This is a genomic window from Micromonospora yasonensis, from assembly GCF_026013475.1.
GTDB classification, from domain to species: domain Bacteria; phylum Actinomycetota; class Actinomycetes; order Mycobacteriales; family Micromonosporaceae; genus Micromonospora; species Micromonospora yasonensis.
The window spans coordinates 1-41,664 of the sequence record NZ_JAPDPH010000043.1; the positions used below are offsets into that span (position 1 = coordinate 1).

Annotated in this window: 35 protein-coding genes, 1 tRNA gene and 2 pseudogenes; 13 read left to right on the top strand and 25 right to left on the bottom strand. The window is 73.1% G+C overall.

All coding sequences use genetic code 11. The features are described 5' to 3' along the window. A pseudogene (locus tag ONA70_RS11980) lies at positions 1–310 on the top strand (hypothetical protein); the annotation flags it as partial. 6 nt (positions 311–316) lie between these two features. On the opposite strand, the gene coaE reads toward ONA70_RS11980, so the two are convergent. Both coaE and rpsA read right to left on the bottom strand, forming a co-directional pair. Continuing rightward, positions 317–1,495, bottom strand: a complete 1,179-nt coding sequence (coaE, locus tag ONA70_RS11985; RefSeq protein WP_265006461.1) for a dephospho-CoA kinase — start codon at positions 1,493–1,495, stop codon at positions 317–319. Between the two features lie 219 nt (positions 1,496–1,714). Further along, the gene (rpsA, locus tag ONA70_RS11990; RefSeq protein ID WP_265006462.1) at positions 1,715–3,199 is read right to left on the bottom strand and encodes a 30S ribosomal protein S1; all 1,485 of its coding nucleotides are present in this window, start codon (positions 3,197–3,199) and stop codon (positions 1,715–1,717) included. Between the two features lie 366 nt (positions 3,200–3,565). Between rpsA and ONA70_RS11995 the strand changes: the two genes are divergently transcribed. The 4 genes and pseudogenes from ONA70_RS11995 to ONA70_RS12010 form a co-directional block, all read left to right on the top strand. Next, positions 3,566–4,369, top strand: a complete 804-nt coding sequence (locus ONA70_RS11995; RefSeq protein ID WP_265006463.1) for a class I SAM-dependent methyltransferase — start codon at positions 3,566–3,568, stop codon at positions 4,367–4,369. A 55-nt stretch (positions 4,370–4,424) separates the two neighbouring features. Next, positions 4,425–5,027 (top strand): Uma2 family endonuclease, encoded by a 603-nt coding sequence (locus tag ONA70_RS12000; RefSeq protein WP_265006464.1) that lies wholly within the window; start codon positions 4,425–4,427, stop codon positions 5,025–5,027. 47 nt (positions 5,028–5,074) lie between these two features. Continuing rightward, on the top strand, positions 5,075–5,293 hold the full coding sequence (locus tag ONA70_RS12005) for a hypervirulence associated TUDOR domain-containing protein (protein WP_265006465.1): 219 nt from the start codon (positions 5,075–5,077) through the stop codon (positions 5,291–5,293). Beyond that, positions 5,280–5,621, top strand: a pseudogene (locus ONA70_RS12010) (DUF3140 domain-containing protein); the annotation flags it as partial. The gene ONA70_RS12005 and the pseudogene ONA70_RS12010, both read left to right, overlap by 14 nt. A 217-nt stretch (positions 5,622–5,838) precedes the next feature. Here the strand turns inward: ONA70_RS12010 and polA are convergent. From polA to ONA70_RS12050, 8 genes are all read right to left on the bottom strand, one after another. Next, positions 5,839–8,538: a DNA polymerase I gene (polA, locus tag ONA70_RS12015; RefSeq protein ID WP_265006466.1), complete on the bottom strand. Its 2,700-nt coding sequence runs from the start codon at positions 8,536–8,538 to the stop codon at positions 5,839–5,841. Positions 8,539–8,642: 104 nt separating this feature from the next. Further along, on the bottom strand, positions 8,643–9,353 hold the full coding sequence (locus ONA70_RS12020; RefSeq protein WP_265006467.1) for an ABC transporter ATP-binding protein: 711 nt from the start codon (positions 9,351–9,353) through the stop codon (positions 8,643–8,645). Then, complete coding sequence (locus ONA70_RS12025) at positions 9,343–10,263, bottom strand: ABC transporter ATP-binding protein (RefSeq protein ID WP_265006468.1); 921 nt, start codon at positions 10,261–10,263, stop codon at positions 9,343–9,345. The genes ONA70_RS12020 and ONA70_RS12025 overlap by 11 nt, the downstream gene beginning before the upstream one ends. Further along, positions 10,256–11,410, bottom strand: a complete 1,155-nt coding sequence (locus ONA70_RS12030) for a branched-chain amino acid ABC transporter permease (protein WP_265006469.1) — start codon at positions 11,408–11,410, stop codon at positions 10,256–10,258. Before ONA70_RS12030 ends, ONA70_RS12025 begins: the two co-directional genes overlap by 8 nt. Further along, positions 11,407–12,357, bottom strand: a complete 951-nt coding sequence (locus ONA70_RS12035; RefSeq protein WP_265006470.1) for a branched-chain amino acid ABC transporter permease — start codon at positions 12,355–12,357, stop codon at positions 11,407–11,409. Before ONA70_RS12035 ends, ONA70_RS12030 begins: the two co-directional genes overlap by 4 nt. Positions 12,358–12,452: 95 nt before the next feature. Next, the gene (locus ONA70_RS12040; RefSeq protein WP_265006471.1) at positions 12,453–13,613 is read right to left on the bottom strand and encodes a branched-chain amino acid ABC transporter substrate-binding protein; all 1,161 of its coding nucleotides are present in this window, start codon (positions 13,611–13,613) and stop codon (positions 12,453–12,455) included. Positions 13,614–13,871: 258 nt separating this feature from the next. Beyond that, positions 13,872–15,041, bottom strand: coding sequence for a hypothetical protein (locus tag ONA70_RS12045; protein ID WP_265006472.1), 1,170 nt, complete (start codon positions 15,039–15,041; stop codon positions 13,872–13,874). Between the two features lie 86 nt (positions 15,042–15,127). Then, complete coding sequence (locus ONA70_RS12050; RefSeq protein WP_265006473.1) at positions 15,128–15,742, bottom strand: ANTAR domain-containing response regulator; 615 nt, start codon at positions 15,740–15,742, stop codon at positions 15,128–15,130. A 94-nt stretch (positions 15,743–15,836) separates the two neighbouring features. Here ONA70_RS12050 and ONA70_RS12055 point away from each other — a divergent pair. Both ONA70_RS12055 and ONA70_RS12060 read left to right on the top strand, forming a co-directional pair. Further along, positions 15,837–15,911: transfer RNA gene (locus tag ONA70_RS12055), tRNA-Leu, on the top strand. A 33-nt stretch (positions 15,912–15,944) separates the two neighbouring features. Continuing rightward, the gene (locus ONA70_RS12060; RefSeq protein ID WP_265006474.1) at positions 15,945–16,694 is read left to right on the top strand and encodes a DUF1804 family protein; all 750 of its coding nucleotides are present in this window, start codon (positions 15,945–15,947) and stop codon (positions 16,692–16,694) included. Positions 16,695–16,750: 56 nt separating this feature from the next. Here ONA70_RS12060 and ONA70_RS12065 read toward each other — a convergent pair whose 3' ends face one another. Continuing rightward, positions 16,751–17,926 (bottom strand): trans-sulfuration enzyme family protein, encoded by a 1,176-nt coding sequence (locus ONA70_RS12065; protein ID WP_265006475.1) that lies wholly within the window; start codon positions 17,924–17,926, stop codon positions 16,751–16,753. 84 nt (positions 17,927–18,010) lie between these two features. Here ONA70_RS12065 and ONA70_RS12070 point away from each other — a divergent pair, with 84 nt between their 5' ends. The 3 genes from ONA70_RS12070 to ONA70_RS12080 all read left to right on the top strand — a co-directional run bounded on the left by ONA70_RS12070 (position 18,011) and on the right by ONA70_RS12080 (position 20,379). Then, positions 18,011–18,493, top strand: a complete 483-nt coding sequence (locus ONA70_RS12070; protein ID WP_265006476.1) for an Lrp/AsnC family transcriptional regulator — start codon at positions 18,011–18,013, stop codon at positions 18,491–18,493. Positions 18,494–18,538: 45 nt separating this feature from the next. Next, complete coding sequence (locus ONA70_RS12075; protein ID WP_265006477.1) at positions 18,539–19,549, top strand: LLM class flavin-dependent oxidoreductase; 1,011 nt, start codon at positions 18,539–18,541, stop codon at positions 19,547–19,549. A 434-nt stretch (positions 19,550–19,983) separates the two neighbouring features. Continuing rightward, positions 19,984–20,379 carry a hypothetical protein gene (locus ONA70_RS12080; RefSeq protein WP_265006478.1) on the top strand — a complete coding sequence of 132 codons (396 nt, stop codon included), beginning with the start codon at positions 19,984–19,986 and terminating at the stop codon, positions 20,377–20,379. 31 nt (positions 20,380–20,410) lie between these two features. On the opposite strand, the gene ONA70_RS12085 is transcribed toward ONA70_RS12080, so the two are convergent. From ONA70_RS12085 to ONA70_RS12105, 5 genes are all read right to left on the bottom strand, one after another. Next, entirely contained in the window at positions 20,411–21,406 is a 996-nt protein-coding gene (locus ONA70_RS12085; protein ID WP_265006479.1) for a sulfite exporter TauE/SafE family protein, read from the bottom strand. A 126-nt stretch (positions 21,407–21,532) separates the two neighbouring features. Continuing rightward, the gene (locus ONA70_RS12090) at positions 21,533–22,003 is read right to left on the bottom strand and encodes an RrF2 family transcriptional regulator (protein WP_265006480.1); all 471 of its coding nucleotides are present in this window, start codon (positions 22,001–22,003) and stop codon (positions 21,533–21,535) included. A gap of 69 nt (positions 22,004–22,072) precedes the next feature. Then, positions 22,073–22,957: an acyl-CoA thioesterase gene (locus ONA70_RS12095; protein ID WP_265006481.1), complete on the bottom strand. Its 885-nt coding sequence runs from the start codon at positions 22,955–22,957 to the stop codon at positions 22,073–22,075. Next, positions 22,954–24,402, bottom strand: a complete 1,449-nt coding sequence (gene pyk, locus ONA70_RS12100; RefSeq protein ID WP_265006482.1) for a pyruvate kinase — start codon at positions 24,400–24,402, stop codon at positions 22,954–22,956. Before pyk ends, ONA70_RS12095 begins: the two co-directional genes overlap by 4 nt. Positions 24,403–24,702: 300 nt before the next feature. Next, on the bottom strand, positions 24,703–25,068 hold the full coding sequence (locus ONA70_RS12105; RefSeq protein WP_123241975.1) for a YciI family protein: 366 nt from the start codon (positions 25,066–25,068) through the stop codon (positions 24,703–24,705). 228 nt (positions 25,069–25,296) lie between these two features. Between ONA70_RS12105 and ONA70_RS12110 the strand changes: the two genes are divergently transcribed. After that, entirely contained in the window at positions 25,297–28,275 is a 2,979-nt protein-coding gene (locus ONA70_RS12110; RefSeq protein ID WP_265006483.1) for a SpoIIE family protein phosphatase, read from the top strand. Between the two features lie 113 nt (positions 28,276–28,388). Here the strand turns inward: ONA70_RS12110 and ONA70_RS12115 are convergent, their stop codons facing one another. The 4 genes from ONA70_RS12115 to ONA70_RS12130 form a co-directional block, all read right to left on the bottom strand. Further along, entirely contained in the window at positions 28,389–29,186 is a 798-nt protein-coding gene (locus ONA70_RS12115) for a lipase family alpha/beta hydrolase (protein ID WP_265006484.1), read from the bottom strand. A 166-nt stretch (positions 29,187–29,352) separates the two neighbouring features. Continuing rightward, on the bottom strand, positions 29,353–29,616 hold the full coding sequence (locus ONA70_RS12120; protein ID WP_265006485.1) for a DUF6244 family protein: 264 nt from the start codon (positions 29,614–29,616) through the stop codon (positions 29,353–29,355). An 86-nt stretch (positions 29,617–29,702) separates the two neighbouring features. Beyond that, the gene (locus ONA70_RS12125) at positions 29,703–30,506 is read right to left on the bottom strand and encodes a hypothetical protein (protein WP_265006486.1); all 804 of its coding nucleotides are present in this window, start codon (positions 30,504–30,506) and stop codon (positions 29,703–29,705) included. Continuing rightward, positions 30,503–33,076 (bottom strand): FtsK/SpoIIIE domain-containing protein, encoded by a 2,574-nt coding sequence (locus ONA70_RS12130; protein WP_265006487.1) that lies wholly within the window; start codon positions 33,074–33,076, stop codon positions 30,503–30,505. Before ONA70_RS12130 ends, ONA70_RS12125 begins: the two co-directional genes overlap by 4 nt. A gap of 187 nt (positions 33,077–33,263) precedes the next feature. Between ONA70_RS12130 and ONA70_RS12135 the strand changes: the two genes are divergently transcribed. Continuing rightward, complete coding sequence (locus tag ONA70_RS12135) at positions 33,264–34,685, top strand: PhoX family protein (RefSeq protein ID WP_265006488.1); 1,422 nt, start codon at positions 33,264–33,266, stop codon at positions 34,683–34,685. A gap of 52 nt (positions 34,686–34,737) precedes the next feature. Here ONA70_RS12135 and ONA70_RS12140 read toward each other — a convergent pair whose 3' ends face one another. Then, positions 34,738–35,079, bottom strand: coding sequence for a hypothetical protein (locus tag ONA70_RS12140; protein ID WP_265006489.1), 342 nt, complete (start codon positions 35,077–35,079; stop codon positions 34,738–34,740). A 70-nt stretch (positions 35,080–35,149) separates the two neighbouring features. Beyond that, positions 35,150–35,731 (bottom strand): TetR/AcrR family transcriptional regulator, encoded by a 582-nt coding sequence (locus tag ONA70_RS12145; RefSeq protein ID WP_265006490.1) that lies wholly within the window; start codon positions 35,729–35,731, stop codon positions 35,150–35,152. Between the two features lie 308 nt (positions 35,732–36,039). Here ONA70_RS12145 and ONA70_RS12150 point away from each other — a divergent pair, with 308 nt between their 5' ends. Then, on the top strand, positions 36,040–37,497 hold the full coding sequence (locus ONA70_RS12150) for an MFS transporter (protein WP_265006491.1): 1,458 nt from the start codon (positions 36,040–36,042) through the stop codon (positions 37,495–37,497). A 42-nt stretch (positions 37,498–37,539) separates the two neighbouring features. On the opposite strand, the gene ONA70_RS12155 is transcribed toward ONA70_RS12150, so the two are convergent. From ONA70_RS12155 to ONA70_RS12165, 3 genes are all read right to left on the bottom strand, one after another. Continuing rightward, entirely contained in the window at positions 37,540–39,186 is a 1,647-nt protein-coding gene (locus ONA70_RS12155; RefSeq protein WP_265006492.1) for an MFS transporter, read from the bottom strand. Between the two features lie 213 nt (positions 39,187–39,399). Continuing rightward, positions 39,400–40,917 carry a glutamate synthase subunit beta gene (locus tag ONA70_RS12160; RefSeq protein ID WP_265006493.1) on the bottom strand — a complete coding sequence of 506 codons (1,518 nt, stop codon included), beginning with the start codon at positions 40,915–40,917 and terminating at the stop codon, positions 39,400–39,402. Then, positions 40,910–41,664 (bottom strand): GltB/FmdC/FwdC-like GXGXG domain-containing protein (locus ONA70_RS12165; RefSeq protein ID WP_454557354.1); only part of this gene is annotated, 755 nt, incomplete at its 5' end. The genes ONA70_RS12165 and ONA70_RS12160, both read right to left, overlap by 8 nt.

Genomic DNA, 41,664 nt, shown 5'->3' on the forward strand with positions numbered 1-41,664 from the left:
GGCCGCCCGAGCACCCGGCAACGACCTGGACCGGCTGCTGGACGCCGCGCTGCGCGCCGGCGCCACCGCCGCGTCGGCCCGGTCGGCGGTCCGGCTGCGCGGCGACGACACGGCCGGCCGCACCGTGGACGTCATCGAGGTACGCGCCGGTGGCACCGCGCTGCGCTACTGGATCGACCGGGACGGCCTACTGCGCCGGCTGGAGCTGCGGACCGGGCGGGGCGTCTGGGCCCAGCTCGACCTCAGCCCGGGCCGGGTGCCCACGCTGCCCGGCGGTGAACCGTCCCCGCCCCGGCCGGGACGCCGCTGAGCGGGTTCACGGTCGCCAGCCGGTCTGGGCGGCCCATTCCTCGGCGCGCAGGTGCTCCTCGTCGAACCAGGGATCCTTCAGCGTCCCGTACGTCGCGCTGTCCGGGGCGGCCGCGGCCAACTCCCGCTTGACCTGGAGGTAGGCCGCCCGCTGGGCGGGGTCGGCGCGGAGGTGGTCGCGCATCAGCAGCGCGTACCGCCAGCCGGGCGAGCCGGCGACCCGCAGGTGCAGATAGGCCGGGCGGGCCGGGTCGGCGCTGCCATGCAGTCGCTTCTCCCAGTGAGCGCTGCCGCCCGGGCGCGGGTTGTCCCACCAGTCGCCGGGCAGCCGGGGGAAGCCGGCGTCGGCGAGCCGCTCGGCCAGCGGCCCGTCGGCATCGGCCAGCGACGGCACGGTGAGCTGGATGTCGATGACGTCCTTCGCGGCCAGCCCGGGCACGGCGGTGGAGCCGATGTGGTCGACGCGCAGGTCCGCGCCGGCGGCGTGCCGGATCCGGGCGGCCAGCCGGTCGTACTGCTGGGGCCAGCTCGGGTCCGGCTCGGTGAGCGCCACCCGCTCCGGCCGGACCGCGCGGCGCTCGCGGACGTTGCCCTCGTAGGGCACCAGGCGGTCCCGCCAGAGCGCGTCCACCGCCGCGTGCAGCTCGTCGAGGGTGCCGTCGTTGGTGAGCAGCACGTCCGCCACCGCCTGCCGGCGGGCGTCGTCGGCCTGCGCGGCGATCCGCCGCTCGGCCTCCGCCCGGTCCATGCCCCGGTCCCGGGCCAGCCGCGCCAACCGCGTGGGCACCGCCGTCTGCACCACGACCACCAGGTGGTACGTCGGCGCGAGCCCCACCTCGGCCAGCAGCGGCACGTCGTTCACCACCACCGCGTCGGGCGGCGCGACGGCGGCCAGCTCGGCGGCGCGGGCGCGCACCCGGGGGTGGGTGATGGCCTCCAGCCGACGGCGGGCGGCCGCGTCGCCGAACACGAGAGCGCCCAGCGCCGCCCGGTCCAGCGCCCCGTGCGCGTCGAGCACCCGCTCGGAAAAGGCGGCGACGATCTCGGCCAGGCCCTCGCTGCCCGGGGCGACCACCTCGCGGGCGATCCGGTCGGAGTCGATCAGCACCGCGCCCAACGCGGTGAGCCGGTTCGCGACCGCGCTCTTGCCGGACCCGATCCCACCGGTCAAACCCACCTTCAGCACCGGAACAGTCAACCCGATCAACGCGCCGGTGCCAAACCGGACGCCCGGCCGGCCGCGTCCCCTCGCGGCCCGGGTGCGGGACGCCAGCCGGCGGCGGGACACTACGAGGGCCCCGCCCCCGGCGGTCCGGTGGAACCGGATCGAGGGGACGGGGCCCGTCGTCAGCGACGGCCTCCAGGTCGCGGCGTCAGACGCGCCGAGCCGGAGTTGTCGCAGGGGTCACTTACCGCCGGCGAGCTTCTCCCGCAGGGCGGCGAGCGCCTCGTCGGTGGCCAGGGTGCCGGCCGGCTCCTCGGCCTGACGGCTCGGGGCCGTGGTCGAGGTGGTGGTGCCGGACACGGCCGGAGCCGGGTTGGCAGCGGCCTCGGCGTCGGCGGCCCGGGAGGACTGCACCTGCTTGGTGTGGGCCTCCCAGCGCTGGCGCGCCTCGGCGTACTGGTTCTCCCAGGTCTCGCGCTGCTTGTCGTAGCCCTCGAGCCACTCGCCCGTCTCCGGGTCGAAGCCCTCCGGGTAGATGTAGTTGCCCTGCTCGTCGTAGGTCGCGGCCATGCCGTAGAGGGTCGGGTCGAAGTGCTCCTCGCCCTCGACGAAGCCCTCGTTGGCCTGCTTGAGCGACAGCGAGATCCGGCGACGCTCGAGGTCGATGTCGATGACCTTGACCATGACCTCGGAGCCGACCTGCACGACCTGCTCCGGGATCTCCACGTGGCGCTCGGCCAGCTCGGAGATGTGGACCAGGCCCTCGATGCCGTCGTCCACCCGGACGAAGGCGCCGAACGGCACGAGCTTGGTGACCTTACCCGGCACGATCTGCTGGATCGCGTGGGTACGGGCGAACTGACGCCACGGGTCCTCCTGGGTCGCCTTCAGCGACAGCGAGACCCGCTCGCGGTCCAGGTCGACGTCCAGGACCTCGACCTCGACCTCCTGGCCCACCTCGACGACCTCGGACGGGTGGTCGATGTGCTTCCAGGACAGCTCGGAGACGTGCACCAGTCCGTCCACGCCGCCCAGGTCGACGAACGCGCCGAAGTTGACGATCGAGGAGACGACGCCCTTGCGGACCTGGCCCTTCTGCAGCTTGTTGAGGAACTCGGTACGCACCTCGGACTGCGTCTGCTCCAGCCAGGCCCGGCGGGACAGGACCACGTTGTTGCGGTTCTTGTCCAGCTCGATGATCTTGGCCTCGAGCTCGCGTCCGACGTACGGCTGCAGGTCGCGCACCCGCCGCATCTCGACGAGCGAGGCGGGCAGGAAGCCGCGCAGGCCGATGTCGAGGATGAGACCACCCTTGACGACCTCGATGACCGAGCCGCGGACGACCCCGTCCTCGTCCTTGATCTTCTCGATCGTGCCCCAGGCCCGCTCGTACTGCGCCCGCTTCTTCGAGAGGATCAGACGCCCCTCCTTGTCCTCCTTCTGGAGAACAAGGGCCTCGATGTGGTCGCCGACCGAAACCACCTCGGCCGGGTCCACGTCGTGCTTGATCGACAACTCCCGAGAGGGAATGACGCCCTCGGTCTTGTAGCCGATGTCGAGCAGGACCTCGTCCCGATCGACCTTGACGACGGTGCCTTCGACAATGTCGCCGTCGTTGAAGTACTTGATGGTCTCGTCGATCGCGGCGAGGAAAGCTTCCTCGGAACCGAGATCGTCGTGGGTGACCTTGTTGGCGCTCGAGGGGGCCTCGATGCTGCTCGTCATGTGGGCGGTTGCTCCGGTCGGATGGGTTGTCACAGCAGGCGTGGCGTCGCGGTGACTCGTCCGCGCCAACGGATCCGTCGCCGGGCACACCGAACGATCGCCATCAGAGGATCATTAGTGGCTCCGGTGACCGCACACCTGCTCCCTGCCGAGGCACACGATCCGCGAGCGCATCGTCTAGCCTACCTGCTGCATTACCACAGCGTGCAAGCCCTCCCGGGTCTCCTCGGGCTCGTCAACCGCGAAAGCGGAGATTTCGCGCGGTAAGGGCCAACCCCTGTCTCATCCGTCACATCCGTCCCACCGGCCACGGCCGCACCGGAGGGCCGACGCGGGGCGGCGGGGGCGGGGGCCTAGCGTGAGCGGGTGGCTGACGACAGGGTGACCCGACGCCGGGTCGGCGCCGCCGAGATCCGCCGGGCCAACCGCGGCTGGTGGGACCTCGACGCGGACGACTACCAGGCCGAGCACGGCGCGTTCCTGGGCGAGGTGGACTTCGTCTGGTGCCCCGAGGGGCTGCGCGAGGCGGACGCCCGGCTGCTCGGCGACATCACCGGCCGCCGGATCCTCGAGCTGGGCTGCGGCGCCGCGGCCGCCGCCCGGTGGCTGGCCACCCAAGGCGCCCACCCGGTCGCCCTGGACCTCTCCGCCGGCATGCTGCGGCACGCCGCCCAGGCCGCCGACCGGACCGGGGTACGCGTGCCGCTGGTGCAGGCCGACGCGCTCGCCCTGCCCTTCGCCGACGCGGCGTTCGACACCGTCTGCACCGCCTTCGGCGCGATCCCGTTCGTGGAGGACTCGGCGGGGGCGATGCGGGAGGTCGCCCGGGTGCTGCGTCCCGGCGGCCGGTGGGTCTTCTCGGTGACCCACCCGATGCGCTGGATCTTCCTGGACGACCCGGGCGAGGGCGGGCTGACCGCGGTGCACTCGTACTTCGACCGTTCGCCGTACGTGGAGCAGGACGAGCACGGCGTGGCCACCTACGTCGAGCAGCACCGCACCCTCGGCGACCGGATCCGGGAACTGGTCGGCGCCGGGTTCCGGCTGCTGGACCTGGTGGAGCCGGAGTGGCCGGCGGGGCACGAGGGGATCTGGGGGCAGTGGAGCCCGCTGCGCGGCCGGCTCTTCCCCGGCACCGCCGTCTTCGTCGCGGAAAAGCCGGGGGCATGACCGACCGGACAATCAGTGCGACTCCCCCGACCGGGGCCGGCGTTACGCTGAGCGGGTGAGCGCCGAGCCGATCGCGACACCACCTGGCCCCTGGTGTCCTGACCCGATCCGGCAGCAGCGTGCCGACTACACGCTGGAGGACCTGCTCAACCTGCCGGACGACGCCCCCCGCGTCGAACTCGTCGACGGAGTCATCCAGGTGACACCCTCCCCCACGCTGGGCCATCAGGACATCTCTTTCCTGCTGCGGCTGTGGCTGCACACCCACGCGCCGCAACACCTTCGCACCACTCAGGACGTCGGTGTCGAACTGGCGAGGAACACCAGTCGTCGGCCGGACGTGCTCTTGTGCCGAGCGGAGGTGGCATCGGACGTCTCGGAAGTTCGGCCGCACGACGTGATCCTCGCGGTGGAGATCGTCTCGCCCGGCACCCGGCGGGTCGACCGCTTTGCCAAGCCGGCCGAGTACGCCGCCGCCGGTATCCCGTTCTTCTGGCGGATCGAACAGGACCCGGTCCACCTCTACGCCTACCAGCTCAGCGAGCGCTTGAGTCCAAGCGGGGAGCGGCAGTACGAGCTGGTGGCCGACAGCTCGGAGCTGATCGAGCTGACCGAGCCCTTCGAGATCAAGCTCCCGATCGCCGAGATCACCCCGTAGCCCGGGGCGCCCCGTTTCCGGCCACCCGGGCCGGGTAACCGGACGGCATGGCCGAGAAGGAGTTCCGCAAGGGCGACCACGTCTCCTGGGCCAGCCACAGCGGCCGGGCGTACGGCGTGGTCAAGGAGAAGCTCGTCGACCGGACGCACGTCCGCGGGCACGCCGTGAACGCCTCGCCGGAGGAGCCGCAGTACCGGATCCGCAACGACCACTCGGGCCGGGACGTCGCGCACCGACCGGAGGCGCTACGCGATGAGCCGACGTGACGATCCGGAGCAGACCTACCGCGATTTCACCGAGGCGGTGAACATGAAGCCAGGTGAGCTGTCCACCTGGTTGGAGACCGACGAGTCGAAGCACGTCGGCTGGCAGAAGAAGGGCAGCCCGGGCGGCGAGTCGGTCGGCCACGAGTCCGGCCGGAAGATCGTCGACCTGCTGCGCCGCAAGCGCGGAGAGCTGTCCGCCACCGACTACCAGCACATGCGCAAGGTCGTCGGGTACGTGCACCGCCACCTGGCCCAGCACCCCTCCGGCGACGTCCGCGACACCAGATGGCGCTGGTCCCTGATGAACTGGGGCCACGACCCCCTCAAGTAACCAGGACCACCCACCAACGACCGACTCACCCACCGATGACCGGATCACCCACCGATGACCGGATCACCCCACTGATCCCCAGGCCAACAGCGCCGACCACCACTCCACCTGGACCACGTCAGGTCTCCGGGGCGGCCCGAGCCGCGGAGGGATCAAGCCTGACCGCCCGGAGCGGGTCGGGCCGCCCCGGAGACCCACCGGGCAAGAGCCAGACTCAGTGGTCGGCGCTGTTCCAGTCCCGACCTTCGCCGACCGAGACCTCCAGCGGCACCGACAGCGGGTACGCGTCGCCCATCCGGGCGCGGACCAGGGCCTGCACGGTCTCCCGCTCGCCCGGGGCGACCTCGAAGACCAGCTCGTCGTGCACCTGCAGCAGCATCCGGGAGCGCAGCCCGGCCTCGCGCAGCGCGGTGTCGACGTGCAGCATGGCGACCTTGATGATGTCGGCCGCCGACCCCTGGATCGGGGCGTTGAGCGCCATCCGCTCGGCCATCTCCCGGCGCTGCCGGTTGTCGCTCACCAGATCGGGCAGGTAACGCCGGCGGCCCAGGATCGTGGAGGTGTAGCCGTCCTGCCGGGCCCTGGCCACCACCTCCTGGAGGTAGTCACGGACCCCGCCGAAGCCGGCGAAGTAGTTCTCCATCAGCCCGCGCGCCTCCTCGGCGCTGATCCCGAGCTGCTGGGAGAGCCCGAACGCGCTCAGCCCGTACGCCAGGCCATAGTTCATCGCCTTGATCTTGCGGCGCTGGTCGGCGGTGACCTGGTCGACGGGGACCTCGAAGACCGAGGAGGCGGTGGCGGCGTGGAAGTCGTGCCCGGAGTTGAACGCCTCGATCAGCGCGTCGTCCGAGGACAGGTGCGCCATGATCCGCATCTCGATCTGGCTGTAGTCGGCGGTGAGCAGGCACTCGTAGCCCTCGCCGACGACGAAGGCGCGCCGGATCCGCCGCCCCTCCTCGGTGCGGATCGGAATGTTCTGCAGGTTGGGCTCGGTCGAGGAGAGCCGGCCGGTGGCCGCCACGGTCTGGTTGAACGTGGTGTGGATCCGGCCGTCGTCGGAGACCGACTTGAGCAGCCCGTCGACGGTCGACTTGAGCTTCGCCACGTCGCGGTGCCGCAGCAGGTGGTGCAGCAGCGGGTGCTCGGTCTGCGCGTAGAGCCACTGCAGGGCGTCGGCGTCGGTGGTGTAGCCGGTCTTGATCTTCTTGGTCTTGGGCAGGGCCAGCTCGCCGAAGAGGATCTCCTGGAGCTGCTTGGGCGAGCCCAGGTTGAACTCCCGGCCGACCACCTCGTACGCGCCCTGCGCGGCGGCCTTCACCTCGGCCGCGAAGTGCGCCTCCAGCTCCGACAGGTAGTCGGTGTCGGCGGCGATGCCGGTGCGCTCCATAGTGGCGAGCACCCGCATCAGCGGCAGCTCCACCCCGGCCATCAACCGGGCGGACTGCTCGCCGTCGCGGGACAGCTCGGCGTCGATCGCGTCGGCCAGGTCGAGGGTGGCCCGGGCGTGCAGCATCAGGTTCTGCTCGGCCTCACCGTCGTTGCCCAGCCCGTCCAGGGTGAGCTGGCCGGTCTCCGGGGCGTCGACCCGCAGCTCCCGGTGCAGGTAGCGCAGCGCCAGGTCGGTCAGGTCATACGAGCGCTGGTCGGGACGGGCCAGGTAGGCGGCGATCTGGGTGTCCCGGGCGATGCCCTGCAGCTCCCACCCGTGCGCGGCGAAGGCCAGCACCGCCGGCTTGCTGTCGTGCAGCACCTTGGGGCGGCTGCCGTCGGCCAGCCAGCCGGCCAGGGCGGCCTCGTCGCCCGACTCCAGGGTGGCCGGGGCGACCCAGGCGGCCGCCCCACCGGCGGTGGCCAGGGCCAGGCCGGTCACCGCGGCCGTGTGCCGCCGGTTGGGGCCGGTGTCGAGCTTGACCGCGAGGCCGACCGGGGTGCCGGCCGGGGCGTGCGTCTCCAGCCAGCCGGCCAGCGCGCCGGGCTCGGTGAGCACCTGGCCGGCCAGCTCGAAGCCGGCCTCCGCCTCCGGCTCGACCGCCTCCAGGTACTGGTAGAGCCGGTCGCGCAGGATGCGGAACTGGAGGGTGTCGAAGACCTGGTGCACGGCCTCCCGGTCCCAGCCCTGCCAGCGGGCGTCCTCGGCGCGGATGGGCAGCTCCAGGTCGGCGACCAGGCAGTTGATCTCGTAGTTGCGGATCACGTCGGCGAGCCGTTCGCGCAGGCTGTCGCCGGCCTTGCCCTTGATCTCGTCGGCGTGAGCGACGACGCCCTCGACCCCGCCGTACATGTTGATCCACTTGGCCGCGGTCTTCGGGCCGACGCCCGGGACGCCGGGCAGGTTGTCGCTGGTCTCGCCGACCAGGGCGGCCAGGTCGCGGTAGCGGCCCGGGGCGACGCCGTACTTCGCCTCCACCGCGGCGGGGTCCATCCGGGCCAGGTCGGAGACGCCCTTGCGCGGGTAGAGCACGGTGATCCGGTCGCCGACCAGTTGGAACGCGTCCCGGTCGCCGCTGGTGATCAGCACGTCCATACCCTGGTCGCGGGCCTGGCAGGCGAGGGTGGCGATGACGTCGTCGGCCTCGTACCCCTCCTTCTCCACCACCGGGACGCGCAGCGCGGCCAGGACCTCCTTGACCAGGCTGACCTGGCCCTTGAAGTCGGTGGGGGTCTCGCTGCGGCCGGCCTTGTACTCGGCGTACTTCTCGGTGCGGAAGGAGCGGCGGGAGACGTCGAAGGCGACCACGATGTGGGTCGGCTGCTCGTCGCGGAGCACGTTGATCAGCATCGAGGTGAAGCCGTAGACCGCGTTGGTCGGCTGCCCCGTGGTGGTGGAGAAGTTCTCCACCGGCAGGGCGAAGAACGCCCGGTATGCCAGGGAGTGTCCGTCGACGAGGAGCAGGCGCGGCGTCGTAGCTGTCACGGCAGCGACTCTAGTCCGTGGGCCCGACAACCCGGAGATGGCGGCACCGCAACGCCAGCGGCCGGCCGCCCCGCGAGGGGACGACCGGCCGCCGGGGGTACGGCTCAGGCCACGCCGAGGTACGCCTCCTTGACCGCCGGGTCGTGCAGCAGGTCCCGGCCGGTGCCCTCCTTGACGATCCGGCCGGTCTCCAGCACGTAGCCCCGGTGGGCGCGGGAGAGCGCCTGCTGGGCGTTCTGCTCCACCAGCAGGATGGTGGTGCCCTGCTCGTTGATCCGCGTGATGATCTCGAAGATCTGCTGGATCAGCATCGGCGCGAGACCCATCGAGGGCTCGTCGAGCAGCAACAGCCGCGGGCGGGCCATCAGCGCCCGGCCCACCGCCAGCATCTGCTGCTCACCGCCGGAGAGGGTGCCGCCGGCCTGCTTGCGCCGCTCGGCCAGCCGGGGGAAGAGGTCCATGACCATCTTCATGTCCTCGGCGACGCCCGACCGGTCCCGGCGGGTGTACGCCCCCATCTCCAGGTTCTCCAGCACGGTCATGCCGGGGAAGACGCCCCGGCCCTCGGGCGCCTGCCCGATGCCCCGGATCACCCGCAGGTCGGCCCGCATCCGCGTGACGTCCGTGCCGTCGAAGACGATCGAGCCGGACGCCACCGGGCGCAGCCCGGAGATGGCCCGCATGGTGGTGGTCTTGCCGGCGCCGTTCGCGCCGATCAGGGCCACCACCTCGCCCTCGTTGACCGTCAGGCTGATCCCGTGCAACGCCTGGATCCGCCCGTACAGCAGGGTCAGGTCCTTGATCTCAAGCAGCATCGGTCGGCACCCCCAGGTACGCGGCGATCACCTTCGGATCCTCCCGGACCTCGGCCGGCAGACCCTCGGCGATCTTCTTGCCGAACTCCAGCACGACGATCCGGTCGGTCACCCCCATGACCAGCCGCATGTCGTGCTCGATCAGCAGCACGGTCGTCCCGTTGTCCCGGATCTTACGGATCAGACCGAGCAACTCCTCCTTCTCCGCCGGGGTGAAGCCGGCGGCCGGCTCGTCCAGGCAGAGCAGGGTGGGATCGGTGGCCAGGGCCCGAGCGATCTCCAGTCGGCGTTGCTCGCCGTACGAGAGGTTGCGGGCCAGGTCCCCGGCGCGGCGCTCGATGCCGACGAAGCGCAGCAACTCGTACGCCTTGTCGCGGCCCTGCCGCTCCTCCCGCCAGTGTCGGGGCAGCCGCAGCATCGCGGAGATCACGCTGGTCTTGTGGTGGGCGTCCGCGCCCACCATCACGTTCTCCAGCGCGGTCATCTCCGGGAAGAGCCGGATGTTCTGGAACGTCCGGGCGATGCCCGCCTTGGTGATCCAGGACCGGCGCTTGCCGTTGGTCCGCTGCCCCTTGAACCGGATCTCGCCCTGGGTGGGCCGGTAGACGCCGGTCATCGCGTTGAAGCAGGTGGTCTTGCCGGCGCCGTTCGGGCCGATCAGGCCGAGGATCTCCCCCTTGTAGAGGGTGAACGCGACGTCGTCGAGGGCGACCACACCGCCGAAGCGGAGGGTGACGTGGTCGACCTCCAGCAGCGGCTCCCGCCCGGCCGGCGCGGCCTCGCCCGGGGTGGGCTCCACCGGGGTGTCCGCGCCCTTCTCCGGCGGGGTGCCGACGGTGCTGCGACCGTCGTCGGCGATGTCCCGCTCGCTGGTCTCGTCCCGCTCGCTGTGCATCTGCGGCTCACTCATTGGGCACCGTCTCCTGGGGAACCGCTTCCTTGCGGCGGTCGGCGAACTCGGCCGCCCGGCGCCGGTTCGGCACCAGGCCCTGCGGCCGGAAGATCATCATGACGATGACCACCAGGCCGAAGACCAGGATCCGGTACTCGGCCGCGTCGAACTCGACGCCGATCAAGCCGCCGATGCCGCGCAACCACTCCGGCAGGTACCAGGTGAGCGCGCCACCGACGATCGCGCCCTTGATGTTGCCCGCGCCGCCGAGGATGACCGCGGCGAGCACCAGGATCGAGTTCTCCAGCAGGAAGCTGTCCGAGTTGATGAACGTCTGCTTACCGGCGAATATCGCGCCCGACAGGCCGCCGACCGCGGCGCCGATGGCGAACGCCCACAGCTTGTACTTGAACGTCGGCACGCCCATGATCTCGGCGGCGTCCTCGTCCTCGCGGATCGCCACCCAGGCCCGGCCGACCCGGCTGTTGGCCAGGTTTCGCATCGCGAAGATGATCACGATGATCACCGTGAGGATCAGCCAGTAGTAGGGCTTCGAGCTCTCCACGCTGAACAGCGCTTTGCCGTCCGCCCCGGTGCCCGGCGGGTGCGGGATCTGCGGGATGCCCCGCTGACCCTGGGCGATGCCCTCGTTGCGGGCCGCGTACAGACGGATCATCTCGGCGAAGCCGAGGGTGACGATCGCCAGGTAGTCGCCGCGCAGTCGCAGCGTCGGGCCGCCGAGGATCACGCCGGAGACCATCGCCACCAGGATCGCGATAGGCACCGCCGCCAGCCATGGCCAGTCCGTGCCGAACCGGCTCTCCGGCGAGGTCAGCAGCGCCACCGTGTACGCGCCGACCGCGTAGAAGCCGAAGTAGCCCAGGTCGAGCAGGCCGGCGAAGCCGACCACGACGTTCAGGCCCACCGCCAGCAGGACGAAGATCGCGGTGTCGAAGAGCACGGTCGCGAAGTCCGAGCGGGTGGTGTAGAAGGCGAAGTAGTCGCTGCCGATCGGGAAGCCGAGGTACTCGTAGAACCACTTGTTGGGCAGGATGTAGAGGAAGACCACCAGCGCGGCGAGGCCGGCCCAGCGGACCTGCTTCGGCATCGCGTCCCAGCGGCTGCGGAACGCCGACATGCGTCCCTTTTCCGAGGTGGCGGTCATGCGCGCGCCCTCCCGAGAGATTCGCCGAGCAGGCCGGTGGGCCGGAACATCAGCAGCACGATCAACAGCACGAAACCGGTGAAGTCCTTCCAGTCTCCACCGAACAGGCCGGCGGCGTAGTTCTCCACCACACCCAGCAGCAGACCGCCGAGCAGCGCGCCGCGCAGGTTGCCGATGCCGCCGAGCACCGCGGCCGAGAAGGCCTTGAGCCCGATCAGGAAGCCGACGTTGAACTTGGTGAAGCCGAACCGGACGTCCCACAGCAGGGCGGCCACGCCGGCCATCAGGCCGCCGAGCACGAACACCAGCAGGATCACCCGGTTCTTGTTGACGCCCATCAGCGCGGCGGTGTCCGGGTCCTGGGCGACGGCCCGGATACCGCGACCGAGCCGGCTGCGGTTCACGAACTGGTCCAGGCCGATCATCATGATCAGCGTCACGCCCAGGATCAGCAGCTGCAGGTTGGTGATCGGGGCACCGAAGAGGGTGAAGACCGTCTCCTGCGGAATCAGCGTCGGCATGCCGTACGGGGCCCGCTCGGTGCCGATGCCGAACGACTCGGAGAGCACGAACGAGGCGCCGATCGCGGTAATGAGGAAGGCCAGCGGCGGGGCGTTGCGGCGCCGCAGCGGCCGGTAGGCGACCAGTTCGACGGTGACCGCCGTGGCGGCCGAGGCGACCATCGCGACGGCCAGGCCGGCGAGGAGCGCCACGATCAGCGGGCCGAAGGCCGGAGCCGCGGTGTTCTGGTTGTAACCGAAGGCCTCCCAGGTCCACAGGGCGGTGAAGGTACCGACCATGAAGACCTCGGAGTGGGCAAAGTTGATCAGGCGCAGGACGCCGTACACCAGGGTGTAGCCGAGCGCGACGAGCGCGTAGATCGCGCCCTGTTCCAGCCCGGTGATGGTCAGCGCCGGGAAGTTCCCGAAGAGCTCATCGAAGTTCAAGAGGGGGCTCCAACTGTGCGGCCAAGCGGTGCGGCCGGGAGGAAATCACTCCCGGCCGCACGCCTGGTGTCCCATGGCGGGACCGGACGAACCGGTCAGGCCTTGGGGATCTCGATGTCGGGGACGACCTGGCCCGCGTTCACCTTGAACGCCCAGACGATGACCTGGGCCGGGTCCAGCTCGCCGTTGGACTCGAACTTGTAGGTCACACCGGTGGAGGAACCGGTGCCGTTGTAGCTGTTGATGAAGGAGTTCAGGTCGGCCCGGCTCGTCTTACCGGCCTTGATGCCCTCGAGCATGATCCGGGTGATGTCGAACGACACGTCGGCGTAGGTGCCCGGGTCGACGTTGAACGCCGTCTTGTAGTCGGTGACGAAGCTGCCCTTGGCCTTGGTGGCCGGGGCGCACGGGCAGGTCAGGATGGTGCCCTCGGCGACCTGCTGGCCGGCGACCTTGATGAAGTTGGCGTCGTTGACGCCGTCACCGGCGATCATGGTGCCCTTCCAGCCCGCGCCCTTGAGCTGCTTGAGCAGCAGGCCGGCCTCGGTGTAGTAACCACCGAAGAAGAGGGCGGTCGCGCCGCTGCTGGTGATCTTGGTGACCACGGCGGAGAAGTTGGTCTGCTTGACCTGGATCTTGTCGTAGCCGACCGGGGTGCCGATGACCTTCTTGACCTCGTCGGCCAGGCCCGCGCCGTACGCCGACTGGTCGTCGACGACGTAGACCTTCTCGGCCTTCAGGACGTTCTTGATGTACCGACCGGCCGCCGGGCCCTGGGAGGTGTCGTTACCGACGCCGCGGTGGAAGACCTTCCAGCTCTTGGTGCTCAGGCTCGGGCGGGTCGCCGACGGGGTGATGGTCGGCAGGCCGGCCGCGTCGAAGATCGGGTCCGCCACCTCGGACTCGCCGGAGAAGCCCGGACCGATGATGCCGACGACCTTGCTGTCGCCGACCGCCTGCTGGGCCAGCGCCGGAGCCTTGGCCGGGTCACCCTGGGAGTCGTACTGCTCCAGCTTGACCTGGCAGTCCTTGTTGTCCTTGTTGTACTGCTCGATCGCCAGCTGGGTGCCGTTACGCATGTGGATACCGAGACCCGCAGCGTCACCCGTCAGCGCGCCGAAGAAGCCGATCTTCAGGTCGCAGGCGGCCTTCCCGCCGCCCGCCTCACTGCCGCTGTCGGCCTTGCAGGCCGCGCCACTGAAAACGAGCGCGCCGATGGCCACACCACCGAGCACCCGTGCGAGCTTCTGCCTCACGGCTCGTACCCTCCTCCGTCCGAAGGCCCGGACCACCCACCGCGAATTGGACCTTGCAGGGCCTGGCCGGACCGACCGCGATCCCGGTCTGGGGCGGGACGTTATCCCACCTGGGAGCGGGAAGGTAGACCTGCGAGGAGGGGTTGACCTAACCGTTACGTTGAGTGGCCGGATTCACAGATGTGCTGTAACACACGCGACCACATCACAGAGAAAATCGGACATCCGACACCGGCGGGAACACGCTGGGTGGAAGGATCAGTCGGGACGCCATGACCCACGCGCCACCCACACCGAGGACCGCGAACCGTCGTCCACCAGCAACACCACGGAGTCACCAGCCCCGGCCACCGCCACCGACCGGTCAGCGGCCGCCGGCACCCCGGTCGGCAGCACCACCGGAAACCACCGGTCACCGTCCGGGGAGAACCAGCCCGCCCCGGACGCGCCACCCGCCACGACCGCGAAGGCACCGTCCGACCGCGCGGCCAGCCCCCACACCCGGCCCGGCCGGGCCGTCCCCGCGCCACCGAAGGCGCCACCCGAGCGCCAGCCGTCGCTGTCGGTCAGCCACGCACCCAGACCGTCACCCCGCGCGCCGACCGCCACCGTCCGCTCCCCCACCCGGGCCACCCGCTGCAGGTCCTCGCCGCCGCCCGCGGCGGAGAGCACCGCACGCCGCCAACTCCGCCCGTCCGCCGAGGTCCACACCACCGGATCCGATCCGGTACGCCCCGACGACAGCACCGAGCCCACCACCAGCCAGCCCGAGGGCACCGCCACGCCGTCCGCCGCCCAGGGCCGCCCCGCCGCGTCGGCGGCCAGCCCCGGGACCGCGCTGACCAACTGGAAGTCCGACCCGTCCGGAGAAACCCACACCGCCGCCCCGGTGGCCCGGTTACCCGAGATCAGCCAGCCCCGCGGGCCACCCGCGATCCGCCCCGCGTTCACCGCGTCCGCGCCGCCGAACACCTCGAACTCGGCCGGCACCTCCACCAGCGAGCCGTCGGCCACCTGCCGCCAGGTGCTGATCCGCGGATTGCCGTGCACCCCGCCGGTCTTGCCGCCCACCGCGGCCAGCCGGCCGTCCCGGCAACCCGCCGCGGTCAGCAGGTTCTCCACCCCGTAGGGGCTGCGCGGCACCGGCCGCAGGGGCGTCCAGGTGACCGCGTCGGGGCTGCTCCAGGCGGCCGGCCGGGTAGCGCCCGACCCGTCGATCACCGCGCCCACCACGAACCAGCGACCGTCACACGCCGTGACGTCCCGCAGCGCCAACCGGCCGGGCCCACCGGGCGGGACGGGCAGGGCGACCGGCTGCCAGGCCGGCCGTACCGGGGCGGGCAGGGGCGTGGGCGCCGCCTGGCCGGTCGAGCGGCAGGCGGCGAGCAGCACGACGAGCAGGCCGAGCACCGCCACGCCACGCCGCATGGCGGCGATCGTATCGACCGCGGACGACGCGGGGAACCCGTCTGCGCCCCTGGCGCCGACGACCGCGCCGGCCGGTGGGCCGGGGGTCAGGAGGCGGGCTGGGCCACCTCGCCGCCGGCGGTCTCCGCGAGGATCCGCTCGGCGACCTCCTTCATGGTCATCCGGTGATCCATCGCGGTGCGCTGGATCCACTTGAACGCCTGCGGCTCGGTCATCCCGTACGTGGTCATCAGCGCGCCCTTGGCCCGCTCCACGGTCTTGCGGATCTCCAGCCGGTCGGTCAGGCCGGCGACCTCCGCCTCCAGCGCGGCGATCTCCGAGTAACGGGACAGCGCGATCTCCACCGCCGGCACCAGGTCGCTCTTCTGGAACGGCTTGACCAGGTACGCCATCGCGCCGGCGGCCCGCGCCCGCTCCACCAGGTCCCGCTGGCTGAACGCGGTCAGGATGATCACCGGGGCGATCCGGGCGCCGGCAATCCGCTCGGCGGCGGCCAGCCCGTCCATGATCGGCATCTTGATGTCGAGAATGACCAGGTCCGGCTTCAACTCCTCGGCCAGCCGGACGGCGGTCTCCCCGTCACCGGCCTCGCCGACGACCTCGTAGCCCTCTTCGACCAGCATCTCGGCCAGGTCCAGCCGGATGAGCGCCTCGTCCTCGGCGATCAGTACGCGCCTGCGCTCGGTCTCCGTCTCGGCCACGAGCCACTCCCACCAGTTCGAACCCCACACCCGCCGTGCCGGGTGTCGCCGTCCATAGCGTAGTGGGTAGTCTGTCAAGGCCGGATCACGGAAGGCCCCCGTAGCCCAACTGGCATGAGGCAATGCACTCAAACTGCATAAAGTGTGGGTTCGAGTCCCACCGGGGGCACAAACTGTCATACAGGCGTTCGAGAATGACCCTGTGCATCCACCCGAAATACGCGCCCGGGCGCGAAGCCTGTACCTCGCCGGGGCGACCGTTGCCGAGGCAGCCCGGGCCGTAGGGGTCTCCTATCCGACCGTCCGCCACTGGTGCAAGGATCGGCCGGAGCCGAAACAACATGGCACCGCGATCCGTTGCTTCCGCTGCCGCCCGGAGGTCGGGAATCCGACAGATCCGGCGCACTACGCCTATCTGCTCGGCCTCTACCTCGGGGACGGCCACCTAGTCATCACCGCCCGGGTTCCGGTGCTCAGGATCTACTGCGCCGACTCCTGGCCCGATCTGATCACGGCGTGCGAGAACGCGATGAAAGCCGTCCTGGCAACCTCGGTGCAGCGGGTGCAGAAGCAGGGCTGTGTCGCCGTGCAGAGCTACGGGAACCACTGGCCTTGCCTCTTCCCCCAGCACGGGCCGGGCAAGAAGCACGAGCGCCCGATCGTACTGACCGACTGGCAACGGAAGATCGTCGAGGCGCACGTGGGCGACTTTCTGCGGGGCCTCTTCCACTCTGACGGCTGCCGCTTCACCAACCGGGTCACCGTCCGCGGCAAGGAGTACGTCTACCCGCGCTACATGTTCTCGAACCGGTCCACCGACATCATGGAACTCTGCCAGTGGGCACTTGACCTGCTCGGAATCGCCTGGCGGATGAACCTGCCGTGGTCGCTCTCGGTGGCCCGGCGGGACGCCGTCGCCGCGCTGGACCGCCACGTCGGACCGAAGTCCTGACGTCGGCCATCACCTGGGCCGGGCGCTGCGAGGCGGCCTGGGCGAGCCGCCCGGAGTCAGATCACCGACAGCGCCTGCTCCAGGTCGGCCCGCAGGTCCTCCGGGTCCTCCAGCCCGACGGAGACGCGCAGCAGGCCGCCGCACGGCTTGGCGTCGCCCTCGACGGGCCGGTGGGTGAGCGAGGCGGGGTGCTGGATGAGGGTGTCGACCCCGCCGAGGGACACGGCGTGGGTGATCAGCCGGCAGGCGCCGGCGACGGCGGCCGCGACGGGGGCACCGCCGCGTACCTCGAAGGCGAGCAGGCTGCCGGTGCCGGACATCTGGCGGCCGACCAGCCCGGCCGGGTCGTGCAGGGAGGGGTGGTGGACCCGCTCGACGGCGGGGTGGCCAGCGAGCCAGGCGGCGAGTTTCTCGGCACCGGCCTGCTGGGCGCGGACCCGCAGCGGCAGGGTCTGCAGGCCGCGGTGCAGGAGGTAGGCGCCGAGCGGGTGGAGGATGGCGCCGGTGACGGCGCGGACCTGGCGCAGGCGGGTGGCCCAGGTGGGGTCGCAGGCGACGACGCCGGCGAGGACGTCGCCGTGGCCGCCGATGCTCTTGGTGGCGCTGTGCAGGACGAGGGTGGCGCCGTGCCGGGCGGGCTGCTGGAGCACCGGGGTGGCGACGGTGTTGTCGACGAGCAGCGGGGCGTCGCCGGCGGCGGTGGCGAGGGCGGCGATGTCGACGAGGTCGAGGGTGGGGTTGGCCGGGGTTTCGACGACGACCAGGGCGGTGTCGGGGCGGACGGCGGCGGCGACCTGGTCGGGGCGGGCCCAGGTGACCTCGGTGCCCAGCAGGCCGGTGGCGAGCACGTGGTCGGTGCCGCCGTAGAGGGGGCGGACGGCGACGACGTGGCGTTTCCCGTCGCGGGTGGCGGCGAGCAGGGTGGCGGTGAGGGCGGCCATGCCGCTGGCGAAGGCGACGGCTTCGGCGGTGCCTTCGAGTTCGGCGAGGGCGGTTTCGAAGCGGGCGACGGTGGGGTTCCAGAGCCGTTGGTAGACGGCGCTGGCGCCGGCCGGGAGGGTGCCGCCGGTGGCGAGGGTCTCGTAGGCGTCGCCGCCGCCCGCGACGGACGGGAGCGGGTTGGTGGTGGAGAGGTCGATCGGGGGTACGTGGACGCCGAGACCGGCGAGGTCGTCGCGCCCGGCGTGTACGGCTCTGGTGTCCACGGCGGTCATGGCGGAAGCGTCGAACATGAGGCTGGTATCGGGCAATAGCGGCGAAGAAGATTCTGTCCAGTGCTCTTCCGACATCGGGAAGTTCGATGGGATGATGCTGGCATGCCCCTCGCACCGAATGATGTGCGGCCGCCGTTCGCGGCCTTGGACGACGTCGACCGCGCGATCCTGGCCGAGTTGGCGGCGGACGGCCGGTTGCCGAACAACGCCCTGGCCGAGCGGGTGGGGGTGGCGCCGTCGACGTGTCTGACGCGTACCCGGGCGTTGCGGGCGTGCGGGGCGATCCGGGGGTTCCACGCGGAGGTGGATCCGGCGGCGTTGGGCCTGCCGTTGCAGGCGTTGGTGTCGGTGCGGTTGGCGGCGCACGAGCGGGCGGTGGTGGACGCGTTCCGGGCCCGGTCGGTGCGGCTGCCGGGGGTGGTGTCGGTGTTCCACGTGGCGGGCGCGGAGGACTACGTGCTGCACGTGCGGGCGGCGTCGGGGGACGCGCTGCGGGACTTCGTGCTGGACCATCTGGCGGTGGATCCGGCGGTGCAGCACACCCAGACGAGTTTGATCTTCGAGCAGGCGCGCGGCATGGGTTAGCGAACGGTCGGAACAAATCCGGCGCGTCGCGGGTTGATCTCTACCGTGATCGACGTACCCCTGTCTGTTCTTGATCTTGCTCCGGTCGCCGCCAACGGCAGCGCCGGGGAGGCGCTGCGGCACACCACCGAGTTGGCCCGGCGTACCGAGGAGCTGGGCTACCGGCGGTTCTGGGTGGCCGAGCACCACAACATGCCCTCGATCGCCAGTTCGGCACCGGCGGTGCTGCTCGCCCACCTGGCGGCGCACACCTCGACGATCCGGCTGGGCTCGGGCGGGGTGATGCTGCCCAACCACGCGCCGCTGGTGGTGGCCGAGCAGTTCGGCACCCTGGAGGCGCTGCACCCGGGCCGGATCGACCTGGGCATCGGCCGGGCGCCGGGCACCGACCAGGTCACCGCGCTGGCGTTGCGCCGGACAATGGAGGGGCTGTCGGCGGAGCACTTCCCCCGGGAGCTGGCCGACCTGATGAACTACTTCAGCGGCGCCGAGCCGGGTCCGATCACCGCGACGCCGGGTCGGGGGCAGTCGCCGGCGGTGTGGCTGCTCGGGTCGAGCGGGTTCAGCGCCCAGCTCGCCGGGCTGTTGGGGTTGCCGTTCTCGTTCGCGCACCATTTCAGCGCGCAGAACACGATTCCGGCGCTGCAGCTGTACCGGCAGAGTTTCCGGCCGTCGCAGTGGCTGGACAGGCCGTACGCGATGGTCGCGGTCAACGCGGTCTGCGCGGAGACCGACGAGCGGGCGGAGTGGCTGGCCGGGCCGGCCGGGCTGTCGTTCCTGAAGCTGCGCTCGGGCCGGCCGGAGCCGCTCGTCACGCCCGACGAGGCGGCGGCCTACCCGTACTCGGAGCTGGAGCGGGAGTTCGTGGCCCAGCGCCGGGAGGGGCAGGCGACGGGTTCGCCGGAGACGGTGGCCCGGCAGTTGCGCGCGCTGCTGGAGCGCACCAGCGCGGACGAGTTGATGCTGACCACGATGGTGTACGACGTGGCCGACCGGGTGCGCTCGTTCGAGCTGATCGCCGAGCGGGTGGCCGGTGGCCTGCGCCGGGACGGCTGAAACACGCTCTTCATAGCCATGTCACCCCAGCGTCGCGGAGGGCGCATAGCTTTGTTCCCGGTGGTGGTACGGCATTCCCGGTCGGGACGGGTCGGGAATGCCGCGGTGTGGGTGCACCGGGTCGCCGGCTGAGCGGATTCCGCGGCCGGCGGCCCGGTGCCTGCTTTTCCGGGGCCGGTCGACGGCCCGTTCGCGGTCAGCACAGGTCGGGCACGTGGGCGAGGCGTGGGTGCCCGGCCGGCGACCCCGTGGCCCCGGTGCCTGGGTGACCCGTGTCCCTGTCCGACGCATGGCGGCCGGCTCACGGGGGTAGAAGGACATCACTGTGCACGGACCGTAGGAGCAGTGTTGCCCGACCGGCACCTCGGCGCGACCCCCGCGCCGCTGCCGGCCCCACGCGGACCCGTCATCCAGGGAGGAAGGAGGCCGGTCCCATGTTCCCCGCGCCCCGTTCGGCGCCCACCGTCCCGCCAATCCCGCGCGAGTACCTGCTGTACCTGCGCAATCGGATGCTGGAGGCGGAGGCCAGCCTGACCGCCATGACCGACAAGTACGAGCGGACCAAGGCCAGGTTCGACCGCTGCTACGCGCGCCAGGGCATCACGCCCGAGACCGACATCGTCAACTACATCAACGCCAAGTCGATGAACCCGGAGCTGAAGTTCTGGTACTCCAAGGTGGAGCACTTCCAGCGTGAGCTCACCGCCTACAGCGCGGCGATCACCGGACTGGAGGCCGTGCACCGGATGCTGAACCCGGACGACCGCCGCGTACCCGTCGAACCTCAGCGGGTCCGCAACCCCAGGCGTGGCCTGAACCGCGCCAGCTGACCGTCGCAGCCGGCGACCGCACCCGCGGGGCTCAGCCCTCGACGGCGGCAACCAGGTGCCGGTCCGCCGGCGCGACGGGCCGGGGCGTGGACGCGGTGGCCGCGCTCGCAAGGGAAGGTGCGACCGCCGGGGCACCGGCGGCGAGGCCGGCCGCGGCGACGGCCCGGGCCCGGCGGGTCCGGCGCAGCGCCCGCCCGGCCAACACCAGCGCGACGAGCCAGCCGGCGCCGAGCACCGCGTAGACGAGCGCCGGGGCGGGGCCGTCGAGCTCGCCGGCGCGCAGCAGGGTCCGGGCGTTGGTCAGCACGATCACCCCGCCGATGGTGGCGCCGAGCAGTTGGGCGGGGACGATCCGGACCAGCCAGGCGGCGACCGGCGCGGCGATCAGGCCGCCGATGAGCAGCGCCGCCACGGTGGAGAGCAGGAAGCCCTCGGCGCCGAGGCCGACGAGGAACCCGGCGCTGGCCGCCCCGGCCACCACGAACTCGGCGGTGTCGACCGAGCCGATGACCTTGCGCGGCTCCATCCGCCCGGAGACCAGCAGTGCCGGGGTGGCGACCGGACCCCAGCCCCCGCCGCCGGTGGCGTCGACGAAGCCGGCGACCAGCCCGAGCGGGGCGAGGAACCGGCCGCGCAGCCGTCCGGCGGCCCGGTTGGCGCGCAGCGGCCGGGAGAAGCGGACCAGCAGGTACGCGCCGAGGGTGAACAGGATGGCGGCCATCCACGGCGCGGCGGCCTCGGTGGAGATGGCGCTGAGGAAGGTGGCGCCGGCGAACGCGCCGACCGCGCCGGGCAGCGCGATCCGGGCGACCACCCGCCAGTCGACGTTGCCGAACCGCCAGTGCGCGAGCCCGGCCGCGAGGGTGGTGCCGATCTCGGCCAGGTGCACCGAGGCGGAGGCGGCGGCCGGCGCCACCCCGGCGAAGAGCAGCAGGGTCGAGGAAGTGAGTCCGTACGCCATGCCGAGCGCGCCGTCGACCAGCTGTGCGGCGAGCCCGACCAGGGCGAGGATCAGCAGCTTGCGCACCGGCGTCCCCTTGCTTTTCGGTATCTCCTATCGACTTGGTCGACAATGCGGCAGGGGGGCGCCCCGGGTCAATCCCCCATCCGACTGGTGGGACGGCAGGGCGGGTGGGACTGCGCGGCCGGGCGGTCAGCTCCAGGCGGCCGGATCGGCGGCCAGCTCGTTGACCCGGGCCGGCAGCGTCCCGGCGGCCACGTCGGCGAGGGTGACCAGTTCGAGGATCTCGCGCTCGCTGGCGCGCAGGGCGATCCACACTTCCTGCAGGGCTCGGGCGGCTCCCTGGTAGCCGAGCTGCTCGGGGCGCTGGCCGCGGATGTGCGCGAGCGGCCCGTCGATCACCCGGATCACCTCGGCCAGGGAGATCTGCGACGCCGGCCGGGCCAGCCAGTAGCCGCCCTCGGGACCACGCTGGGCGTGCACGATGCCGCCCCGGCGCAGCTGCAGCAGGATGCTCTCCAGGAACTTCGGCGGGATGTCCTGGCTGCGGGCGATCTGCTCGGCGGTCACCGGGCGGGTCCGTCCGGTCGCCGCGCCGTCGGCCACCGAAGCCAGCTCGGCGGACGCGCGGAGGGCGTAGTCGACCCGGGCGGAGAGACGCATGCCGGCAAGGTTAGTCGGCGGCCCGGCCGCCGGGTTCCTCGCCCCTGGGCCGACCACGGGTCGGGTCGGTCAGGTGCCGACCCGGCGCAGCAGCCCCTCCTGCACGGCACTGGCGATGTGCCGGCCGTCGGTGGTGAACATCCGGCCGGTGGCCAGGCCCCGGGCGCCGGAGGCGGACGGGCTCCAGCAGTCGTAGAGGAACCACTCGTCGGCGCGGAACGAGCGGTGGAACCACAGCGCGTGGTCCAGGCTCGCGCCCACCACCCCGCCCGGGCCCCAGACCTCGCCGTGCACCGACAGCACCGAGTCGAGCAGGGTGAGGTCGGAGGCGTAGGTCAGGGCGCAGGCGTGCAGCAGCGGATCGTCGGGCAGCTTGCCGTCGAGGCGCATCCAGACCCGCTGGTGCGGCTCGGCGGGGCGGTCGCCGGGGCGTACCCAGCCGGGCTCGCCGACGTAGCGGACATCGATCGGGCGCGGGATCTGCCCCCAGATGCCCAGCCGCTCGGGATATCGGGAGAGCCGGTCGGTCATCGTCGGCACCTCGTCGGGCCTGGGCACGTCCAGGGGGGCCGGCGCGTGGTGGTCGAGCCCCTCCTCCTGCCGCTGGAACGAGGCCGACATGAAGAAGATCGGCTTGTCGTGCTGGAGCGCCACCGAGCGGCGCACCGAGAAGGAGCGGCCGTCGCGGACGTTCTCCACCTGGTACTCGATCGGCTCGGTTGGGTCGCCGGGCCGGACGAAGTAGCCGTGCAGGGAGTGCACGAAGCGCTCCGGGTCGACGGTGCGCCCGGCGGCGACCAGGGCCTGGCCGGCGACCTGGCCGCCGTACACCCGCTGCGGACCGACCGGGGGGCTGATCCCCCGGAAGGTCATCTCGCCGGTGTGGTCGAGGTCCAGCACCCCTAGGAGCTGGTCGACCGCGGCCTGGCCGGTCGCCGCCGGGCGGCCGGTCACTGCAGGGCCCGCGCGGAGGCGGCGTCGACCAGTGAGCCGAGTTGGTGCACGCGCAGGGTGTTGGTGGAGCCGGGCGTGCCGGGCGGGCTGCCCGCCACGATCACCACGTGGTCGCCGGGGTTGGCCCGGTTGAGGCCGAGCAGCGCCTGGTCGACCTGGCGGAACATGTCGTCGGTGTGCTCGACGAACGGCATCAGGAACGTCTCGACGCCCCAGGAGAGGGCGAGCTGGTTGCGCACCTCGGGGACGGGGGTGAAGGCCAGCAGCGGCAGGTCGCAGTGCAGCCGGGCGAGCCGCTTGACGGTGTCGCCGGTCTGCGAGAAGGCGACCATGGCCTTCGCGCCGATGGCCCGGGCGATCGAGGAGGCCGCGACGGTGAGGGCGCCGCCGTGCGTACGCGGGTCGTGCTGGAGCCGGGGGACGCCGATCGAGCCGGACTCGGTGGTCTGGATGATCTTGGCCATGGTGCTGACCGTGAGCACCGGATACTTGCCGACGCTGGTCTCGCCGGAGAGCATCACCGCGTCCGCGCCGTCGAGCACCGCGTTGGCCACGTCGGAGGCCTCGGCCCGGGTGGGTCGGGAATTCTCGATCATGGAGTCGAGCATCTGGGTGGCCACGATGACCGGCTTGGCGTTCTCCCGGCAGAGCTGCACGGCGCGCTTCTGCACCAGCGGCACCTGGTCCAGCGGGAGCTCCACGCCGAGGTCGCCGCGGGCGACCATGACGCCGTCGAAGGCGAGCACGACCGCGTCCAGGTGGTCGACCGCCTCCGGCTTCTCGACCTTGGCCAGCACCGGGCGGCGCACGCCCTCCTCGTCCATGATCGCGTGGACCAGCTTGATGTCGTCCGGCGAGCGGACGAACGACAGCGCGACCAGGTCGACGCCCAGGCCGAGGGCGAAGCGCAGGTCCTCGCTGTCCTTCTCGGAGAGGGCCGGGACGCTGACCGCGACGTTCGGCAGCGAGACGCCCTTGTTGTTGGAGACCGGGCCGCCCTCGGTGACCAGGCAGCGGATGTCGTTGCCGGTGACGTCGCTGACCTCGACCGCCACCCGGCCGTCGTCGATCAGCAGCCGGTCGCCCGGCTTCACCTCCTGCGGCAGCTTCCGGTAGGTGCAGGAGACCCGGTCCTTGGTGCCGAGGATGTCGTCGCCGGTGATCACGACCGAGTCGCCGGTCCGCCACTCATGCGGGCCGTCGGCGAACTTGCCGAGCCGGATCTTCGGGCCCTGCAGGTCGGCGAGCACCGCGACCGGCCGGCCGGCGGCGTCCGCGGCCTCGCGGACCAGCCGGCACACGGCCTCGTGATCGGCGTGACTGCCGTGGCTGAAGTTGAGCCTCGCCACGTTCATGCCCGCTTCGACCAGGCCCCGAATGCGCTCGGGGGACGAGGTGGCGGGACCGAGGGTGCAGACGATCTTCGCGCGGCGTGTCACGCCCATCAGGCTAGTCTCTCCTCCGGATCGACCTACCGGCCGACCCCTTTCGGACTGCGGAACATTGTCCGACGACGCGCGAAATCCGCGCAGCGGGCGGTGAGGACCGCACCGGAACGTCGTGAGCGGCGGGCATCGGCGACCGCGCGGCGGAAATCGTACTCCCCGCCCGCAGCCACCGACGCGGTGCTCCCGGACGCCGCACGGCCGGCTGACCACTGCCCGAGTCGACGCGACCACGTTCGGTGACGGCCGATGCCGGACCGATCTGGCGCGCTCGGGGGGTGCCGCCGGGTGCGGTAGGGGTCAGCTCTGCGTCTTGGCGAGCGGGAACTCCAGCGAGCCGGCCGGGCAGAGGAAGGTCAGCACGTCCACCCGGTAGAGCCCGGCCTGCACCGCCGGGTCGGCCTCCATCACGCTGCGCACGTCGTCCACCGAGCCGGTGCGGGCCAGGCCGAAACCGATCGGCGGGTCCGGCTCGCGGGCCGGGCCGTCCACCGAGCCGTCGATCAGGATGATGCCCCGCCGGTGCAGCGCCTGCATGTGCTGCAGGTGCTCGGCCTGGAGCCGCTGCACCGTCTCCTCCGGCAGCGCCCGGCCGGACGGCCCCGGGTAGAGCACGATGCACTCGTACGTGTCGAGCGCGAAGTCGACCCGCGGGGTCGCGGCCATGGCGCACCTCCAGACGTACGTCCCGCCTCCGGCTCAGCGTCGCACGGCACGCCCCGCCGTCACGGTCGCTCGGCGCAACTGCCGGTCCGGTGGCCCGATTGCCGACCGGCTGCGTCGTTCGTCCCCGCGACGCACCCGACCAGCAAGATCGAAAACGGTGGCACCGGGGGGTGGCGCTGGTACGTTTCGGGGTATCGCCGACGCGCCCATGTCGAGCGGAGGTCCCGGGTGAACGACAGCACGTCGGACGGCCTCCGGTGGCCGGACGTCTTCGCCACGGGCGGGGAGATGGGTGCCGCGATCGCCGCCCACGACTGGTCCGCCACCGCGCTCGGTCCGATCGACTCCTGGCCGCAGAGCCTGCGCACCGCGGTGAGCATCTGTCTGCACTCGCGCCTGCCGACCGCCCTCTGGTGGGGCGAGGAGCTGGTGATGCTCTACAACGACGCGTACCGGTCGGTCCTCGGAGCGGCCGGGCACGGCGCGCTGGGGCGGCCCGGCAAGCAGGTGTGGCCGGAAGCCTGGGACGTCGTCGGGCCGATGCTCACCGACGTGCTGGCCGGCCGGGGCGCCGCCGGCAACCAGGACCAACGGCTGCTGCTCGACCGCCCCGGCCTCGTCGAGGAGTGCTGGTTCAGCTTCTCCTGCAGCCCGATCATCGACGAGGCCGGCACGCCCGGCGGCGTGTTCGCCGTGGTCAGCGAGACCACGCACCGGGTGGTGAGCGACCGCCGGCTGCGGTTGCTCAGCACGCTCGGCGCCGCGCTGGTCGAGGTGACCGAGCCGGAGGAGGTGCTGTCCCGTACGGTCAAGGCGCTGGCCGGCAGCACGTCGGTGCTGCCGTTCGTCCGGCTCTACCTGGCCGATTCGGACGGCCTGCGGCCGGTCGCCGGCGACGACGCCGAACCCCCACCGGGCGCGGCGGCGTCCTGGCCGCTGGCCGAGGTGCTGGCGGACGGGCGGCTGCGGGTGCTCCCCGTCGACCCGCCCGACGGCCCGGACCGGCCCGGCGCCCACCAGGTCGCCGTGGTGCCGGTGCCGGAGCCCGGCGGCCCCGCCCCGACGGCGGTGCTGGTCGCCGGGTTCGACCCGCGCCGTCCGGTGGACGCCGACTCCCTCGCGTTCGTGGAGCTGCTGGCCGGCCACGTCGGCACCGCGCTCGCCGGAGCGCGCGCGCACCAGGCGGAGCACCGACGGGCGGCGGCGCTGGCCGAGCTGCGGCTGTTCCAGGCGCTGGTGGAACGCTCGGGCGATTTCATCGCGGTGGCCACCCCCGACGGCCGGACCGTCTACGTGAACCCGGCCGGCCGGGCGCTGGTCGGGCTCGGCGACACCGACCGGGTGGATGGGCTGGGGCTGGTCGACTTCGCCGCCCCGGACGTCCGGGACCTGTGGCGCACCGAGCTGATCCCGACCGCGCTGCGGCAGGGCCACCACCGAGCGGAGAGCCGGCTGGTCCGGCTGGACACCGGCGAGCAGCTCGACGTGGACCACCAGACCTTCACGGTGACCACCGGCGACGAGCGGGACACCGCCGCCTTCGTGGCCACGGTGGCGCGGGACGTCACCGACCGGCAGCGGGCGCTGCGGCAGGCCGAGGCGCTGGCCCGGTTGGCCGGGGCGCTCAGCTCGGCCCGGGGTCGAGCCGCCATCGTGGACGTGGTGACCACCGTCGCCCCGGCGGTGGTGGACGCCGCCGTGCTGCGGGTGGCGATCGCCCGACCGGGCGCCACCCTGCTCGACGTGGCCGGCGGGGGCACCCCGACCGGGCAGCTCCCGGTCGACGCCGACGAGCCGCTGGCCCGGGCCGTACGCGAGAACGCGGTGCTCCCGCTGCCCGCCGACGGCGCGGGCACGACCGGCATCTGCCTGCCGCTGCGCTACGGCGACGGCGGCGCGCTGGGCGCGCTGGAGGCGCGCTGGTTCCGGCCGGTGGCCGACGACGAGGCGCTGCGCAACCTGCTGGACGCGGTGGCCGGGCTCTGCAGCCAGGCCCTGCAGCGCGCCGAGCTGACCGGCTCGGCGCAGGCGATGGCGGAGTTCGCGGCCCGGCTGAGCGTGGCCCGGTCGACCGCGGAGGCGATCGAGGTGATCCTGGACGCGGCGCCGGTCGCGCTCGGGGCGGTGCTGCCAGGGCTGGCCATGCGGGACGAGGGACGGCTGGTCCGGCTCTGGTACCACGACGTGCCGGAGGCGCTCTCCACCACGTTCCACGACCTCACCATCGACGACCCGCGGCCGATCGTGCGGGCGCTGCGCACCGGCGAACGGGTCATCCTGCGCGACCGCGCCGACTTCGCCGTCCGGTTCCCCGGCCTGCCCGACCCGGTCGGCGCGCACGGCGTGGTCACCACCGTCGCGTTGCCGCTGTTCGACGCGCAGCGCGGGCCGATCGCCGCGCTGGCCTTCGGGTGGTTCCGGGAGCGGCCGCTGCGGGAGAGCGACCTGGCGCTGCTGGACACCATCGCCGACCTGTGCGAGCAGACCCTGGAACGGGTACGCCTCGCCGCCGCCGAGCACAACCTGGTGACCCGGCTGGCCGGGCGGCTGCGCAGCTCCGCGCTGACCACCCCGGACGGGCTGGAGATCGCCACCCGCTACCAGCCGGCGATGACCGGCCTGCACCTCGGCGGCGACTGGTACGACCTGGTCCGGCAGGACGGCGACCGGCTCGCCGTGGTGGTCGGCGACGTGGTCGGCCACCAGGTGGAGGCGGCCGCCGACATGGCGCAGCTGCGCACCATGCTGAACACCCTGATCCGGTTGGGCGTCCCGCTGGAGGAGCTGTTCCTCCGGCTGACCGAGCTGCTCGGGGTCGGTTTCCTCGGCACCTGCCTGGTCGTGGTGGTGGACCCGGCCAGCCGGGCCGCGCACGTGGTGCGCGCCGGGCACCCGCACCCGGTGCTGCTGCGCGCCGGTCAGGAACCGCGGACCGTGCAGACGAAGAACGCGCTACCGCTGGGCATGGTCGACGGGCCGATGACCGTGACCACCGTGCCGTTCGAACCCGGTGACCTGCTGGTGACGTACACCGACGGGCTGGTGGAGCGACGCGGCCAGCCGTACGACGAGGGCGTGGCGGCGCTGCACCGGGCGCTGGCCGCGGTCCGGGACGAGCCGGCGGAGGCGATCGCGGACGCTCTGCTACGGGACCTGCCGCCCACCGACGACGACCGCGCGCTGGTGGTCCTGCGCCACACCGGCTGAGGTCTCCCCCCTCCCCCAACCCCGCCGCGCAACTTCAGGGAAGTTGCTGCCTCGGCGCGCCGGGAGGCGACAACGTCCGGGAAGTTGCGCGGATCTCGACGGGGGTGGGGGTGTCAGAGGGCGAAGCAGTCGGGCCGGATCGGGGCGTCGGTGAGTGCCTGCCGGATGATGCTGTACGTCGTCCCGTCGAGCACCAGCCCGACGTGGCCGACGACCCGCAGCGGGCACCACCCCTGGACCAGGACGTTGCTGGCGCCGTCGGCCAGGACCGCGTTGTCGACCGGGCGGACCAGCTCATCCTGCCAGGTACGGACGGTGGTCCAGCGGACGGTGCCAGGAGTGTCGTCGCCGCTGTTGAGGTCGGCGAGGAAGCTCGACCCGATGGACATCTGCTGGCAGGCGACGACGCCCACGCAGCTGCCCAGGCCGACGAAGTTGATGATGTTGGCGACGTAGGTGCCGTACTGCGGGGTGCCGAGGCTGATGTAGTGGTCGACCTTGTCGGCGCCGCCGAGGTACTTCACGTACCAGCGGCTGACCAGGCCACCCTCGGAGTGGGTGACCAGGTCGACCTTGGCGGCCCCGGTCGCGGCGCGGACCCGGTCCACGTAGGACGACAGGGCGCGGGCCGACTCCCGGATGTCGCCGACGCCGAGATCCGGCAGTTCGTAGATGAAAACCCGGTAGCCGTCGAGGCTCAGCCGGGCGTCGAGCGGCTCGTACGCGATGGAGATTCCGATCAGGCCACCGACGACGATGACCGGGTTGGCGCCGGCGGCGGCGAGGGTCGACCCGTCGGCCGTGGCGGTGACGGCGGTGGCGGTGCGCGGCGCGGCGGCCTGGGCGGCGGTGGCCGGGACGAGCAGGGCGGTGACGGTGGTGGCGGCGGCCAGGATCGTTCGGAGCAGCATGGCTGCACCTCCGGTGGGAGGCACCCGGAGAACCGGGAGGGGGACGGGTGGTGGGATCCGATCGATCGTGGCAACGATGATGCGTGTCCGATTTCACGCGCGTCAATGGAAAGTTACGCGCCAGTAACCCGTTCTCGCGCCGGAGGCACAAACTCGCGAATCAGACTCAGCTCCCCAGCGCCTGGACCTTGGCGATCGTCTCCTGCACGTGCTGCCGGGCGGGATCACCGCCCTGGGCCGCCTGGGCCAGCCCCTGCCGGTAGGCGTCGATCATGCCGAGCAACGGTCCGGCCGCCACGCCCTCCAGCGCGCCGGCCACCAGCGCCCGCGCCTCGGCGGCGTCCTGGGCCGCGGCCGCCGTCTTGGCCCTCGCCTCGTCCAACTTCTGCGCGGCCGCCGCCAGCCTGGCGATGATCTGCGCTGCGCTCACACACCCTCCCCGGTCGCCCGGCTCATCGACGCCGGCCACGCAGGAGCCTACGAGACGAGGGCACGCCACGCGACCACCCGATCACCTCAGCGCAGCAGGCGGAAGGCCAGCAGGTAGACGCAGAACAGGCCGGAGGAGAGCAGGGCACAGAGGACGAAGCCGAGCGGGACGTACCGCGACGGGGGGCTGTCGCCCCCGAGCACCGGCCTGCCCCAGCGGGCCAGCACGAGCTGGCCGGCCAGGAAGGACAGCAGCGGAACGCCCGCACAGGCGGCCGCGGCCACCAGGTCCAGCCCGCTCACCGGCAGCGGCGAGCCGACCAGGGTGGCGAGCATCAGCAGCGAGCCGACCAGCGCACACGCCGCGTACACCGCGACCGCCCGGCCGAGCGGCGACCAGGTGGGCAGCAGCACGGGCCGGTGGGCGAGGGCCTCGGCCTGCTGGCCGTACCGGTCGGCCTCGTCGGCGAGCTGCCGGACCGCGGCCAGCTCCGCCATCGGGTCACCCTCCCGAGCCGCGGGCACCGTCGCTTCCGGGTACGCCCCGACCCCCGGCTGCCCCGGCGCGGCGGCTGCACCGCCGGCCAGCACCGCCCCGGTTCCGGACGCCCCGGCCGGCGCGGCACTCGACGGCGGCACCGGCGCGGCGCCGACCGCGGCGGCCGGTGACCCGACCGGCACCGGGGCGTCCTCCGGCGACGGGGAGACACCGATGGCCCGGCCGAGCTGGTCGAGCCGCTGCCCCTGGGCGGCGAGCCGCTGGCCGAGCTGGTCGACGGCGGCCTGCAGGTTCCGTCGGCGTTCCGCCTCGGCGGCGATCGCCTGCTCCCCGCCGCGCTGCCGCGCCGAGAGCTCCCGGGCCAGAGCCGCGTACTCCTCGAATTCGGTCACCGGTCGTCTCCGTCGGCCACGAAGGGCACCATCAGGGCGGTCCGTTGGTCGTGCCGGTCGACCAGGAGGGCGCGGCCGTCGCGGGGGGTGTAGGCGAGGTCGTGCGCGCCGAGGTACAGGCCGAGGTCCGCGCCGGGCACGTTCAGTGCGACCAGGCAGGCGATGTCGTCGCGGTTCTGGCTGCCGCCGAGGTCCTCGCCGAGCCGGCGTAGCCCGCGCCACCAGCCGAGCAGGTGCACGCCGCGCGCCGGGCCCTCGCGCAGCACGGCCCGCAGGTCGTCGTGCCCGGAGCGGAACGTCCCCGGCTCGGTCGCGGCCAGGGTGCCGGCCGCCGCGTCCATCCCGAACACCACCAGATAGGTGCGGCGGGCTTCGCCCGGTCCGGCGGCCAGGTCGGCGAGCTGGGCGCGCAACTCCGCCGCGTCGAGGCGGCGGACCGGGTGGCGGGCGGCGGCGAGGGTCATCGCCAGGTCGTCGGCGAGCCCGGTGGTGCCGGGCGCGAGCGGGGCGAGCAGGAAGCGGGCCGTACCGGGGGCGTGCCGCCGGGCCAGGCTGAGCACGGCCGACCGGAGCACGTCCGCCCCGGCCTCGGCGGTGCCGACCACGGCCAGATGCCGGCCGGGGCCGGCGTCGAGGCGGAACGCGGCGGCGGTGCCGGCGACGTCGACGAGGCGGCCGACCAGCGCCAGCGGCGGGTCGTCGCCCGGCCGCAACCCGGTCCAGGTGGGATCGTCGGCCAGCCGGGGAGTCTCGTAACCGCGGAAGACCGTCGGCGGCGGCGAGCCGGCAGGCCGGGCCTGACACAGCTCGTGCCGCAGGGTAACCAACTCGGCCGCCGCGGCGTGCGCGTCGGGGAAGCGGACCACGGTGTTCGCGCCGGCCGCGCCGCCCGCGGTGTTGACCACGGCCGTGCCGACGGTCAACGCCGCGGCGGCGTCGTTGAGCGGGTCGAGCACCGCGCCGCCGCCGGGCAGCGCGACCCGCAGCGGGAACTGGCCGAAGATCGCCTCGGCCCGGCCGTAGAGGGCCTCCACGCCGGTGGTGCTCTGGCTGGCCAGCACCAGGTGCAGGCCGTACGAGCGGCCCTTGCGGGCCAGTTCCTCGAGCAGGTCGACGGCCCGCCGGGCGAGCGCGTCGTTGCCCGCGAAGAGCACCTGGAACTCGTCGATCACGGTGACGATCCGGGGCGGCCGGACGTTCGGCGGCAGGTCGGCGAGCTTGCTGAGGCCGTGGCGCTTCAGCAGGTCCGCCCGGCGGGTCAGCTCGTCGCGCAGCTCGCGCAGGACGGCCACGCCGTACTCGCGGTCGGACTCGATGCCGACCGCCAGGGCGTGCGGCAGCCAGGACGGGTCGCGCTCGGTCGGGACGAACTCGGTGAAGCTGACCCCCTCCTTGAAGTCGAGCAGGAGCAGCTGCAGCTCGGTGGGGGCGTACCGGGCGGCCAGCCCGTAGAGCACGTCGAGCAGGAAGACCGTCTTGCCCGCGCCGGTGCGCCCGCCGACCAGCCAGTGCGGGGTGGCGTCGTCGAAGGCGACGGTGAACGGCTCGCGGCCGACGGCTCCAGGTCGCGGCGCGGCGTCAGACGCGCCGAGCTGGAGTTGTCGCCCGACGCGGCCGAGCACGGTACGCAGTCCGGCCGCGGACGACTCGGCCCACCGGCGGGCCGGCAGCAGGTCGGTGAAGGTGACGACCTCGGCCCGGCGGGTGGCCGCGGCGAGCTGCCGGGCCAGCCCGCTGACCGTGGCGTGCGAGGGGTCGCCGTCGAGCACCACCGGGGCGGCGAGGCCGACGCCGTCGCCGCTGTACGGCCGCCCGGGCGGGTCGCCGACCAGCACGTACCGCTCGCCGAGCCGGAGCTGGGTGGTGGCGCCGAGCGGCGGCGGGGTCTCGCCCGGGCCGGCGGCGGGGTAGCCGGCGAGCAGCACGCAGACCGCGGCGGCCGGGCCGGCATGGGTGAGCGCGGCCAGCCGGGCCAGCTCGCGCGGCGCCGGGGCGGACGCGACGACGAGCAGCAGCAGTTCCTGGTCGTCGCGGGCGACGTGCTGGGCGGCCCGGGCGTGCCGTTCCGCCTCGTCCAGCAGGGCGGCCACCTCGGCCGCGGTGGTGGCGGTGGGGCCGAGCACGCCGGCGTCGAGCAGCGGGCGCAGCGGCAGGAAGGCGGCGCCGAAGGCGGCCGGATCGATGCCGGCGACCCGGACCGTGCCGGCCGGCGCGGCGGCGAGCAGTTGGGCCACCACGGCGCGCAGCAGCTCGCCGACCCGGGGGTCGCGGGCGTCGGCGTCCACCGCGAGGTGGCTGCCGCCGCCCAACGGCACCAGCGCCGGGAAGCCGCCGTCGAAGGTGGTGGCCTCACCGACCCGTACCGGGACCGGGGTGCTGACCGGACGGGCGGTGCCGGGCGCGGGGGCGGCCAGCGCGGCGCCGAGGCGGGCCAGCCGGGCGACCAGCTCGGGGCTGCCGGGAGCGACCGGCTCGGCGGCGGCGAGGGACCGGCGCACCGCCGCCCAGCGGCGCAGCGCCTGCCGGTGCAGGGCCAGCGCCTGCCCGTACGCCGTCGCGAGCCTGCCCACCGTCCGCCCTCCGACGTCGCGGTCCCGATCGAGGGAACCCTAACGGACGCGCGCCGGCCCGGCACAGTACGTGACGCGCACTCAGGATTTGTCTACTGTTCACCCCACGGATCCCGGCCGCGTCGGCAGCGTTCCACCGTCCCCGTTTGCCTGCAGTCGGAACCATCGTGAACAGGAAGGCGACGACGTGAGCTCCTCCTCCATTTCCCGCCGGGCCATGCTGCGCACCGGCGCGGCCGGCGCGCTCGGCATCGTGGTGGCCGGCAACCTGGACGTGATCGCGGGGCCGGCGGCGGCCCGGGCCGCCGCCCGTCCGGCGGTCGGCTACGGCGAACTCGTCCCGGACCCGGCCGGCCTGCTGGCCCTGCCGCCCGGCTTCTCGTACACCATCGTGGCCCAGGCGGGCGCGACCCTGCTGGAGTCCGGCCAGCCGACCCCGAGCGACGCGGACGGCACCGGCTGCTTCCTCGGCCCCAACGGCTCGGTGCTGGTCAACAACCACGAGATCGGCGGCAGCGAGCCGTACCCGGTGCCGGCGCTGGCCGGGCTGACCTACGACCCGGGCGCCCGCGGCGGCACCACCAACATCGAGGTCGACGGGCAGGGCCGGCGGCTGCGCGAGTACGTCAGCGTGGCCGGCACGCACAACAACTGCGCCGGCGGCATCACCCCGTGGGGCACCTGGCTGACCTGCGAGGAGACCGAGCAGAAGGCCGGCGGGAAGTACCAGAAGGACCACGGGTACGTGTTCGAGGTGGACCCGCACGACCGGGCCGCCAACCAGAACCCGGTGCCGCTGAAGTTCCTCGGCCGGTACGCGCACGAGGCGGTCGCGGTCGACCCGTACACCCACGCGATCTACCTGACCGAGGACGCCGGCGGGCCGAACGGGCTCTACTTCCGGTGGACGCCGCCGGCCGGCTTCCGAGGCGGCAAGGGCGCGCTGCGGGCCCTCGCCGAGCGTCCGGACGGGGACACCGCGGGCAGCCTCCAGGCGATGCGCTGCCTCCTGGGCGACCAGCACGTCGCCGACCTGGCCGCGGCCACCACCCCGGGCACCCGGTACAAGGTGGAGTGGGTGGACGTGCCGGACCGGGACGCGAAGACCGTCTCGGTGCGCAAGCAGTTCACCGACGAGCAGGTGACCCGCAGCCGCAAGCTGGAGGGCGCCTGGTGGGCCGACGGCGGGGCGTACTTCGTGGCCAGCTTCGCCCGGCACGCCGACGGCAGCGTCAACGAGCACGACGGCCAGGTCTGGTTCTACGACCCGCGGACGGAGACGGTCACGCTGAAGACGATCTTCGGGGTGAACCAGAACCCGGACGAGGAGGCCGGCAACTTCGACGGGCCGGACAACATCACCGTGTCGCCGTACGGCGGGGTGATCCTCGCCGAGGACGGCGAGGGCCTGTCGCACCTGGTCGGCGTCACCGAGCAGGGCAAGGCGTACCCGCTGGCCCGCAACGAGCTGAACGACAGCGAGTTCACCGGCCCGACGTTCAGCGCGGACGGGAAGATCCTGTTCGCCAACATCCAGTCCCCGGGCTACGTCTTCGCGATCACCGGCCCGTGGGGCCGGCCGAGCAACGCGGACCTCGCCGCCTCCTGAGTGGAACCGGGTCCGGCCGGCGGCTCTTCCGGGCCGCCGGCCGGACCGGCCGTCAGCCGGTGCGGCAGCCGGGATCCGGGCCGCCGTCGGCCACCCCGCAGTGGAACACCTCGACCGGTTCGACGGCCACGTCCGGCACCCGGGCCACGGTGAGCAGGGCGAGTCGCTTGGCGACCGGCTCGCCGGAGTCCGGGGCGTACCGGATCAGCCCGGCGACCCCGGGGTAGCCGCCGGCGTTCTGCCGCAGCACCTCGGCGTGCACGCCGACCGGGTTGACCGAGCGGGGTTCCCAGCGCCGGCCATTGTCGGCGTGCCGGAGCCGGGCGGCGAGGCTCTCCAGCGCCCGCACCATCATCATCGAAGCGTCGTACGCGAGGCTGACCCGCTCGCCCACCGGCGGCGACGCCGGTGACCCCCGGACGATCGGCTCGCCGCCGTTGTGGCGCGGAGCGGCTCGCGGGGCGTCAGCGCTGGGCGGCCGGGTAGCGCAGGCCGTCCAGGGCGATGGCCACCACCCGGTCGCGCTGCGTCGGCTCCGGGAACTGGTACGCGGTAATCCCGCTGAGGAGCCGCACCACGTCGTCGAAGCTGGCGTCCGGCCGGGCCGCTCCGGCCTCCTGGGCCCGGCGCAGCAACGGCTCGCCGGCGGCGTAGATCTCGGTGCGGCAACTACGGAAGACGTCGGAGTCGTGCACCAACTCCTCGGCGAGGGCGCGCTTGGTGGCGACGTAGGCGACGAACCGGTTCAGCCAGGCCACCAGGGCGTCCCACGGCGGCAGGTCGGCCAGATCGGCGGCGGACGCGCTGAGCGCGCGCACCTCCTCGACGTAGACCGCCTCGAACAGGTCACGCCGGGTGGGGAAGTTCCGGTAGAGCGTGCCGATGCCGACCCCGGCCCGCCGGGCGATCTCCTCCAGCGACGCGCCCGCGCCGCACTCGCCGAACACCTCCCGGGCGGCGGCGATCAACGCGTCGTAGTTCCGCCGGGCGTCGGCCCGCTTCGGGCGCCGCGCGAGGACCTCCCCCAGCTGGTCGGCGCTGGCCATGACGCGCGTCACCCCTCTCGTCTTGCAACCGGAGGCACCCCTCCACTACGTTAGTGGAGGCACCCCTCCGGAACTGACCGGAGCCATGCCTCCGGATAGCGTACTCCGGATTCTCCGCCCGATCCCATTTGGCGCGATCGGCGAACCAGACATCGGACCCAGGAGGTCCCGCCATGCCCGCGACCCGCTGACCCACCGGCAGCTTCCCGCCGCCACCACCGCCGGATCGCCCGGCCGCGGCCCCACGCGAGCCGTCGCCCGATCCCGCACGCACACCCTTACTTTCGTACGTGAACGGGAGTTTCTCCGTGCTCGAAACCGCCCGAACCGACTCGCGTCGGTTGACCTTCCTCGTCCTCGCGGCCGGCGCCGGCTTCTTCGCGATGCTCCAGTCGCTGATCACCCCGGTGCTGCCCACCATCCAGCACGACCTGCACACCTCCCAGAACACCGTGACCTGGGTGCTGACCGCGTACCTGCTCTCCGCGTCGATCTTCACCCCGGTCCTGGGCCGGATCGGCGACATGATCGGCAAGGAACGGACCCTGGTGGTCTCCCTCGCCGCGCTCGCGCTGGGCTGCCTGCTGGCGGCCGTCGCGCCCACCATCGGCGTGCTCATCGCCGCCCGGGTCGTCCAGGGCATCGGTGGCGCGGTGTTCCCGCTGTCGTTCGGGATCATCCGCGACGAGTTCCCCGCCGCGCGGGTGAGCTCGGCCGTAGCGGCGATCTCGGCGGTCGTCGCCGCCGGAGGCGGCCTCGGCGTCGTCCTGGCCGGGCCGATCGTCGGCACCCTGGGCTACCGCTGGCTGTTCTGGATCCCGATGGTCGTCGTCGGGCTCACCGCGCTCGCCGCGCACCGGTTCGTGCCCGAGTCGCCGGTCCGTACGCCCGGACAGATCAACTGGGCGGCCACCCTGCTGCTCTCCGGCTGGCTGGTGGCGCTGCTGCTGCCGGTCAGCAAGGGTGCCGTCTGGGGCTGGACCTCCGGTCGGGTGACCGGGCTGCTGGCGCTCGCCGGCGTGCTCCTGATCGCCTGGCTGGTGGCCGAGGCCCGCTCGGCGAACCCGCTGATCGACATGCGGATGATGCGGCTACCCGCGGTCTGGACCACCAACCTGGTCGCCCTCCTCTACGGCGCCTCGATGTTCGCCGTCTACGCCTTCCTGCCGCAGTTCGTGCAGATCCCGCCCAGCGCCGGCTACGGCTTCGGCGCCAGCGTCACCCAGGCCGGGCTGCTGATGCTGCCGATGCTGGTCGGCATGTTCGTCGCCGGCCTGGCCGCCGGTCGGCTGGCGGCGCGGTTCAGCGCCAAGGCGCAGCTGGCCACCGGCGCGGTGTTCAACGTGCTCGCCGCCGCGATGCTGACCGTGGCGCACGACACCCGCTGGGAGATCGGCGTGGCCGGCGCCCTGGTGGGACTCGGTATCGGGCTGGCGTTCGCCTCGATGGCCAACCTGATCGTGGCCAACGTGCCGGCCCGCCAGACCGGCGTGGCGACCGGCATGAACGCCAACATCCGCACCATCGGCGGCGCGATCGGCGCCGCGCTGGCCAGCAGCGTGATCACCGCCCACCCGCAGGCCGGCGGGCTGCCCCGGGAGGCCGGCTTCACCGCCGGTTTCCTGCTGCTCACCGGCATCTCACTGGCCGCCGCGCTGGCCGCCCTGGCCGTTCCCTCCGGCCGCCGGGCGGTGCGGGGACGGCGCGGCGAGCCGTCGACGCGCACCGCCGAGCCGGAACTCGAACTGGCGACGGCGGGCCGCTGACCTCGCTCACGGGGTCCGTGAACGCGCCGCACGCCGCGCCGGTCAGGCGGCGGGGCAGCCGTCGCGGTGCGCGGTGACCGGCCGGGTGCCGGTCAGCCGGGAACGGCGCCGGGACCGGTGCGGCGCGCAGGCGGCGCAGTCCTGCGCCGGGCGGACGGCCCGCCCGGGCCGGAGCCGGCCCGCGCCGGGGCGGGACGTGCCCGGGTGGACGCCGGACAGCACCGCCGGCGCGGCGCCGGAGGGAGTCGCCGGGGAGGCGCCGGCCAGGGCCGGCGAGGTGGCGGGCACGCCCACGGGGTGGGGCAGCGACGCGCGGCGGGCAGCCCCGAGCCCGGCGCCGGCCGGGCGGACGACGCGCGCGGCGGTGGCGACGGCCCGGCGTACCGGCCGCATGGCGGGCCCGGCCAGGACCAGGGTGAGCCGGCGTTCGCGCAACCGGTCCAGGGCCACCCCGGCCACGACGGTGGCGACCGCGGTCACCGTACCGGCCAGCACCAGCGTCTGCCGGGGGCCGACGTGCTCGGAGAGCCAGCCGAGCAACGGCGCGCCGACGGCGGCGGAGACCGAGCCGGTGACCGCAAGGGCGGCCAGCACCCGGCCCCGCACGGCGTAGTCGGTGTCGAGCTGGGCCCGGGCACCGACCGTGGTGTCGATGACCACTGCGGCGGCCGCCACCGGCAGGATCACCGCGGCGAAGCTCAGCGTGCCCGGGGCCAGGCCGGCGACGACCTGCAGGGTGCTGGCGAGCAGGCCCGCCCCGACCAGCACGCCGTAGCCCAGCTCGCGACGGCGGGCGGCGGCCAGCGCGCCGAGCACCGTGCCGACGGCGAAAACCGTGGAGAGGAAGCCGTAGCCGGAGGCGCCGCCGCGCAGCGGTCCCTCGCTCATCGCCGCCATGGTCACCTGGTAGTTGCGGCCCAGGCTGCCGAGCACGAACGACAACGCCAGAGCGACCAGCACCACCGGCTGGCGCAGCAGGTAGCCGAAGCCGGCCCGGATGCCGCCGTCCGCCGGGGCCGCCTCGGCCACCGACGACTCCAGCTCGGCGCGTCTTGCGCCCCGCCGCGACCTGGAGCCGTCGACCAGCTCGCCGGTGTGCCGCTCCCCCTCGCGTACGGCGAACAGGGCGACGACGACCGCGACGAAGCTGGCGGCGTTGGTCGCGAAGAGCAGCGCCGGGCCGACGGCGGCGACCACCACGGCGCCCAGGCTCATGCCGAGAATGCGGCCGGCCGAGTTGGTGAGCGAGCCCAGTGCCAGGGCGTTGCCGAGGCTCTCCCGGTCCACCAGGGTCGAGGACCAGCGACCCATCACCGGGCCCTCGATCGCCGACACCGCCCCGGTGACCAGGGAGATCGCGTAGATCGCGGGCAGGCCGCCGGCGCCGGTGACGGCGACCGCGGCCAGCCCGGCGGCGAGGGCCGCGTGTGCCGCCTGGGCGACGATCAGCAGCGGCTTGGCCGGCAGCCGGTCGGCCAGCGCGCCGCCCCAGACGCTGAGCACCAGGGTGGGCAGGGCCTGGAGCAGGACGGTGAGCCCCATGGAGGTCGCCGAGCCGGTCTCCGACATGACGTACCAGTTGACCCCGAGGACCTGCATCCAGGTCCCGATGACCGACACGAAACCGGCGCCGGCCCAGATCCGGTAGTTGCGGTGGCGCAGCGCGGCGAACGTGGCGCCGAGGGCCATGAGGATTTCCCCGTCCAGAAGGTGAACAGACGAAGCCGGACCCCCGCGGGTCCGGCCAGCGGACAAGTCTGGCCGCGCTTAAACCTCATGACGACAATTGGTGAGGCGGTTCACCAGGAAGGTCGGGCGTCCGGGACGGGCCCGGCACGAACCGGACCGGGAGACGGCGGCACCCCGGCCCAGCCGGACCGGGGTGCCGTGAGCCGGCTGTGGTCAGCGCGCCGCGAGTGGTTGCCGGGCCGGGTCGACCGGGGCGGGCAGGCTGCCCACGCCGCCGAGGTACGCGTGCACGGCCGCCGCGGCGGCCCGCCCCTCGGCGATCGCCCAGACGATCAGCGACGCGCCCCGGTGCATGTCACCGGCCACGAAGACGCCGTCGGCGTCGGTCTGCCAGTCCGGCCGGGCGTCGACCGCGCCCCGCGCGTTGCGGGTCACCCCGAGCTGGGGCAGCAGCGGCTGCTCCTCGGTGCCCTCGAAGCCGATGGCCAGCAGCACCAGGTCGGCCGGGAGTTCCCGTTCGGAGCCGGGCAGCACGGTCACGATCCGCCGGCCGTCCCGCTTCTCCACGGTCACCTCGGCGATGCGGACCGCCCTCACCTGGCCGGTGCCGTCGTCGACGAACTCCTGCACTGCCACGGCGAAGACCCGCTCGCCGCCCTCCTCGTGGGCGGGGTAGTTGCGCAGGATCCACGGCCAGGTGGGCCAGGGGTCGCGGGCGGCGTCCCGGCTGGCCGGGGGCTCCGGGTAGAGGTCGAGCTGGTGGACGCCGGCGGCGCCCTGCCGGTGGGCCACGCCGAGGCAGTCGGCGGCGGTGTCACCACCGCCGATGATCACGACGTGCTTGCCGGCCGCGTCGATCGGCGTGCCGTCTGGAAGCACCGCCAGGGCCGGCCGTCCCTCGCCCGCTGCGGCGACGACCCGATTGGCGGCTACCAGGTGCGCCATCGCCTGGTGTACGCCGCGCAGCGCCCGGCCCGGGGTCTGCGGGGTGTCCCGGCCCTGCAGCGCGCCGCAGGCGAGCAGCACCGCGTCGTGCTCGGCGCGCAACTGCTCGGCGGTCACGTCGACGCCGACGTTCACCCCGGTGCGGAAGCGCACCCCCTCGGCGGCGAGCTGGGCCACCCGCCGGTCGATGTGGTGCTTCTCCAGCTTGAAGTCGGGGATGCCGTAGCGGAGCAGGCCGCCCAGCGCGTCGTCCCGCTCGTACACGGTGACGGCGTGCCCGGCGCGGGCGAGCTGCTGGGCGGCGGCCAGCCCGGCGGGGCCGGAGCCGACCACGGCGACGGACGTCCCGGTCGGGGCCGGGGCCGGGCGGGGCCGCAGCCCGCCGCGGGCCACCGCCGCGTCGGCGATCTCCACCTCGACCTGCTTGATGGTGACCGGCTGCTGCCCCCCGAGGCCGAGCACGCAGGCCGCCTCGCAGGGCGCCGGGCAGAGCCGGCCGGTGAACTCGGGGAAGTTGTTGGTGGCGTGCAGCGACTCCACCGCGGCGTCCCAGGCGCCGGTGCGGACCAGGTCGTTCCAGTCCGGGATGCGATTGCCAAGAGGACAGCCGGCTGTGTCGCTTTGGCAGAACGGGATGCCGCAGTCCATGCACCGGGTGGCCTGCTCGCGGATCAGCTCCTCGCCGGCCGGCGGGTACACCTCCCGCCAGTCCATGATCCGCACCGGCACCGGCCGGCGGGCAGGCAGCCGCCGGTCGTAGCGCAGGAAACCGTTCGGGTCAGGCACGAGCCACCTCCTGGGCGACCGCCCGCGGCGCGGGCGGCACCGGCGCGGTGGACGTAAGGGCAGTCATCACCGCGTCGTCGACGTCGTGGCCGGCGGCTTCGGCGGCCCGCATGATCTCCAGCACCCGGCGGTAGTCCCGGGGTACCACGGCGGTGAACTCCTCCACCGCTTCCGGCCAGCGCTTGAGCAGCTCCTCGGCGACCGCCGAGTCGGTCTCCGCGAAATGCCGCTGGACGAGGTCGTGCAGCCGGTCCCGCTCCTCGTCGCGCAGCGGCGACAGGTCGACCAACTCGGTGTTGACCAGCTGCCGGTCGAGCTTCCAGACATACGCGGTGCCCCCGGACATGCCGGCGGCGAAGTTGCGCCCGCACCCGCCGAGCACCACCACCGTGCCGCCGGTCATGTACTCGCAGCCGTGGTCGCCCACGCCCTCGACCACCGCCACCGCGCCGGAGTTGCGCACCGCGAACCGCTCGCCGACCCGCCCGCGTAGGAAGACCTCGCCGCCGGTGGCTCCGTACAGGATGGTGTTGCCGGCGATGATCTGGTCCTCGGCCCGCGCGCCCGGCCCGGCCGCGTCGTCCGCGAACGGCGCGGCCTCGTCCGGACGGACGACGATCCGGCCGCCGGAGAGTCCCTTGCCGACGTAGTCGTTGGCGTCGCCCTCCAGCCGCAGGGTGACCCCGCGCGGCAGGAACGCGCCGAACGACTGGCCGGCGGTGCCGTGCAGCACGATCTCGATGGTGT

Coding starts and splice junctions, on each gene's coding strand:
- rpsA (WP_265006462.1), bottom strand. CDS start 3,199: ATGACGAGCAGCATCGAGGCCCCCTCGAGCGCCAACAAGGTCACCCAC.
- ONA70_RS12005 (WP_265006465.1), top strand. CDS start 5,075: ATGGCCGAGAAGGAGTTCCGCAAGGGCGACCACGTCTCCTGGGCCAGC.
- ONA70_RS12020 (WP_265006467.1), bottom strand. CDS start 9,353: ATGCTGCTTGAGATCAAGGACCTGACCCTGCTGTACGGGCGGATCCAG.
- ONA70_RS12025 (WP_265006468.1), bottom strand. CDS start 10,263: ATGAGTGAGCCGCAGATGCACAGCGAGCGGGACGAGACCAGCGAGCGG.
- ONA70_RS12030 (WP_265006469.1), bottom strand. CDS start 11,410: ATGACCGCCACCTCGGAAAAGGGACGCATGTCGGCGTTCCGCAGCCGC.
- ONA70_RS12045 (WP_265006472.1), bottom strand. CDS start 15,041: ATGCGGCGTGGCGTGGCGGTGCTCGGCCTGCTCGTCGTGCTGCTCGCC.
- ONA70_RS12065 (WP_265006475.1), bottom strand. CDS start 17,926: ATGTTCGACGCTTCCGCCATGACCGCCGTGGACACCAGAGCCGTACAC.
- ONA70_RS12070 (WP_265006476.1), top strand. CDS start 18,011: ATGCCCCTCGCACCGAATGATGTGCGGCCGCCGTTCGCGGCCTTGGAC.
- ONA70_RS12080 (WP_265006478.1), top strand. CDS start 19,984: ATGTTCCCCGCGCCCCGTTCGGCGCCCACCGTCCCGCCAATCCCGCGC.
- ONA70_RS12090 (WP_265006480.1), bottom strand. CDS start 22,003: ATGCGTCTCTCCGCCCGGGTCGACTACGCCCTCCGCGCGTCCGCCGAG.
- pyk (WP_265006482.1), bottom strand. CDS start 24,402: ATGGGCGTGACACGCCGCGCGAAGATCGTCTGCACCCTCGGTCCCGCC.
- ONA70_RS12105 (WP_123241975.1), bottom strand. CDS start 25,068: ATGGCCGCGACCCCGCGGGTCGACTTCGCGCTCGACACGTACGAGTGC.
- ONA70_RS12115 (WP_265006484.1), bottom strand. CDS start 29,186: ATGCTGCTCCGAACGATCCTGGCCGCCGCCACCACCGTCACCGCCCTG.
- ONA70_RS12145 (WP_265006490.1), bottom strand. CDS start 35,731: ATGGCCAGCGCCGACCAGCTGGGGGAGGTCCTCGCGCGGCGCCCGAAG.
- ONA70_RS12155 (WP_265006492.1), bottom strand. CDS start 39,186: ATGGCCCTCGGCGCCACGTTCGCCGCGCTGCGCCACCGCAACTACCGG.